We start from the raw sequence: 57,671 nt of genomic DNA on the forward strand, positions 1-57,671 counted from the left end.
TGATTATAGGAAAGTCTGCATTGCGTATTATACACTTCTTCTTTCTTTAATATGGCATGAAACATCTGTGTTTAAAAGTCAATTTTCTAAATCGTATTACGTCTAAGATAGAAGAAAAATAAAAGTACCTCTCTTTATAGGAGGTACTTATCGTATGTTATGTTAACAAGTAAATTATGGCGGAATGTTTATTATCTACGTAACCTGAACCTTTTGGAAAATAGTTGGGTTATCTTATGCCACCAAACACAAGTCATGAGTTACTTCTTTTTGAGGAACTTCCTTATTTCGAAACCTTTTGTCGATTGATAACGTAGACTCTTAATAAAACATAAAGTTTTGTTATTGATTATGAAAGGAGAGTTAAAATGGATTACATTTATAAGGAAAAGAAAAATGGAAATCGTTTAATATCAATCAGAGATAAATGGGAGAATGCACTTATTGAGTTTGAGCAAAAAGGTAATCAAATTGATATAGTGATCAATTATCGTAACGAGAAAACAACTAAGTTTTCGTTGCCAATCGAGACTTTTGAGAGAGCGTATCATGATATTAAAAATAAGTAGGAGAGACAGATAATAATAATAATTCGGTTTGGAAATTTTACTCGCACATCATAAGACATACCAAAACAGAAGCAATCGTTAAATATAATTGCGTTGCAAATAATTTTTTTGTTTTTAACGACTTTCCTCATCTTTGTTCTGTAGTTAATTTTAAGGTGAGTGTTGTCAATAGAACAATAATGAAAAGGAAGGTAATATAAATTATGAAGTTAAGAATAAACTATGTAGTATTATTCATTATGTTATCTGAAGGGTTCTTTATAGCAGGTTTTGCATTAGAGAATGTCCTTGATTATTCATTGGTGATTGGAATCATCTTACAGATCATATTTGTTATTTTTGCCTCAATTTTAGCAATAAAAAAACAAAAGAATACAAACAGGACAAAGTAAGTAATTGCCGTGTTATTTAGTTAAGAGATGAATTAAGTTACGCGGCATCTATTGCAATCGAGTTAGGTTTTTATGGGTGGCAATGTCGAAGGTAAATGGTAAGGAGGTAAGAATGTCTTTTATTACAATAATTGAAATTATCTTAGTGATAACAGTATTGGGGTTATTTTCATGTACTTTTAAAAGGCAAAAAAGTGTTAATGATGATGTTGTTTTTAGTTATGCTAGATATATGATTTATTTGCTTGTAGCTGAAGTTGCAATATATGTCATATTTCAATTGTTTTAGTAAAGTTAGACCTTTTAAGGACTAACTTTTAAACCTTTTCAACTAACCTGTATCTTTTGCAATTTACACGCTTATAATAGATGAATACCTATATCATCGGGGGGAGAACCATTGAACGTACAAGCGTTTTCTGTGTTTAGTCGAAGAGTCCTAATTGTTCAGCAAACGGGTCTTTTAAGAAATGTTATCTAACGACGCTTGTGCAAAAATAATATTGTTGTTTAATTTACAATAAAGTCATTTGAAAAATAATATTAGTTGTTTAAAAATCCTTATTCCACGAACGGAGCAGGTTAGTGGAAGCAATAGTAATTTAGGTTTGACTGGGAAAATTGTCGATGATATTAAAAAAGACACCGAAGTGTCTTATGTTTTTCAAATTAAGCATACCGATAAATTGAAATTTAATTACTTAACATTATGCTTATCTTGGGAGCGAGGTATTTTATCGGTGAGTGTATACAAACCATGTAATGCTTGCTGTTAATAATGCTGACGAAATCAAAGCTGTAAGAACACTATATGTTTGCCAAATAAGTATCGTTGACCAATCGAAAGCACAGCACAGTATACCCAGGGCAATCGTAGCGATCAGGAAAATAACTGTTACGATTATTCTCTTTTTTGTCATTGGCTGCCGCTCATTCGTTTTCCTTCTGCGTAATCCTAAGAGAAATAGGAGAACGGCCAATAGGCAAAGAATAATAGTGATAGACGACAAAATGATATCCAAAAGCTGTGTGCCGCTTATTTCATATGACTGAGTTAGATTACCGTCTAATATATCTTTAACTTTTAGTACCAGGTTTATATTGGTATTTGCGCCGTTGCTCAGCAAGCAGACGGCTGTTCGTTCATTTAGCAGTATGACTACTTCGGTTCTGAAATTTGGATTGCCCCCAGTGTGTTCTATAATCGTTTGGTCAGCGTTTACCGACCAGCCTGCCGCATAATACATATCGTTGACAGCCGAAACAGACATATCACCCCTATGTGATTTTTCGATAACCGTGTGAAATATTTCGGGTATGTCCTGCACAATACCCATCTGTATGCCCATCCAACGCGCCATATCTTTTGTATTAGAAATGATGTAGCCTGCGGGCTTATTCCCAGCATAATCCGGAGCTTTAAATGGAGTTGTCATAAAAAAGGAAGAACGGTAGCCCTGTGCCAACTGTCCAGTGGCTTGAGCATCTTCTTTATAAACATACGTCTGGTGAAGACCTAACCGCTGAAATACCTGTTCCCTCATAAAGTCTTCATAGCTTTGTCGCGACACAATCTCAATAACCAAGCCCAATACGTCATAATTAACGGTTCCATAGTTATACTGTTCACCGGGAGGGAACGCCAATTCAGCATCTACGAGCATTTCCACAGTCTTTTGCAACATATCCGGTGTATTGCCTTGTGGAATACTTTGAGTATGCCTAATATTTGTTAGACCACTGGTATGGTGAAGAAAGTTATTTAGTGTAAGGCTTTGCATATCAACAGGTTTCCCTTGATACTTTAACGTAAACCAAGGTAAATATTTTTGGACAGGGTCAGTCATTGAGAGCAGCCCTTGCTCTTCCAACAGCATAATACCCATACCGGTAAAAGCTTTACTGACCGAGGCTAACTCATAGAGTGTATTTTCACTTGCAGACAACCCCTTTTCACGGTCAGCATACCCTGAAGAAAAGTAGAACACTTCATCATCAGCAAGTATTGAGATTGACATTCCCGGCACACCTGATATACGAGAGGCATCATCTAGCAACGCTTGTATTGCCGCAGATTTCGAATCAGACAACGCATAACTTTGTGTTGCGAATCCTGAGAATAATATAAATATCGTTAATACAAAAACAATAATCTTTTTCATAAACTCTCCTTTTCGAAAAATTATAATAGAATAATATAAATAACCTACTTTTACAACTACTAAACTAAATTTTGATTTATATTTCTATTAACCTATATAATATCAATTAATTGGGAAGAGTTACACTTAACGAACAGATGCGTTAGTTCAATAAGAAAAACGATCTTCAACAATCGGGCGCGATTGTTGAAAAGAATTACAAGGGTGATACATATTACACATGACTAATATGTATCACCCTTTATTTTTTATGACTTTTTGCGTTTTAGGTATTGATAATGTAAATCAGGGGATATAATTTTTTAGTTTGCTATGATATGTAAGATTAAAATGAAGTGATTTAACATGAATTGTTTATTGGTTATTTTAAGAGTCATGCCACCAATGACATGTCGAATAGCCGATGCTGACCAGAACCGGCTTGTTTTCGCGTTTTGCTTTTTCGAAGGCTTCTTCTCCCCAAGGGAACCAGTCCACAGGGTTATAAGCATGTTGAAGTAAATATGGAGACTTCTCAGCGATTAATCTATTGGGTTTATTGTTAGTGGGCATGGGATCACCTTCTTTTAACTTGTTTTTCATTCTTACTGTATCACAAGTATAAAATTAAATACTTTAAATATTTTCCCTTTCAAACGTGGAGGTGTTTTTTATTTATCTCATATTATGGGTCAGTCCCGTCAATTAAGGTTCTTTTTTGTGCCGATAATATATCTTTTGTTAAAAGGGTAGCTCCCCATCCCCATCAAGCTAATATTTTGAAGTACCCCCAAAACGAAATTTTTATCTCTTGATAGTGATTTATGAAAATTAAATTCATTTTTTCGTTTTGGGTAACAGCCAATTTCTTAAGTTGATGGATGTGTGTTGCTACCCCAATAAGTGCTAATCGTTGAATGTATTCAATTTTAAAGTGAATCTATTATATTGCTTGACATGGGTAAATGCTATAATAGTAAATTGTGGATAACGGATATGCCTTATATGTTTAGAGAGGTGGTGAATTATGCTTAATAAGCCGAGTGATTATATTGAAGCTGGTTTGAAGCTGGAGTTGGAAGAAGATTTAAAATACTTATTTAATTCAACAGCTGATATAAAGATGGTACCAAAGGGTACAATTGTTTTAAGTCAGGGGCAAAGAGTGTCTTCACTGTATTATATTCATAAAGGAATTATGAGAGGATATTATATAGATGCTGCAGGCAATGATGTGACAAAATGTTTTGCAGCTGAAACGGAATTTGCCTGTGCAGAGGGTTTATTAAGAGTTGAAGAAGCTAGATTTAATGTAGAAAGCCTGCAAGACAGTATTTGTGTTGTTATTCCGTATAATTCCATATACCAAGGTATGAAGAAAACAAATCAAATGCAGGTTATATTCACTAATTATATTCAGAAGATTCTTGTTGGTATGCTAAATCGAGAACAGGCGTTACTTATGAAAGATGCACTGGAAAGGTACATGGAGTTTAAAAGAGAGTATTCTTCTTTAGAAAGCAGAATAAATCAATCATATATTGCTTCTTATATTGGAATTAGAGCAAGCTCACTTAGTAGAATTAAGAGAAGTATGAAAATAGAATAAACGTTTTTAGGAAACATCAAATAAAAGTATTTGGTGTTTTTTTATTGCAATTTACATATGTCAATTACAACAGGCTATTATCGCATTATGATGACTGGTATAATCACTGATTTAGGAGGATTTATTTATGAAGAAAATTTCCTTGGTAACAGGTGCAAATGGTCATTTGGGTAACAACTTGGTAAGAGAATTATTAAAAAGAGGAGAAACTGTTAGAGCAGGTGTACGAGATTTAAAGGACAAAGAACCATTTATAGGCCTTGATTGTGAGATTGTCTACGCCGATTTGAGAGATAAAGACTCACTTCATAAAGCACTTGATGGAGTGAATACCTTATATCAAGTAGCTGCTGTATTTAAACATTGGGCACAAGATCCTGAAAAAGAGATCATTATTCCTAATGTTGAGGCAACTCAAAATATAATGGAGGCTGCTAAAGAAACAAATGTAAGAAAAATAGTATATGTAAGTTCCGTAGCAGCATTGTCATTGGACAAGACAAACTTAAAGGGTAAAATTGATGAAACTACATGGCTTGAAAACAGTCATGGAAATGCATACTTTGATTCAAAAGCACGAGCTGAAAGAACAGCTTGGGAGCTGGCAGAAAAATATGATTTGGATATGGTTAGCGTTCTTCCTGGTGCAATGATTGGTGGAGAGTTTTTAAAGAAAACTCCAACCATACTGGCCTTCGATAGTATTCTTTTAGGAAAGATGAAAGTTAACTATATAAGTGAAATGACGCCAATAGATGTAACTGATGTTGTGAAAGGTATGATTGCTGCAGCGGAAAAAGGTGTAAGGGGTACAAGATATATCTTGGCTAATGAAGAGCCTGTAACTTCAGATGATATCATTAAAATTGCAAAAAAATTTATTCCTAATCTTGAGATACCACAAAAATGTACTAAAGAACAGTTGTTACATTTAGCTGATAAACTTGAATTTGAAGCAAAGGTAAAGAATACTCAGCCATCACTACTTAGAAGTCAGGTAGAATTATATTATGGTGGAATAAATAGACACTATGACCTTACTACATCAAGACAGGATTTGAATTTTAAGCCTAAGTTGGGTGAAGTGGCATTAGAAGAGTATTTTAAACGTTTTTTGCTAGCCTAAGAAAAAAACCTTATAATGAATCGGCTAATAGATGTTTTTGCCTTCCGGCTTTATTTTCGTTACAAGCATCATCTTGGCGTAAAAGATTCATGAATTTAGGTGTCTCTGCATCATCCCTTGTAACCCGGGCTAAGTTAACTGACAAAACAGCCTCAAATATGCCATCAGTGAGTTTGTTAATCATCCTTTGGTATTCAGTTCGCATTTCATCCATTGAACTTCCAACTTCTTGGAATATATACTGACAATTGTTTTTATGAGCAATATCAAGAAGTCTTTTTCGATGTTTTGCCAAGGTTTCTTCTGTTTCATCGCCCTCTTTATTTCGTGATTTTCTTAGATAAATGGCTGCTCGCTTGATTTTGTTTTTTAACTCCAACAGCTCATTACCCTTTATGGTTTCCTGAATGTAATATACTTCTAGAATATTGTAATTATAGGTGTGTGGCTATACGGACTTGGCACCAGTGATAAGGGGTATAACCGTTACTGATGAGCAAGAGTAAAAAAAAGTATTGAATGGTGCAGGTAAAGAAGACATTATTTAACTTAGTAGGCTCTGTCAATCAAGCTATTCTTTATTTCTATAAATCAATTATTAAAAGGAGGTTATATATGAGAAAGTTCTCTAACTCATTTAAAGCACTCTGGATTGGTGAAATCGTATCAGAGTTTGGCGGAGTTGTGGGAGGGATAATTAACGGTTTATTATTATATGAAGTAACGGGTTCTAAAGAATGGATGGGGGCATTATGGCTGGTTTATTTTATACCCTCTTTAGTTTTACAGGGAATAAGCTCACCTTTTTTAAATCAAGTTGTAAAGGAGAAAGTGCTCAAAAACATACAACTCATTCGTGCCTGTGCTTATACACTCCCCCTCATCGGATACTCAATACATACAGAATTAGCAATGATTTCAGGACTAGTCATACTACAATGTATATTAGGTCTAATGCAACCAATATACGCTAGTCTATCATTTTCTTTGTTGCCAGACATATGTAAAGAAGATGAGTTAATTTCAGCTAATGGATTGCTAGATGGAACTTTGAGGATAATGTCTTTTGTTGCACCAGCAGTAACTTCTTTACTCTTATTAATCACTCCAATGCACTTCATATATATTCTTTCATGCATTATGTTTCTAATAAGTTATCTCTTACTTTCGCGTATTCCGAAAACAAGTATTATCAAGGTTAATAAATGGACTAAAAAATTCTGGTGGTCAGAAATGAAAGAAGGGTATAAAACCTTTTTTAAGTACCCGAAACTCATTCGCTTTGCTTTTCTTTCTTCTATGGTACAATTTGCTGTTGGAGCAACAATGGTTTTAAGTGTCCCCTTTATACGTGGAGATCTGGAGGGACATTATTGGGAATATGCAATTTTTTCTGGCTCATTTCCAGTTGGTTATGCATTAGGAATGATCCTTCTCATAAAGTTACCTAAGACTGACCATTTCATGTACTTTGGTTTAATTGGAGGAGGTTTTTCATTTGTCCTTTTGTTTTTTGTTAACTCTATACCTTTTGCGTGGATATGTGAATTGTTAGGCGGTATGTTGTTTCCACTATTTAACGCTCGAAGTGCTGCCATTTTTCAACAAGAGGCTCCTAGAGATCGTTTATCTCAATTAAGCGCTGTTCGTTTGCTTTTTCACCGAGCAACAAAGCCCTTAGGGATTTTATTTGCTTCAACAGTCTTTTTAAACACACGTCAAATATATCTTATCGTCGGTATGTTAATTCTTATACCAGGAGTGTTTTATTTTTTATTTTCAACAGTGTTTCAGAGAAACTTTAATAATAGCGAAAGGAAGGTCAGTTAATTTATCTAAGACCTCAATAGCATCAATGATACCAAGGGTTTTGAAGACCATGGTGTTTTTTTATCTCTTATTTTCGGCTATTCAAATAGACTTGGCACCAATGATTAGTTGAATAACCAATCAGAAAGTACAGAAAAAAGGCAAGGAAACCTTGCCCTTCATTTAATTTGATATAAAAGAAAATGCATCTTTAATAAAGCGTTTTTCTTTTTCAGTTAACGGATCAAGAATATTGAGTTGGTCTTTTTGATTAAAATGAATCACATTATCTTTTGAGTTTTTAATTTTTAAAAGCGTTTTTCTATTAAGTGCTACAAAATCTTTTATAAAAAGTTGTGCTTCCTTTGATTGGGGGCTTACATTTTCAATCACAAGGCTTTTCAACTTTGTAAATACTGAAAAATATTCTTTATCTAAGTCTAATCTTTCATTGCTTCTAAAGTTATAAATTGAGTTTTCGATTTGATTCAGTTCATCTAAGTTCTCTTCTTCCCAAAGGATAGAATGAATAATAAAACAAAAGATACTTGTGTAGACTTCTTGTTGGTTTTCTAATATAGCAAACATATGGTTAAGTTGATCAATTGTCTGTTGTATTTTCTCTTGTTCTGCGAGGAGCTGCTTTTTTTTAAACATGATTGTATGCGTGATATCTCGTTTTTCAATTTGTTCGGCGACCAAAAAGTCTGAAATGTCCTTTAGGGAAAAACCTATAAATTTTAATGATTGAATTTGTTGCAGCCTTTTGAGATCTTTAAAACTATATAATCGATGTCCACCTTCATTATAATCACTCGGTTGAAGTAATCCGATTTTGTCATAGTATCTAAGAGTACGAATCGTTACACCAGTTCGCTTGGCTAATTGCCCAATTGTTAAAAAGTTATTCGACATATTATGCTCCTTTTGCTGCAATCTTTTTGTTTTTGATATATTGAATTGCAGGATACTGGTAAGGTTTTTGCATAGCTATGCACATCATAGCAAATAAAATAATCATTGTTTCAATTGCTAATATAACGTACTTGACCCAAGGTGGTAAAAAACTGCTGCTTATAAAGAGGGGAATTAAAGTTAAATGGAAGTTTAGTGCTTTTCTGCTTGCTTCACGATAAAAGATGTTCTTCTTTCGTTGCGAAAAAAACATAACGAGTGGAGGTAACACACCTAGAGCTAAAGAAATTCCTAACATCATTTGCACGAATAAAATTTCTTTTTTTGTGGGTTTCTTCATAAAAATCACCTTTCTTTCTAAACTTAAATATAAGTTTAAAAGATGACGTGAGGAGAGGATCAATAAAGAATAAACAATTTTCACACTAATGGAGATATTTCATGAAGTGCGGACTACAGATTACTGGTTCGGTTATTCTAACGAACATGCCACCAAATTCATGTCATGGGAAAGAGATAGGCAATATACATCGGCCTATCTCCACAATATTTATGAATACCCTTCATTATTTAATGTTTCTCTCTCTTTTAGATCTCCAAGTATGTATCCAATACATGAAAGTCCAACAATAATAGGAATTGCTATAAAGGAGCCGATAAAAGGATAAGCGGCAAGACATAATAGACAAGCAATGACAGCTAGAAACTTACCAAAGACATTTGTAATCAGCCGAACTCCTGCTGCTGTACCAACTATATAGGTTGCTATTGCTAACGAATTAGGAATAAACACTAATTGGTCTAATCCAATGTGAAAAATAAAACTAAAAAGTAAACCAACCCCGGCGATTGCTCCTACTAATAGTACAGCACGGCTAGGGGTTGAATATTTTTTATTCATGTTGTCCAGCCATGAGGGGGCAAGACGTTTATGAGATAAGGAATAACCTAATCGGCTCATACTTGCCACAAACGCATTGTTAGTTCCTAAACAAATGATAAAGGCAAGTATTGCTGTTGCCCAAGCACCATTTACCCCTGCCGCTTTTTCAACGACTTGTGCTATTGAAGCATTATTCATAGCACTATTAACGGTTTGTTTACCAGTTGAATAAGAGTTTGTGCCAATGACAGCTAAAGCGATGCCTATGTATAGTACACCAATAATAACAATGGCTCCCCATGTTGATCGCATGATGTTTTGTTTTCTCGGGCTTTTAAATTCAGGTGCCAGACTAGAGATTGCTTCCCATCCAAAGAATGACCAAAAAATGAGCATTGCAGATTGGCCGATTGGAATGATGCTGTTTTTTGTGATGTGTGGTGTTATGCTCTCATGGTCAATTGCTGGAAATGCTAAAACTGTTGTACCTAATAATATCAATAAAGTAAGTCCGGCTAATACCAATTGAATGTTTCCACTTGTTTGCAGACCTACATAGTTTCCGATTACAGCGATTGAGAGTAATATGCTTGCAATAATATATGCGGAAAAATGCGGTAAATTGAACGCAAAAGATATATAAGTCCCACCTGTTAATGAAACAATAATTTGTCCTACACTTCCTGCGATGAAAAAAAACCATCCACAAATAGCACCTGCATAATGACCAAAAGCTTTATCCGTAAAAGTTAATATTCCGCCTGAGCTAGGGAAATCAATTGAAAGGAATGCAAATGTGCACGCTAATGGAATACTTAGCAGCACCATAATGATCCATGAAACTAATGCATTTGAACCCGCGATCCCTGCTGTCATACCAGGTAATATTAATATTCCTGATCCCAATACGGCTCCTACATACAGAGCAGTGCCTTGTGAAACTGATATAGTTTGCTTCAATGGCTGAGTCAAAGATATTCCCTCCTTACATTTCTGAACTTATATTTATTATAGAAGGTTATTCTCTTTGTTTATATAAACTAATGAATGTTTTATTCTCTTTTGCTTTACGATATGGATGAAAAATAATAAAATTATATGCAATTATGAAAAAGGGTGATGGGAATGGACGGAATAGATCGGAAATTATTAGAACTGCTCCAAGAGGATGCACGAATAACGATTATTGAACTATCGAAAAAACTGAATTTAAGTCGTCCGAGTGTAAACGACCGATTACGTCGTTTGCAGGAAAACGGTGTTATTCAGGGGTTTACAGCACGCGTTTCAGCTGAGGCTATTGGGAAAGGTACAATTGTGATTATACAAATAGGAAATTTAAAAATAGAGTGTCGTCGATTTGAGGAATTGATCAAGGAAGAAACGGATATTCTAGAATGCCATAGAGTAACAGGAACGAATAGCTATTTTCTAAAGGCAGCAGTAGCTACGATGAAGGATTTAGAAGCTTTAGTAGACCGCCTTATTCCTTATGGTCAATTAAATACATCTGTGGTACTGTCATCGCCTATTCTTTCACGCCCTCTGCTTCCTGTCACTGGTAGATAAAAAAACTTTATGTATGTCCTAATGTCCGGCTATTCTAACAGACATGACACCAATGACGAGTAGGATAACCGAGGCTGGTCAGTATAGATACTGGTACCAATAGCGTTCATATTATAAAAGAAGTTTGTAATGAAAAAAGACAACGATATGTTGTCCTTTTTTTGTCTTAGAAAGCCTCATTATTCTTCTTTAAGTTAAGCCCGAGAATTGTTAGTAAGGAGAAAAATAAAACAAATAAAGGTAATATGAAGTATGTAACATAAGGGATATCAACAAAATCGCCAATTATTAAAGATAATCCTAGAATTGAATAATAAGAAATAGCAATTTTTGGATTATTTTTAAATCCAGCCTTAGAAACTAACCACATGTATTTATCTTTATTAGTCTTAACAAGTAAAGCACACATAATACTCATAAAACCTAAGAGAGATAAACCCAACTTTTGCACCGCCTATTATTATTTTTAATAATAATACTATCATAATATTCCAAAAAGATCTCTGTAATGGACCAAATTGGTTTGTGATTGTAAACAAGTTGGATCTCTGAATGTGTTTTTTGGTTACTTTAGCTGACCTGCCACCAATAGCATGTCGAATATCCGATGCTTACGAGAACCGGATTATTTTCACGTTTTGCTTTTTCGAAGGCTTCGTCTCCCCAAGGAAACCAATTCACAGGGTTATGAGCGTGTTGAAGTAAATAAGGAGATTTCTTAGCGATTAATCTATTGGGCTTATTTTTATTTGGCTTTATATTTAACTTAACGCATTTTCTCAAAAATAATCCCTGTTTCTTTATACAGCTGACTGTTCTTTAGTATTGTACTTAGAAATACGTATTACTCCCGAAGCAGTTAAAACACCTAATATAACTAACAGAGCCCCAATAATTTGAAATACCTTTATCGGTGTTCCAACGGCAAATGAAATAATCATCGTTACAACGGGAACAAGGTTGAAAAATAAAGATGTTTTTCCTGCCCCAATCTCCTTAATCCCCTGATTCCACCATAGGTAACCCAAAACACTTGTAAAGAAAGCCATAAAGGCAATTGCCCCCCAAACTCCAATCGGGATGTTCGATAAAGAAACAGGGTTGGATGTAAATAAGGAAACTACTATTAAACTAACAGCACCGATAACCATCGTATAAGTGGTTGTAGATAGCGGAGTACCATCTTTTACAAACCGACGTCCAAGTACACCATAAAGTGCCCAACAAACGTTACCTGTAAAGATTATTAAATCTCCGCCTGAAATTGATAAGGTTTTAATGGTTTCGATAGAACCTTGTGTAATGACTAGCAATACACCGATGAAAGCAAAGAAGGTGCCGAGACCTTGTTTTTTTGTCATTTTGTCCTTTAAGATAATACGAGCGAGAATTGCTGTTAATAAAGGATTCAGCCCCATTATTAATGCTCCGTTAACGGGAGATGTATATTTCAAACCAACAAAAAACAATGCATTAAATCCAAAGATTCCTATAATTCCAAGAACAATGTATGAAACGGCGTTTTTCCGTAATTGACTCTTCTTTATACCTTCAGTAAAAATCAAAATGATGAGCATCACCGCAGCCGCTAAACCGAAACGCCATGCCGCAGAAGACGATGGAGAAAAATATCCCACTGTATATTTTGCAAGATGAAAAGTAGCTCCCGTGAAAATAGAGAAGCCAAGTAACATCAGGTATATATTTAAATGTTTCATTTGTTTTCCACTTCCTCTATCAAAATTGAATAATATGTATCCAGTTTTCCTTTTGTAGTAGAAATTACTTCTTCCAGCTCCATTTTTTTAATTTCCATTTTCTCTAAGTGCTTGGTTAAAATCTCAATACGTTTATTTAGAGATGGGGAGAGTTGTGACGATTTAACTTCCGAATTGATTTTTTCCAAAATACAGCCGTCTTTGACAAACTCATTCATATCCTCCAAAGACATACCTGTTTCCTTTAAACTTTTAAGGAATGTCATGAATTGAATATCAGTCTCTGTATAAAAACGCCTTCCACTGTTTTTTCGTTTTGGTGGTGGAAGTAACCCAATCTTTTCGTAATATCTTAATGTATACGAGCTAATACTAGTCTTCTCAGCAGCTTTACTAATGGAATACAAAAAACATCATCCCTCTCTTTTGATTAAAGTTAGTTTACAACTTAGAGTTAACTCTAAGTCAAGCGAATAAAAAACCTGCTACCGCATGGTTACGGATTACAGGTTTTAGAAAATGAATGACATAAAAGGTACACTGCATTATTTGGACAAATGGTATTATCGTTTAAAATGTTTCTGTTATCTTTTAATGGAGTACATGAGTTGATTATCCTAGGCCATCAATGCCGAGTTGAATAGCCTATAATCTCACTTTAAATACAAATCTTATAAAAAAAAATAGAGCTCAATGAAGCTCTATCCTAAGTTCACTTGTTTTTTTTAACGGGGAATATATAAGTCATAACTAAAAAAACAATAATACAAATTATAAACTGAATAAGTCTGTCTAGAAACCAATAGTTAGTAAAGTTAATTTCATTTGTCACCTGAATGACAGCAAAAACAGCAAATAAAATTAGTATGAATTTAAATGACTCTTTGTTCAAATTAATCAACACTTTCTTTAGAGAATTGCAAATACAACAACTTGTGCAATATATCCACAAGAACTAGCTACTGCATGCCAAACATATTTATCAAGATAGTCTGCTACTGTATCATGTACTTCATCTAATGGACCCATAAGTACGATTCCGTTCCAAAAAGAAAGCCATTGGGCACGTGAAAATTTGCGTTTTAATGCACTAGGAAACTTTTTATAGATTGCATCATGTAATTTTTTCTTTACATATGATTTTCCGAATACCGTTATTAATTTCGCCCTAAAGAAATATAACATCAAGCTCTCCTTTCTCTTCTGTCCGGCCTTCAGAAAAGTTCGTGGAAGCACTAATGAGTCCCAAAGGCGATACGTTGGAAAGCTTTTTAAGTGTATTTATTGCAGCATCATCTCAACTTTCCCACAGGTTAATTGTAGATTAAGGATTTAAAATGGTAATCCAAATACATGAATAATTAAAATGACACTAGGCGGAATCAACAGTGATGGCAGGAGGTTCAAAGTTTTAAATTTTTTAATTCCCAGAATACTTAACCCTGAACTAAGGATTAATACACCGCCGACAATTGTGATTTCATTAATAAGGTCTGTATTTAATGCGCTTTCCATTAATTTTGCAAATAAATATATTGAGCCTTGCCAGGTAAATACTACAACCGCAGATGCTGCTATTCCAAAACCAAATGTGGAAGCGAGAACAATGGAAGTGATTCCATCTAATATACCGTTTGTTAGGAGATAAGTATAATCTTCGTGCAGAGCAGCGTTAACAGGTCCTAATATTGACAACGAGCCTATACAATATAATAAGATTGCAGTTGATAAACCTTCGGCTAAATTGCTTTTAGAGAACTTGTTGACTAAATTGTTAAATCTTAATTCTAGATTTATGCTCTGACCAATCAATCCCCCAATAGCTAAACTGACAATAAAAAGAATTGGGTATTTACTAGAAGGCAAATGCTGTGTAAAGGCGTTGATCCCTAGTCCAACTGCGGCGAATCCCATTGCCTGCATAAGTATTTCTTGGTACTCATCTTTCATTCCTTTTTTGAATATACCTCCAATTAAACTTCCTGCAATGATCATAACTGTGTTAAAAATTGTTCCAAACATAGGCTATCTCCTCCAATAATAGTTCCTTTCAAAAAAATAAACCCTCAAGTTACTTGAGGGTCAAGTGTATGTAACAGCCATTAATTAAGTTTATTTGATTGGCAAAAGTATTTCAGTCACATAATTGTCTGGATTATTAGTTACCCCATAATCAATCAGCGTTATTTCGATTGAGTCGCCAGCCAATTCATAATGATGCTTTTTCATATATGTAAGTAACATTTCGTAGTATTGTGCTGCTTCTGAATGTGATCCTTTAAATCTAATTTGCAGATATTCTCTTGAGGGGAAAGTGATTTCAGGTGAATGTATTTCATCTTCATCTTCGAGAACCATAAATATACTGGAATATCGGTCATACTGATTTGATTTTATATTTGTTGCTGAAATGGATAATCCTACTTTCCCTAAAAATAGATCTTTGTGGACTTTAAACTTGGTTCTCAATTCTGTTACTGGGTACTCAATATCTTGACCAAGAATATATTCATGTTGTAAATACGCCACACGCAGTTCAGGAAGTTTCTTTTTTGAAATTTCTTCTAGCGGCATATTAACTGCGTCTTCCATTTGTTTAATGCGACGAGAGATCTTTCTCTCAATACGTGCCAATTCCCTCTTTTTTCGGTCAATTTCAGTTTGCTGGTCTTTCAGCAAGTGAATCAGAGTATCTACCTCAAGAGAATCATAAAAATCAAGTAGTTTACTTATTGGCAAACCTAATGTCCTCAGGTACTTGATTGTACCCAATCTTTCAAATTGTTGTGTAGAATAATATCTGTAGTTATTATGTTCGTCTGTAAATTCTGGTTTTAAGAGACCAATTTCATCATAATACCTAAGAGTAGGTATGTTTACATTGAATAACTTAGATACTTCTCCAATAGAGAAAAATTCCTTCATCCTAACAACCTCTCTGTTATTAAAGCGTTTTTAGTGACATCAACATTATATATGATGCAGTAACCCCAAAGGTAAAGTTTTTCCTTATATAGACGGCCATAATCAAGATTGAGTTGATATATCTATTCTTTATTTGATTTGAGGTGAATACAGGTGGTTATTTTATGAACGTGGCAGTAATGACAAGTCGAATAGCCGATGCTGACGAGAACCGGCTTGTTTTTACGTTGCGCTTTTTCAAATGCTTTCTATCCCCAAGGGAACCAATCAATGAAAACGTTCATAAAGTGCGGACTGCAAATTACTGGTTTTGGTTATTCTAACGAACACGGTACATGTCAGGACTTAGCTATTTATATCGTTTCAGGGGCAATGGTTCGCAGCATGATATGTCAGTCTTGAAGGTAAATATTGAGTTTGAAATGTTATTTATCATTATTTTCAAGAACTCCGTAATCAATATATATCTTTATCTTTTGGAAAGAAGCTGCTTTGAACAAAAGTAAGGATAGCCAAAGATGATGAGTGGAGCTGCTAATGCAAGTAGTAACCAAGAACCTGATTGAGTGTCTTTGATGACTCCTATGAATATACAAGTACCGATGAGAAGGTACAATAAAACACCAAAAAACCAATACATACCTTGTTCCTCTTTTCTCTATAGGTTTTCTTTATTCTTTAAGGGGGCATTTTGCAGAGTCCTTCTGCTTTACTTCTTTGAGGATTTTAATGTATGAGGGGTCCGATTTTTAAATGTTTTTTCAGCCCTGATTCCTTTTCTTTGTAAGTTTATAATGATGAGATCAATTGGTTTCAATAAATTTCAATCCTCCCATATGAAAGTAACTCTCCATCTATTTTAATTTTAAAATTGAATATAGAAAACGTACATAAGGGCATATCCTTATGTACGTTGGGGCATTTTTAAACTTTTGTTCATCTTGCGTTTTCTTCTTGCCTTGCTGACCGATAAATGAAATGCCCGCCGGCTCTTATGATAAGATGACAAATATGACTGGATTGTTCCTATTTTTATTGTGGATCCTTTGTGATTATACTGTCAAAGGAAAGGAAGTGAAGCAATATGTTTCGAAGAAAGCCTTTTGATAAAAACTACTTTTCACGAGATAGGCGGGCATTAAATATGCTTGCTCTCAGAGTGCCAGGCTTAGCTTTTATTCTCATGATATATATAGCCTCTATCGTGCTGCAGTTTGTTTCTGGGAGCTGGTCCATTTTATTGCTTCATGTGTTTACAATATTGATTACTATTTTTACTTTGCTGCATTGGCACTCATATAGATGGGTTAAGAATAAGGTCCTTCTATATTTTGTACTGCAAGGTTTGATCACTTATGCACTTGCTAATGTCATGACAGGCTTCTTAATGCTGGTCATCATTGGCCTTTATGCATTTTTGATTGGGCAGATTATAGGAATGGCAGATAGAAGAAGAACGTTCCTCATTGTATATCTATTCCTTCTGATATCAGCCAATGCGATATATCAGATTCACAAAGGCGAATTTTTGCATTTTCTTGTTATTGCTGTACCTATCATGGTTGTCATTATCACTTATGCTGCAACATTTTTTACCCAAGTTGATGAAAAAATAAAAGCGCAGCTGACTCTTGAAAGGCTGGAGCTTGCCCATCAACAAGTAGAACAGCTGACGCTGCAAAACGAAAGACAGCGTATGGCTCGGGATTTACATGATACCCTTGCACAAGGATTGGTTAGTTTAAATATGCAGCTGGATGCTATTAATGTTCATATATCGAAAGGTAACACAGATAGAGCAAAAGAAATCATTCAACAATCTATGAATAGAGTGAAAAGCACATTAGCTGATGCACGTTCAGCTATTGACAATCTTCGCAGCAAATCGGAAGAAATCGGTTCTTTAAAAGAAAGAATTACCTTGCAAATGGATCATTTTAAAGGTGCAACAGGCCTGTCTTGTTTTTTAGACTACAGATTAACTCAATTGCCTGATGTTCGTACTGCTGAAAATTGTTATTACATCATAGGAGAATGCCTTACAAATGCAGCAAAACATGCTGAAGCAGAAACGATATGGGTATCAGTTTGGGATGAGAAAGGAAACCTCCATTTAACCGTCAGAGACAATGGAAAAGGCTTTGATGTTGAAAAAGGCAGGAAAAAGAGAGGACATTATGGACTTCTTGGTATACAAGAACGCGTCAGAGCAATGAAAGGCCAATTCAATATAACGAGTGAACAATCAATAGGCACACAAATCGAGATAATCTTGTCAAATCAGGGAGAGATTGAAGATGAATAAGGTTTTAATCGTTGATGACCATCTGGTTGTGAGAGAAGGTCTCAAGCTGTTAATTGAGACGAATGATAACTACACAATAATCGGAGAGGCGGAAAATGGAAAAAAGGCGGTTTATCTTACAGATGAACTAAAGCCAGATATTATTCTTATGGATTTATACATGCCAGAAATGAGTGGGTTAGAAGCGATTAAACAAATAAAAGAAAAACACAGCATACCCATTATTATTTTGACTACTTATAATGAGGATCACTTGATGATTGAGGGGATTGAATTAGGAGCGAAAGGATATCTGTTGAAGGATACGAGCTCAGAAACCCTGTTTCATACAATGGATGCAGCAGTAAGAGGAGAAGTGCTGCTGCAGCCTGATATTCTTAAACGTTTTCAAGAAATTCAATTGGAAAGAATGAAGAAACCAAGCAGCGATACTCAGTTAACGGAAAAGGAAATCGTTGTTTTAAAGGCAATTGCAAAAGGATTCAAAAGCAAAGCGATAGCCTTTGATTTAGGAATCTCAGAGAGAACCGTGAAGTCAAGACTAACGTCCATTTATAATAAATTGGGAGCGGATTCTAGAACAGAAGCAGTCACGATTGCCATGCAGAGAGGTATTTTAACTTTAGATATATAACACAAGTTTATTTAAAAGTTGCCCAAACGTACATGCCCGAATGTACGTTTTTTTCATTTCCTTATGAACTACAATTAGGAAGAATGTTATCAAGCAATGTGGTGAAAGGAGATTATGATGTCAAGAATGTTATATAAATTAGGCGGATGGGTCGCTCGCCATCGCATTAAAGTAATATGTGCGTGGATCGTTGTGTTGATTGCAACGATAGGGGCAGCCGGCATATTAAAACCCAGTTTTTCTGAGAATATGTCAATACCTGACACGCCTTCGGAAAAAGCAATGAAGGTGATCAATAAAGAATTTCCTCATGGTCCTGATAAAGGGAGCATACGGGTCATATTCGGTGCTAAGGATGGGGAGAAACTTACTGCCAAATCAGCAAAAAAAGCAATAGAGAATACATTAAAGGAAATGAATAAAGATGATTCCATTGATTCGATTGCAAGTCCTTTTCATGCAGGAACGATCGCAAAAGATGGGACAGTGGCTTATGCTGATATCAAATACAAATCATCAGCAGATGATATAAAAGATTACTCTATAAAACATGTGAAAGATAGTTTGTCCATTGCTGATGATGAAGGATTACAAACGGAGTTAAGCGGAGATATACCAGGAGCCGAGATGGAGATTGGCGGTGTATCAGAAATAGTCGGTATTGTCTTGGCTTTTGTTGTTCTAGCTATTACATTTGGCTCTTTATTAATAGCAGGCTTACCGATTTTAACTGCACTTATTGGTTTAGGTGTAAGCATTGGGCTGACTTTGATTGGAACACAAGTGTTTGATATTGCCTCCGTCAGTCTTTCATTAGCCGGAATGATTGGCCTTGCAGTTGGTATTGATTATGCCTTGTTTATTTTTTCGAAACACCGCCAGTTTTTAGGTGAAGGTATACAAAAAAATGAATCAATTGCGAGAGCTGCGGGAACAGCTGGGAGTGCTGTCGTTTTTGCCGGACTCACAGTTATTGTCGCACTTTGCGGATTGACTGTAGTTCATATTCCTTTTATGTCCGCAATGGGGCTAACAGCAGGGCTCAGTGTGCTCATGGCTGTATTAGCTTCGATTACATTAGTGCCTGCCGTTTTATCAATAGCAGGGAAACGCATGATTCCGAAAGCAAACAAGAAAAAAGAAATACAAAGCGCTGAAACAAATTTCTGGGGACGCTTTGTCACAAAGAACCCTATTCTTCTAAGTGTATTTAGTATTCTCATCTTGCTAGTCATTAGTATTCCATCTATGCATTTGGAGCTAGGTTTACCTGATGCAGGAATGAAAGCTAAGGATAATCCCGAGCGCCGGGCTTATGACTTGCTTGCCGAAGGTTTTGGAGAAGGGTTTAATGGCAAATTAACGATAGTGGCGGATGCCACAAGCGTTCCAGAAAATAAAGCTGAAGCATTCGCAGATGCAGTAAAAGAAATTAAGGATTTAGACCATGTAGCAAGTGTTACTCCTGCAATGCCTAATGCAAAAGGCGATTTTGCTATTATTACGGTTGTTCCTACAACAGGTCCAAACGATAAAGCTACTAAGGATTTGGTACAAGATGTACGCAGCGTAGCAGATCAAAACGGAGTAGATTTGCTCGTCACTGGATCGACGGCAGTGAATATAGATATTTCAGACCGGCTTAATGATGCAATACCAGTATTTGCTGTACTCATTGTTGGTTTTGCGTTTATCTTGCTGACAATCGTTTTCCGCTCGCTGCTAGTACCTTTTGTTGCTGTAGCAGGTTTCATATTAACAATGACAGCAACTCTTGGGGTTTGTGTATTTGTGTTACAGGATGGAAATCTAATTGACTTGTTCAATATACCTGAAAAAGGGCCGATTCTCGCGTTTTTGCCTATTTTAACGATTGGTATTCTTTTTGGCTTAGCAATGGATTATCAGGTATTCCTTGTAAGCAGAATGCGTGAAGAATATGTGAAAACAAAGAATCCAGTACAAGCGATTCAAGCTGGATTAAAACACAGTGGACCTGTTGTCACCGCAGCCGGGCTAATCATGATATTTGTTTTTGCAGGATTTATCTTTGCTGGTGAAGCTTCTATCAAAGCAAATGGATTAGCTCTTTCCTTTGGTGTATTGTTTGACGCATTTATTGTAAGAATGACACTCATTCCAAGTATCATGAAGTTGATGGGGAATGCAGCTTGGTATTTACCAAAATGGTTAGACAAAATCATTCCGAATGTAGATATAGAGGGTCATCATCTAACAAAGGAGATACAGTCCGAGATAGATACTGAACAAAAACACCGAATCAGTATGTAGCCATATAGGCTCGTTCTCATAACATGTAAGGATGTAGCTCGAATACAACTAATGGCAAAGTATTAAAGGTTAAATTTTATGGGCAATAAACAACAAAAGAAGAATATATAGAACGAGAGAAATAAAATTTATTTAAGAGTGGACTAAAAGGTCTACTCTTTTTTCATTCCGTCATCTGAATGAAGAAATGGTTATTCTATTAGACATGGCATCAATGCAGAGTAGAAAAGCATATAGACTTACCAGAAGTACACAACTTAAAAAAGAGCTCAATGAGAGCTCTTTTTTCCAAAATGAAATTCACTTATTCTTTTTTGGGGGGAATATAAAAGTAATAACCAAAAAAACAACTATACAAATTAAAAACTGAATAAGTCTTTTTAGAAACCAATCGTTAGCAGGACCACTTTCATTTGTAACTTGGATGGTAGCATAAACTGCAAATAAAGTTAGTATGAATTTTAATGTTTCTCTGTGCAAATCAAACAACACTTTCTTTAAATAAGTGCATATACAATACTTTGTACAACATATCCAAAATTACTGGTTATACATACTAATCCTTTACTATTCTTGAGATAAATAATTGAAATCCGTTTCTTCAAATTCAGGGAGTTTTTTGTTAATTCTTAAAGCGGACAATAACTCTTGAACATATTCACGAATAGCTGGCATATCAAATGGGAAATCGAAATTAAATTCCTCTGTAACAGTTAAAGTGTCCATTACATATGAACAATTATGTTTCATACCCAATAGATCATCATTAAAACGTAGCACAGCTTGATACGATGAATCAGGTAGCTCAAAGTGAGAAATCAAATAAACATTAATATTGTTACCTTCTTCAGAATCTGGAAATCTTTCATCAACGTATAATAAAAAAGCACATCTCTCATCATCGTTTAATTCTACTTGAAAGAATTCAAAATCTCTTAATCTCAATAAACGTTTAAATCTCGTATTTAAAATTCTCATTTTCAATATCTCCGTTTTTATTTTAAGCTGTTACTAACGATTTCCATTGAAACATAGAAGGGGTATAATACGCAATTTCCCATTAAAAGGTTTATTGAGTCATGTTTCCGAACGAAAGGTTTTTCCTATTTCTTTTCCTAAACCAAAATAGTGTCTGAAATTATAAATAAGCGGACTCCATTTTGAAGGGTCAATGTGGTTGTCGTTCAATATGATCTTTTCCTCGGCGTGAAAATGTAAAGCTTGTGTTTCCACAATCGCAAATGATGGTTCGTAATCTGGTATCCGAATATGTTTCACTTCTGCTTCTATTTGGATAGGGCATTCTTTAATTCTTGTTGGTGCTACTGTCATTGATGATAAAGGTGTTAACCCTGCCGCTTCGTATTTCTCTTTTTTGTAAGTAAACCCAAGCTGTTTCTTCAAGGGCGGGATATTCTTTTTTCCGCTAAAAGACGAAATTCTTTCAACGTTTTTCCATAAGTCGGGGCTGGGCAAGTTAATGACACATTCTTTGTGTCTCTTTATATTTTCAATGGCTTTTCCTCCTAGTCCTACTCCCAGAACAATATAGTTTCCAAGCGTCCACGAGGAAGACATCGGACTAATATTGGTGGTTCCGTCTTCATTCAAAGTGGAAAGAAGGAATGTTGACGTGCCATAGTACATAATATTTGGTTTGATTTCTTTAAAATGAAGGGTGTCTTGTTTTTCACTGTTCAACGCTTAATGCCTCCTAATTAGTATTTATTCATATTGTAAAGGTTTAACATTTCAACTATCATCGAAATATGAATGTAAGGAGGAGAATGATGAATCCTAATATTGCAAAGGTTGCTTCGTTACTATCTGACCCCACGCGTTCTTCTATTCTTTTGAGCCTTATGGATGGAAGAATACACCCTGCTGGAGAGCTTGCATATTTCGCTAAAATCAAGCCTCAAACTGCGAGCTTTCACCTGCAAAAATTACTTGAAGCACAGCTCATCAGTGTAGAGAAGCATGGAAGACATCGGTATTATAAATTGGCTAGCGCCGATGCTGCAAAAGTGATCGAACAATTGCTCAGTATTTCGCCTGATTCAAAAGTGAAGTCTTTCAATGATTCAAAAGAAAAAAGTGATTTACACTTTGCCCGTACCTGTTATGATCATCTGGCTGGTTATATCGGCGTGCAAGTGACACATTCATTAGTCGAGCAGGGCTTCTTACGAAAAGCGGATTTACAGTTTGAGGTGACTTCAGAAGGCTCTTTGTTTTTCAAGGATTTTGGAGTCGACGAAGAAAAACAAAGAAATAAGAGGAGATCTTTTGCGCTTTGCTGTTTAGATTGGAGTGAGCGGCAGCATCATTTAGCAGGCGCATTGGGACATGCATTATTAGACAGGATGCTAGAGCAACAATGGATTGTGCGTATGCCTAAAACTAGAGCTATTAAGGTTACACAAAGCGGAAAAGCTGCATTTGAGAAATACTTTAAATTGAGTATCTAATAGAAAACATACTTTCTCCATCTGTAAAAAGAACATAGAGAGTGTACAAAGCAGATGGACGGTGCCATATTGATAAAAACCAAAGTAAAGTGATGTAATTCCTTATATTTTGAAATACTTAAAGCCTGTGATGATCTTAAATTTTTTCGTCCAGGTTTTTTTATTTGGCATGAAGCTATGTCTCATAGTCAGCCATGTCCCTTTCATGACGCTCTGGGCGGTTTTTGAATGACTCAAATATTCGATTCCCCATCGATGAAATGATAGGAGATAGCTTTTTCGCCGAGTTCTGTTAAAGAATATTCCACCTTTTTCGGTACAGTATTCTCTGCCTTTCTCTTCATTACACCATCTGCTTCTAGTTCCCTTAGCTGCAATGTCAGCTTACTTTGTGTGATACCTGGTATTTATCTTTTCAGTTCATTAAACCTGACCGGTTGATGAGATAGGATATCGATGATGATTCCTTTCCAATTTCCGCGGATAATGTGTAGAGTCATTTCTGCAGGATATGCTTTTTTCCTTCTGCACCATACCCATTGGACCGATTTCCCATATCGTCACCTTGCAATTTACCTTACAAAAATGTGCGTCATTACATATCCAACTTATTTGTCATTTGTATTACAGTAATGGTAACAAAAATATACAAAGGAAGTGGTTTGCTTGAACTTAATACAAATATCAGAACATGTCTATCAGTGTGAATTTGAACTAGATGTACCGATTCATATCCCAGTTCATATTTGGTTTATTAAAGATGGCGATGATGTCTATATTATTGATACAGGAATAGAACGTTTCGCAGATGCGCAAATAATGGCAGCGTTAGCAATTGGCAATCCAAAAGCCATTCTGCTGACCCATGGCCATAGTGATCATATTCAAGGTGCAGCAAGATGGTTAGAGAAGTTTGACATTCCTATTTATGCCCATCAAAAAGAACTGATTTATATAAATGGAGAAGCGCCTTATCCGAACAAAAATGAGGTCGAAAACACAGGGGTAGCACATATTGTCCGGCCGCTGACAGAGCATACACTTGCTCATTTGCCGATACAATACTATGTAACACCCGGACATTCTCCGGGGCATGTTATCTACCATCATGAAACTGATAACATTTTATTATCGGGAGACCTTTTTATTACAAGTAAGGAGGAGCTGCACCCGCCTATTAGAAAATTCAGCGTCGATATGAATGAGAATATAGATAGCGGCGCAATCATAGATGAAATCAAACCAATTCTTATCTGCTCATCGCATGGACAAAGCATTCTTTATAATGAAGAACGGTATAAAAGGTATGTCTTAAAGTATAGAGATTAAAGAATATTAATTGATTGGGGAGAAGGGTGAAACTATTTTGAGTATCGGTTTTTTAGAAGGAATAAGTCCCTCAAAAACATACCAAATTCACTCGGTATGTTTTGGGAGATTTAAAGATATCGTGATAGTTCAATCAGGTTCTGATCTGGATCTCTTATATAGACAGATAGAATCGGACCAAGCGCACCGGTTCTTTTTACAGGCCCTTCCTCTACATGGACATTCATTTTCGTGACATTCTGAAACAAGACGGGCTGCATGTGATCTGCTGTGTACTTTTTCTGCATATAATGATTCATGAAGGTGATTAGGAAAGGGTGAATTCAATTGAATCCATACAACAGCAGAATGGCACCTTATTGGGTTTATCATGGCGGAGAATCAACGCTTTACCAGTATCCATATGCCTATAGGCAGCCCGTTTTCTCGCGCGCCATTATTACTGCAGCGCGGGGTGACGTAACTGGAGATGGAGTCGCTGATGAAGTCTTCCTTACTGGCAATCAAACGTCAGGCAGTCCGCTATGGAGAAATATCACTTTGGTGATACGTGACGGCAAAACACATCAGGAACGGCAAATCCAGCTTCATAACAATATCGGATACAATCCGTCACTTTTTCTGGCTGATGTGACAGGCAATCAAACGGAAGATGTGGCTGTTGTAATCGATACAGGGGGAAGCGGAGGCTCTATCTATGCGTATGTGTTTGCCTATATGAACCGGCAGTTCAGGCAGATTTTCAATTCGGATTCTTTTAATGATGAATTCAAGTACAGTGTGAGCTATCAAAATCAATATAAAGCGAGCGTGATCAGTCAACGCCAGCATGAACAATATATACTGGATCTTACTTACAAAGGCAGAGACTATTTGAATGAAATTTATACGAATCAGGGTGTTTTAAAAGCGCCGATAGAAGGCTGGGTCAATCCTTTATCCGGCTTGTATCCGGTTGATTTCAACAGAGACGGCGTATACGAATTGCTGGCGTATCAGCGGATCGCCGGAAGGTATAACGCCGACTCATTGGGATATGTTCAAACCGTATTGAAATGGAACGGGCGGAATTTTGGCGTTGACCGGCAGAATGTATCGATTGTTGGCGGTGCCGCAACTTGAGCAGAGAGAACGCGTAGTGGCAAAGACTCACGCTACAGGTGTTCTGCAACGACGGTCAGATAATAAGATAAACCGGTTTGCTGCTCTTCTAACATTCCTCGATGAAAATCATCCTGCATAAAAAATCGTGTTTGTTTTACGTAATCTTCTTTGCTTGTCGGATGTCCGTTTTGATTCAGGAACGTAATATGATTCATGACATGCTCTTGCACGGCAGGGTCATGATACGCCACACCGCTTCTTAAAAAATCAGCCATTCCATCAAGAAAATGTTTTGCCTCTATCGCCATTTTGTTCATTTCATCTACATTGACAGCGTGGGTATCTACTTCAAAATCGTAATGCTCTTTTAGATGGTCATTTTGTTCCGCTAAAGATTGTTTCCATTCGTCAGCGGTTTCAAATCCTTTAAACATTACCTTATGATCCATGTTCTCACCTTTTCTTGTGTATTCTAAAGACGTATTGACCGTTTGAACGAAGCGCTGGTACTTTTTAATTTTCTTTTCAAACAGCTTTTTTTGCTTTTCTAATGTACCCGTTCTGTCAGCATCCTCATCTAATAACCTTTTTATTTCTGACAAAGGAATATCTAATTCTTTGTAAAAAAGGATTTCCTGCAGTCTTTTTAGCTCGTCGGCACCATAGTACCGATACCCGGCTTCGCTGATTTCTTTTGGGACCAGCAAGCCGATTTTGTGATAATGATAAAGCGTTTTGATTGTCACGTTCGCAATGTGCGACAGTTCTTTTACTGTTACTTTCACAGCTCAATCCCTCCTTCCTCTATCACTATGAGGCCTTACCTTTGGTTGGAGTCAAGAATAAAAATGATGTTATTTTTACCCGGAGAGAATGAGATATAGCCCCCGAGAAAGCTGTTTTATGCTCAAAGAAAAGAGTGCTTGCACACAAGCACTCTTTACTCCAACTTAATTCTTTTCACATCTCCCAGCACAAATACGTAAAAAATCAGCCCAAGCAGCAATACAAAACCGGCAACCAGAAAGCTGAGCGTAAAGGAACCTGTCACATCAAACAAATATCCCGTGAGTGAAGCGGCGATTATACCTCCGAATAGGTTGTTTGCCAGGTTTACCATGGAACTCAGCATGGAAACGGAGCCAATCGGGGCCAGTTCTGCTGAGATGGACCAGCCGACCGGAGCCGTTGCAGAAACGCCGGCGAGGCCGATTGAAATGCAGATAATCGCAACGGTGATATTATTCGTCAAAATGGAGCCCAAAAAGAAAAAGCCGAAGCTCATCCCTACAATGATCACGGTTCGGTACACCTTGGTGTTGGAATAGCCTTTTTTGATAAGATAATCGACGAGCCAGCCGCCGACCACAATGCCGGAAATGGTTGAGATCAGCCACGGCACGGCGGTGAATAAACCGGATGACATGAGATCCATTCCGTATGTATGCTTAAAGAAAGTCGGAAGCCATGTAAGCAGCAGGTTGAATGTATAGCCGTACCCCGTAAATCCGATCATTAAGCCCCATACTTTGCGATTAGTGAAAAGCTTTTTTAAAAGCGGACCCGTTTTGTAAGGGATTTGCTCTGTTGTGATTGTATTGTGTTTCTGAATATAGTTTAATTCGCTTTTGGAAATGCGTTTGTGCCGTTCGGGCTGCTCATAGTACTGCCAGAAAAAGATGGTAAACAGCACATTGATGCATCCAATCGTTAAAAAGGCGACCCGCCAATCAAATGTTGTGACGAGAAAGGCGACCAGCGGCGCTCCGATCACGTTTGAAAATTTAGCGGCTGAATCAAACAGTGAGTTCGCCAGACCCCGTTCGCTTGGCGGAAACCATAGAGCGGTTGCTTTGGAAGCGGCGGGGAACGCCGATGCGCTTGTCAGCCCAATGAGAAATCGGAACACATATAAGAGCAGTTTTCCTTGTAAAAAAGCGAGAATGATCGTTAAAATGCTCCAAATCGTCATTCCGATTCTTGTGACCCAGGCCACGCCAAACCTGTCCAATAAACTTCCGACGGGCAGCTGCATCAGTGTGTACGAATATGTGTAAATCGAAAACACAATGCCGAGTTCAGTTGCTGTGAGGTGAAACGAATCTTGTATCGCCGGGGCAGCTACAGAAATGGCCACTCGATCAAAATAATTAAGAATGATAATGCCGCTCAGTAACGAAGATATATACCATCTGGTATGCCCGGGCCGTTTCACGCGCTCTTGACTCATGATGAAAACCTCCTCTGTCATAGCATGATCTCCGAATGTAAATACCATTCAAATTTTAAATACCACAGCTCTCTTTTATGTAAACGGACAGCAGGAATTTGACTGGAAAAGCCCATTGCTTTAGAATGAAAGTAATAAAAATGAACACTCCAAAGGGGAGTAGCTTTCACAGTAAAGTCGTCATTACGGGACAAGGTGTCCTCGGCTTTGCTGGCAATTTAATTGTTAGCGAGACCTTTGCCAAATCTGATTTGGTGAAGGTCTTTTTGTTTCTGAACTTCACCAAATCGGTGGAGTTTTTTTCATTTTTATCAAAAAAGGGAGAGGAGATTTACGATGTCTAAGCTGAAGAAATGGCTGAAACATGAATTGGTGAAGAAGGGGCTGCCATTAGCGAAAGAGAAATTGATTCCGATCTTAAAAGAAAAAATGAAGAAGAAACGATAAGGGGGCAAACAATGAAGAAAATGGTTCTGACGGTTTTGGCCGGCGCTGGTCTTTTGGGGGCAGGCGGATGCGGAATACTGGATCAGGTGAATGACGGGCTCGATTATACAAATGAAGCGTCAGCTTATGTGGAAAAGGTGAAGACGTTTGCAGAGGAAGCGCCTGCATTGGCTGAGGAAGCTGTAAATGACACTGAGGCGAAAGAAAAACTAGAGACACAGCTTGAGTCTATTCAAAAGGCAGCGGCTGATTTTAATGAATTAACCCCGCCTGATGCCGCAGCGAAGCTTCACAACACCCTGCAGGAGCATAACGAAACTTTGCAAAAAAGTGCGGAAGACGTCTTGCAGCAAGTGGAAGAAGGAAAGGTAACGCTTGAGGAATTGGAGCAATCCGAATTGGTCCAAAACGCTAAGCAAATGACTGATGTGATGGGGCAAATTGAAAAGCTTGGCGAATGAGAAAAAGCATCCCGGGAGCGGGATGCTTTTTCTTATTCTGCAATCGCGTCTGTTAACACAGGAACGACTTGTTTTTTACGAGAAACAACGCCTTTAAGAAGGGCTGTGTTGTTTTCTAATGTGACGTTGAACGCTTTTTCCACTTTGTCCGCTTCGTTACCGATTGCAAGTGCGAGTGAATCGTTTTCTAAGATGTCTGTGATGACAAGAAGGAACAGATCAAGGTTCTTCTCAGCCAAAACTTTAGAAATCACCGCTTCTAACTCAGCTTGGCGTTTTTTCACATCTTCGATATCCACTGTGTTGACTTGTGCGATTTCGACTTTTTTGCTGCCGAGTGTGAATTCTTTTGCATCAAGAGAAATCAGCTCTTCAACTGTTTTTTTGCTTAAGTCAGCGCCGGCTTTCAGCATGTTTAAGCCGTATTCTTCAGCATCTACGCCAGCGATTTCAGCAAGTTCTTTTGCTGCCGCTACGTCTTGATCAGTGCAAGTTGGAGATTTGAATAACAGAGAGTCAGAAATGATAGCGGACAGCATAAGGCCGGCAATTTCTTTCTCGATGGTTACGTTATTTTCTTTGTACATTTTGTTTAAGATTGTAGCCGTACAGCCGACAGGCTCAGCACGATAGTAAAGCGGCTCAGCTGTTTCGAAGTTTGCGATTCTGTGATGGTCGATGACTTCAAGAACCTGAACGTCTTCAATATCCTTGATGCTTTGCTGGCGTTCGTTGTGGTCAACAAGGATAACGCCGTTTACTTCGTTTGCAGCTGTTTCTACAAGACGAGGGCTTTCTTGTTTGAAGTAATCAAGCGCGTATTGTGTTTCGCCGTTGACTTGTCCAAGTCTGACAGGCTCAGCGTTGAAACCGAGTTTGTTTTTCAAATCAGCGTAAGCAATAGCAGAGCAAATCGTATCTGTGTCTGGATTTTGGTGTCCGAAAATAAGTATTTTTTCCATGATAACTCCTTATCCTTTTTTAAGTAGTGTAAACATTCTTTTTATAGTTTAACACGTCTTGCTGCGGGTGTAATCATGCAAACCCTTAAAAATTGATGTGAATAAAAAGCATTTTTTTTGAGTGGAAGAGGAAAGGTGTGTAAAATACTGGGTAGGTCAGTTACAAAATGATCTGTAGTATCAAAAAAGGTACTATTGGAGGGTCGAACATGAGCCGAAAAAATAATATTTATCCGAACAAAGAAGGCTGTCCAGTTGAATTTACACTAGATGTCATTGGCGGAAAGTGGAAAGGAATCCTTTTTTATCACATGATAGATGGCAAGAAACGGTTCAATGAGTTTCGCAAAATCTGCCCGAGTATTACCCAACGAATGCTGACCCTGCAGCTTCGGGAGCTTGAAGCGGATGGCATTGTTCATCGTGAAGTTTATCACCAGGTGCCGCCCAAGGTTGAGTATTCTCTGACAGAATTCGGGCGAACGCTTGAGCCGATTGTATTGCAAATGAAAGACTGGGGCGACGCCAACCGAGAAGTACTGGAGGCGCGTCGTTCGAACAGTTTATTAAAAGAACAGCAGAAGTAGCAGCAAAGGGAGAGCCTTTGCTGCTTCTTTTATTTCATCGAAATGGCTTTATTGGCGTTTCTGACGTCATTTTTTAACAGATCAGAAAGGTTGTAAGATGGGTAGTATCCATGCTGATACATGTATTGATAAACCTGCGCATGCAACTTAATGGCAGCATTTAGCTGTTTGACAAGTACGGTTCTTAATTGAGGTGTTGCTGTTTCTGTAATTGCGATGGCATAACTGCGGACAGATGTTTTGGCAAAGCCGAGCAGGTCACCGCTGTAAAATGGATTATCCGCGCGCTCTTCTTCCTCATCATCGCGAGGCATCGGCGCCTGAGGGAAGAATGGGAGAAGCTCTTTTAAGTTTTGCTCAACGGCCTGAATGGACACGCTATAAAGCTGTCTGAGCTGAGGATCTCTAACTTCTCTAATCATTTTCTTCAGTTTAATGAGCCCGTTTGCCTGAAAAGCAACCAGCTCATGCATCTCTAAAGTTTCATGCCAAGCCAACGTTCTGCGTTCATCCATGTAACAAATCTCCTTTATCAATCAGATTCTGTATCAGCATATGCCCAACGTTCAATGTTGTTCATGATGTTTTGAAGTTTTTAAAAAGGGAAATTCACCTTATATAGGATACGGGTTGAGAACATCCAAAAAGAGGTGAAACACGATGTGGGACATGATAAAGAACTTTTTCTTGTTTAGCAGCGGCGTTCTGCAAGCAACAACCCTTTTACTTGTGATTTTAATATTTGTGTATGTCAGAAAAACGAAGAAGAAAAACAAAGAGTCTTCTGGTTTTATGGATGATAAAGAATAAGAAGTGATGGGCATTCTTTTAAAGAATGTCTTTTCGTTTGCAATGTTTCACATGAAACATTGGCGTCATTTTACTTGCGATTTGGACTTATGTTAAAATATAAAAGTAATTTTAGAGATGATATGAAAACATTGGTGCAAAACATGTTGCGGCGATGAAAAAAAGAGCAGTCGTTTATGCTGCTCTTTTCTATTCGTATGTTCAGTATGATACGAGGTGACTAAGTGAAACAAACAAGAGCATTAATGGAAGGTGCTATTTTAATCAGTTTGTTTGCGATCATCACACTGTTGGTCGTTTATGTTCCATTGATTGGAACAATTCTGTTATTTGCACTGCCGCTGCCTATGATCCTTTATACGATCAGACACGGATTGAAATTAGGATTGTGGATGGGCGCTGTCAGTCTTCCTGTTGTCTTTATTGTCGGGTCCTTTAACGGACTTATTGTAGCTTTTATGTCAGCTTGTGCGGGCATTGCCATGGGGCATTTTTTCAAAAAAAGAGAACCCGGTCATGCTATTATTTCGGGTGCCCTTATTTATATGCTTTGTATCGTGTTCTATTTTGTGATAAGCATTCAGTTTTTGGGTATCAATATCATTGATGAAGCAATGACACAATACCGGCAATCACTCGATATCGTTGAATCCGTTTTGAAACAATCGGGTAATGCTGAAGAGCTTGAGAAACAAATGAAACTGATGGAAGAACAATTGAGTACGGTTCAATATCTTTTTCCAACAGCTATCGTGATGGTAGGAGCCATTTTTTCTTTCCTCAGTTACCTTATCGCTAAGCCGCTCTTAAGGCGATTCTCCCCCGATATTCCTAGTCTAAAGCCTTTTAGAGAGTTGAAGTTTCCGCAAAGTGTGGTAGTACTGTATTTGTTGATTGTCATTCTTTCATTTCTGCCTGTAGAAAAAGGCCATATGCTGTACTCTATCGCTTTAAATGGGGAGTTTATACTCGGGTTTCTTATTTTTATCCAGGGTTTATCATTTATCTTTTTCTATTGCCATAAGAAAAAATATCCGAAGGCAGTCGCCGTCATTGCAGTCATTCTTGGTCTGCTGCATCCGATTTTTATGGCAGCGATTCGCATTTTAGGCGTTATGGACATGGGCTTTAACATAAGGAATAAGGTGAAGTGAATATGAGTTGTACTCACATGGTGGGGAGTGATAGAAATGCCAAGCTTTTATGAAAAACCGTTGTTTCGGTATCCCATCTATGCATTGATTGCTTTGTCAATCATTACAATCCTCATCAGCTTTTATTTTAACTGGATCATAGGAACCGTCGAAGTGTTGCTGCTTGCAGTTATACTGTTTTTTATAAAACGCGCGGATTCTCTTATTCGAAAAGAGATTGACGCTTATATTTCTACGTTATCCTACAGGTTGAAAAAAGTCGGTGAAGAGGCATTGATGGAAATGCCGATCGGCATCATGCTTTTTAATGATCAATACTATATAGAATGGGCAAATCCGTTTCTCTCTTCTTGCTTTAATGAAAGTACTTTAGTGGGGAGATCACTTTATGATACTTGTGAATCAGTTGTGCCGCTCATCAAACAAGAGGTAGAATCGGAAACGGTTACATTGAATGACCGAAAATTTAAAGTGGTCATCAAACGGGATGAGCGTCTGCTTTATTTCTTCGATGTGACGGAACAGATACAGATTGAAAAGCAATATGAAAATGAAAGAACTGTGCTGGCCTATATTTTCCTTGATAACTATGATGATGTGACGCAAGGATTAGACGACCAGACGAGAAGCACGATGAACAGCCAAGTGACATCATTGCTCAACGCTTGGGCGCAGGAGTATGGAATATTCCTGAAAAGGACTTCATCCGAACGTTTCATCGCTGTGCTTAATGAACACATTTTAACCGAACTTGAAAATTCGAAGTTTTCGATTCTGGATGAGGTACGGGAAAAAACTTCATTTGACGGCGTTGCGCTGACCTTAAGCGTTGGTATAGGAGCTTCGGTCTCATCGCTGAAAGAGCTTGGCGATTTGGCGCAATCCAGTCTGGACTTAGCGCTGGGACGCGGCGGAGACCAGGTAGCCATTAAGCTGCCAAACGGTAAAGTGAAGTTTTACGGCGGTAAAACGAACCCGATGGAGAAGCGAACAAGGGTGCGCGCCCGCGTGATTTCTCATGCTTTAAAGGAAATCGTTTCTGAAAGCAGCAATGTGATTATCATGGGACATAAATTCCCCGACATGGATTCTATCGGCGCGGCGATCGGGATATTAAAGGTGTCACAGGCAAATAACAAAGATGGATTTATTGTGATTGATCCGAATCAAATCGGTTCAAGTGTGCAGCGCTTGATTGAGGAAATTAAAAAATATGAAGATCTGTGGTCAAGGTTTATTACGCCTGAAGAAGCGATGGAAATTGCCAATGACGACACGCTGCTTGTCATCGTGGATACACATAAGCCGTCGCTTGTCATGGAAGAACGGCTGGTAAACAAAATTGAACATATTGTGGTCATCGACCATCACCGCAGAGGCGAAGAATTTATCAAAGACCCGCTGCTCGTCTATATGGAGCCGTACGCTTCATCAACAGCGGAATTGGTGACAGAGCTGCTAGAGTATCAGCCGAAGCGCTTAAAAATCAATATGATTGAAGCAACCGCCCTATTAGCTGGTATAATAGTGGATACAAAGAGCTTTTCACTCCGCACTGGCTCGCGGACCTTTGATGCAGCTTCATATTTAAGAGCGAAAGGCGCCGATACGGTGCTTGTGCAGAAGTTCCTCAAAGAAACCGTTGATTCCTATATTAAACGGGCGAAGCTGATCCAGCATACGGCCCTCTATAAAGAGAATATCGCGATTGCGTCTCTGCCTGAGAATGAGGATGAATATTTCGATCAAGTGCTGATTGCGCAGGCTGCGGATTCACTGCTGTCGATGAGCGAGGTTGAGGCTTCATTTGCGGTAGCAAGACGTGATGAACAAACTGTTTGTATCAGTGCGAGGTCTCTTGGCGATGTGAATGTTCAGATCATCATGGAGGCGCTGGAAGGCGGAGGACATTTAACAAATGCGGCGACTCAGTTATCCGGCATTTCAGTAACAGAAGCGCTGGAGCGGCTGAAGGGCGCCATAGATGAGTATTTTGAGGGAGGCGTACAAAGATGAAGGTTATTTTCTTACAAGATGTAAAAGGAAAAGGAAAAAAAGGCGAAGTGAAAAACGTAGCAGACGGTTATGCGCATAACTTTCTGATTAAAAAAGGCCTCGCGGTTGAAGCGAACGCGTCAAACATCAGTGTACTAAACGGTCAAAAGCAGAAAGAGAAAAAAGAAGCCATCGCAGAGCTTGAGCAGGCAAAGAGCTTAAAAGAAACATTAGAAAAACTGACTGTTGAGCTCAGCGCGAAATCAGGTGAAGGCGGCCGTTTGTTCGGCTCTGTCACAAGCAAGCAAATTACTGAACAACTTCAAAAAGACCATAACATTAAAGTGGATAAACGGAAGCTGGAACTGCCGGACGGCATTCGCGCGTTAGGATATACAAACGTTCCTGTGAAATTGCATCCTGAGGTGCAGGCTGTGTTAAAGGTACATGTGAAAGAAGAAGCTTAATAGAAAAGAGGCTTGGATTGATCCAAGCCTCTTTTTTTATTCTACGAGATAAAGGGTTTGCTGGCTTTCTCCGCCAGGTCCACCTTTCATGCCTTGCTGGCTGCTTGTGCTGCTAGAGGAACTGCTGTACTCGTCAGAAGATATTTCTTGGCCGTGTTTCTTGATCCAAGAAACGAGTTCAGCATTGTCTGAGTTAGTTTCTGACAGAAGGAAGTATTTCACTTTGCCCTCATTGACCAGTTTTTTCAGCTCAGAGACAGTCAGAATCGGATCTGTGCCGTTGAAGCCGCCGAGTGCCATGACAGATTCATCTGTATTGATGATATATGGCGCAGCCGTTACGGTTGTCAACGTAGCAAATAAATACTCTTCGCCGGTATTATGCTCTCTCAGATAAGACAGGAGACCGGTGTCCATTTCTGAGGAGAACATGTTTCCTCCGTTTGCCGAGCTTTTAAGCTGCGGGCCGGATTCAGGAAGAACGCTGTTGCCCCCGTATAAAAGCGGCGTTGCTGACCAGTAGATTGGTGCGAGCAGCAGTACGCATAAGCTGACAATGATTAGCTGTTTGCTGCGTTTGAACATGAGCAGAGCAATGGTGGTGCCGAGTCCTGCGAGTCCAAGTACATACATCCAACCACTGCCGATTTGGCTTGTATAAGCACTCAAAATATACACTTGGAATGCGGATGTGATGAAGACGGCCGCTGGCAGCAGGCAGCTTGTCCAATCTTTATTGTTTTTGTATAAGCGAGACATTGTATACCATCCGATACCGGAAAGTGCGGCAATCGGCGGTGCCAGCATAATCAAATAATACTGGTGGAAGAATCCCGCGATGCTGAAGAAACCTGCCACAGGTACGAGCCATGCTGTCCAGAATATTGTTTCTTTCATTTCCGTAGCCTGACCGCGGCGATCACGGTACCAGCTGACGATTCCGCCCAGCAATCCGATCAATGCGAATGGAAGCATCCAGCTGATTTGGCCGGAGAGTGCCGATTGGAAGAGACGAAGCGGTCCTGCATCGCCTGTGCCGAACATATTCATGCTTTTTCCGCCGCCCCCGCCGGGTCCTCCATTTCCGCCGTTTGGTCCTCCGTTCCCTGGTCCGCCTGTTGGAGGTGTGCCGCCCCCTCCATTGGAAGCGCCGTTTTGCCCAGAAGGCGGCTGAGGAGCCTGTGCATTGCCCCCGAAGGAACCGGTGCTGTTTTGATTTCTATCTGCCTTGCTGTTTCCGTTCTGAGATGAAGAGGTTCCGTCAGAGGATTCATTGTGATTTGGCGCTTGCATCGTGCCATTATTCTGCATGTTACCGCCGCCTGCACTGCGTGCAAGGCCGGTGGTTTGCCCAAGCAGCCGCTCTGTGCCGTTATATCCGAAGGCGAGTTCTAACACAGAGTTTGTCTGACTGCTTCCGATATACGGCCGGCTGGAGGAGGATGTTGAATCCACAATAACCGCCCATGAGAGCGATATACCGGTCAGGAGGATAAGAGACAGAATCAGCGAACCTATTTTTTTCTTTAGCGAAGCCCGAGAAGCAATCAGGTAGAATAACACAAATGCAGGCAATACCATAAAGGCTTGCATCATTTTCATATTAAATGCAAGGCCGATCAGGCCAAAAGCCGTCAGGAGCCAAACGAGCTTGCCTTGTTTGACCGCCCGAAGCAGGCATGATGAACCGAGCAATAAGGTAAAGACAAGCATGCTGTCAATGTTGTTTGTCCGGCTGACGGCGACTGCGATCGGTGTCAGCGCCATGACAAGTGCGGCGGCGCGGGCCGCTCCAATGCCAAATGTCGGTTTGATCATTCTATACAGAAGGAATACCGATCCAACCCCCGCGAGAGCCTGAGGAATGATGACACTCCACGTATGAACACCAAAGATCAGCGCGAAAATCGTTTGAATCCATAAAACAACAGGCGGCTTATCAACTGTTACAAATCCGGAAGGGTCAAATGACGCATAGAAGAAATTGTGGAAGCTTTGCGTCATGCTTTTCACCGCTGCCAGATAGTATTGGTTCGCAGCGTCATCCTGCCAAATGTGATAGGTGTTGAGAAAAGCCGCTGCAAGCAAAATAACAATAAGGACTGTGTCGAAACGTTTGGTTTTCATCGTTTTTCACCTCTTTATGATGTCCTATTGTAAAAAACAAATATGAAAAACTTATGAATAAACCATAAAGATTCAAAGAATGTCTGACAGTTTTTCCATAAAAAAGAGACGGAGACATCTTCCCCGCCCATTTTCTACGCTGAATTTCTCTTTCTCTCTGTCTGAAGGACGTATCGATCGCGTCCTGCCCCGAGTCCTGCTGTTCCCATGACGATTAAAGCAGCAATAAGAAGCACAATCGGCATTGTCCATGAATGTGTCTGGTCAAAGAGATACCCGACAAAGATTGGCCCGACGGCTGCAAGAAGGTAGCCGAATGACTGTGACATGCCTGACAGCGCTGCAGCCTGATACGCATTTTCACTGCGGAGCCCAATGAGAGTGAGTGCCAGACTAATGCTGGAGCCTTGTCCGATACCGATAATCACCATCCAGATGGCAAGCATAGCATGGCTGCCGCCCGTTAATAATCCGCATAGACCGATCAGATAGACTGCGGTCAGCGCTGCAACGATCCCGCGCTGATGTTTCACGCGGTCAGCTAAAACCGGTGTCAGAAAAGTGGAAGGCAGACTCGCAAATTGCATGAGTGATACAAGCCATCCGGCGGTTGACGTATCAATCCCGTGTGAACGGAGAATCTCAGGAAACCAGGCGATACTGCTGTAAAATAAAAATGATTGCAGGCCCATGAAGATGGTGACGAACCATGCCACTTTGGAAGCCCAAATCGGGCTGGTTTTAAGCTGCGGCGTCTGGTTGGACGCATCCCGATGGCGCAGCTGAGGTACCCAAATCAGCAAGGCTAGACATGCCAGGCCTCCCCATAAAAGAAATCCCTGTTTCCATCCGCCATCCAACTGGGACGCTAAAGGAACGCTGAGACCTGATGCTAAAGCAGCGAATATATTCATTGATGTCGTATACAGGCTGATCATGATCCCTGGCTTTTCAGGGTATTTATGTTTGATTAAGCTTGGCAAAAGTACGTTTCCGATCGCAATTCCGATTCCGATGAGTGCCGTTCCGAAAAACAAAGCGGGGGTATAGCCGGCAGATCGAATCAAAACACCGATAAACAGTATCAGGAGACCAAGCCATAAGGTTCGCTCATTTCCGAGGCGCCGTCCGAGCTTAGGCGCGAGCGGAGAAAGAACGGCAAACGAAAGCAGCGGCAGTGCGGTCAAAAAACCGGCTGCCCCATTGGACATGTGCAGTTCGGTCCTGATGGAGCTGATGACCGGCCCGACTGAAGTGATTGCGGGTCTTAAGTTAAACGCGATAAAGATAATACCGGCAATCAGCCAAAACGATTGGATTTTTTTATTTTGTGGATGTGGCAAAGCAGTTACTCCTCTTTTCTAACATATACTTAATATCATTCCGATACATGTAAGCAAGTATGCGAGTGCAGGTTATGACTTGTCCTCTTTCTGCAATTCAGCCATTTTGGCAAGCAGAATATGCTGAGGCATATGCATGATCTGTTCAAGCGGCAGATTCAAAGACTCTGCAAGCTTTTGTGCAGTTTCAGCAGAAATTTGCAAAGGTCTCACAAAGATCCCTCCTCTCTTTTGTCCATTGTACAAGAATCAGATGTGAAACGTAAGAAGATATCACAAAGGGATGGTGCATTCGGAAAATGCCACTTATAAAAGAGATAAGGAGGGTTCATCATGAACAAACCGTTATCATTATTAAAACAAATGCTGTATGAGCATCAGATAGACACAGGGAAAGCTGTCACGTTGGAAGAATATATTGCATTGCGGCATAAGTTTCAGGAGCTGATGGGGAAATTTGCTTCATTTGAAGAGTGGGAGCTGTATCAAAAGGCGGCGGATCTCATGATGCGTATTGGATTCAAATGGATGGAATAACGTGTCGTACCCGCTAAAAAAAGCCCCGCGGCAGCGAAGGCTTTCAGTTTGTTAGAAAGTGAATTCATCTTCCACATTTTTATGCTGGTCATAAATCACAAGCTTCGCCGGACTGTTCTCTTTGGCTACCTGCTTCGCTTTTTCAATAGCGGCGTCTTTTGAGGTGTATAAAGCTGTAGGCGCCACATTCTCCACTTTGATAAACCAGCCGTCCGCATCGACGTTGGGTGTTACGGCGTATTTTTTCAGCATCATTCATTCCTCCCTCAAGATTTATCAGTTTTTTTCCCAGCCTGGCACTGTCCGAAACTATCCAATCTGCTGACTGAAAAAAATAGGAAACAAAGAATTTTTCTATTTTTTTTCTGGATAAATGGTAAAATGGAGTTTGGAGATTTTTTAATGAGAGGACGGTGCTTAGCATGACAGACCTTCTGAATGATCGGCTGCCGCCGCAAAATATAGAAGCCGAACAAGCCGTGTTAGGCGCTATTTTTTTACAGCCGTCTGCTTTAACACTGGCTTCAGAGGTATTGATTCCAGATGATTTCTATAGAATGTCCCACCAAAAAATTTATAATGCGATGCTGGTGCTCGGAGACCGCGGTGAACCGGTTGATTTAGTTACGGTGACGTCAGAGCTTGCCAACACGGACCTGCTGGAAGAAGTGGGAGGCATATCGTATCTGACTGATATCGCAAACTCGGTGCCGACAGCGGCTAACATAGAATATTACGCAAAGATCGTTGAGGAAAAATCAATTCTTCGCCGGTTAATCAGAACAGCGACAACCATCGCTCAGGACGGATATACCCGCGAGGACGAGGTCGAAGATTTACTCAGTGAAGCGGAAAAAACGATTATGGAAGTGGCGCAGCGCAAAAATACAAGCGCCTTCCAAAATATCAAGGATGTCCTTGTTCAGACGTATGATAACATTGAGCAGCTTCACAATCGAAAAGGCGATATTACCGGGATTCCGACAGGGTTTTCTGAGCTTGATCGGATGACTGCCGGATTCCAGCGCAATGACTTGATTATTGTGGCTGCCCGTCCGTCAGTAGGGAAAACGGCCTTTGCCTTGAACATCGCGCAAAACGTAGCGACGAAGACCGACGAGAGTGTAGCCATTTTCAGTCTAGAGATGGGTGCCGAGCAGCTCGTTATGCGTATGCTTTGTGCCGAGGGAAATATCAATGCCCAAAACCTTCGTACAGGAAATCTGACAGAAGAAGATTGGGGCAAGCTGACGATGGCGATGGGAAGCCTGTCCAACAGCGGAATTTATATCGATGATACACCGGGTATCCGTGTCAGTGAAATCCGCGCCAAATGCCGCCGTTTGAAGCAGGAAAGCGGTCTTGGCATGATTTTGATCGATTACTTGCAATTGATCCAGGGAAGCGGACGTTCAAAGGATAACCGTCAGCAGGAAGTATCAGAAATTTCCCGTGAACTGAAATCGATCGCCAGGGAGCTTCAAGTCCCTGTTATCGCGCTTTCTCAGCTTTCACGTGGCGTTGAGCAGCGTCAGGATAAACGTCCGATGATGTCTGATATCCGTGAATCAGGAAGTATCGAGCAGGATGCGGATATTGTCGCGTTCCTTTATCGTGATGACTACTATGACAAAGAATCTGAGAACAAAAACATTATCGAAATCATTATTGCCAAACAGCGTAACGGCCCGGTAGGAACCGTGTCTCTTGCGTTCGTAAAAGAATACAATAAATTCGTCAACCTGGAACGGCGTTTTGATGACGCAGGTGTTCCGCCCGGCGCGTAAACCCCAAGAGTTTCTTCTTGGGGTTTTTTCATCCAAAAGACTGAAGAGAAACCCAGCCACTTAGCGGATGTAGAAATGAAAGCGTTTTAATAAAATGAGACAAAAAGGAGAGGGTAACAATGAGAAATCGTTTTTCACAATTTCATGCCGCGCAAATTCGGATAGCAAGACCGACGGGCCGGCTTGATCAGATCATTCGCTTTTATGAAGAAGGGCTGGGCTTAGAACGAATTGGTGAATTTCATCAGCATAATGGGTTTGACGGAGTCATGTTTGGCCTCCCGCATACCGATTACCACTTGGAATTCACCCAGCATGAAGAGGAAAGAACAGCCCCCGTTCCCCACCCAGACAGCCTGCTCGTCTTTTATGTGCCGAGCGAAGAAGACATCAAAGCCATCACTGAAAAATTAAAAATCATGGGCTATCAGGAGGCTGAACCTGAGAACCCGTACTGGAGTCATGGAGGGGTGACAATTGAGGATCCAGACGGCTGGCGGATCGTGTTCATGAACACAAAAGGGATTTCAGGCAAGTGATTCTTTCTTCTGCTAAAGGATAAAAGTTTCATGAGCTTTTCAAGGCAAATCTTTAAGAAAACGCTTCTAAAGTCATTTAAAGCGAACGAATTTGGATTTTCAAGAATTTAATGTTCGGATTTACAATTGACTTTCTGTTTCTTCACTGATAAACTTGATTTGTTTGAATAGAATCGTTTTTGAAAGGTTAACGGAGGTGCACGGACATGTCTTCAGTAGTTGTAGTAGGTACGCAATGGGGCGATGAAGGGAAAGGTAAAATCACAGATTTCCTGTCAGAAAATGCAGAAGTGATCGCCCGTTATCAAGGCGGAAATAACGCAGGGCACACCATCAAGTTTGACGGAGTCACATACAAGCTACACTTAATCCCGTCTGGAATTTTCTATAAAGATAAGACGTGTGTGATCGGAAACGGAATGGTTGTAGATCCAAAAGCATTAGTCACAGAGCTTGCGTATCTTCATGAGCGCAACGTCAGTACAGATAACCTGAGAATCAGCAACAGAGCCCACGTGATTCTGCCGTATCATTTGAAGTTGGATGAAGTGGAAGAAGAGCGAAAAGGAGCAAACAAGATCGGCACAACGAAAAAAGGAATCGGCCCTGCTTATATGGATAAAGCAGCCCGTATCGGCATTCGTATCGCGGATCTGTTGGATCGTGACGCGTTTGCGGAGAAACTCGAGCGCAATCTTGAAGAAAAAAACCGTCTGCTTGAGAAAATGTACGAGACAGAAGGATTTAAAATAGAAGATATCTTAGATGAGTATTATGAATACGGACAGCAGATTAAGAAATATGTCTGCGATACATCCGTTGTTTTAAATGATGCGCTTGATGAAGGACGCCGCGTGTTATTTGAAGGCGCACAAGGGGTTATGCTTGATATCGATCAAGGAACATACCCGTTTGTTACGTCATCTAACCCGGTTGCCGGCGGTGTCACCATCGGTTCAGGTGTCGGCCCGACAAAAATCCAGCACGTAGTCGGTGTCTCAAAAGCCTATACGACTCGTGTCGGCGATGGTCCTTTCCCGACTGAGCTGAAAGACGAAATCGGCGATCAAATCCGTGAAGTCGGACGTGAATACGGAACAACAACAGGCCGCCCGCGCCGTGTCGGCTGGTTTGACAGTGTCGTTGTCCGCCACGCCCGCCGTGTCAGCGGAATCACAGATCTTTCATTGAACTCAATTGACGTGTTAACAGGTATTGAAACACTGAAAATTTGTGTGGCTTACCGTTACAAAGGAGAAGTCATCGAAGAATTCCCTGCAAGCCTTAAAGCACTTGCAGAATGTGAACCGGTTTATGAAGAAATGCCAGGCTGGACTGAGGATATCACAGGTGCGAAGAGCCTTAGCGAGCTTCCGGAAAACGCGCGCCACTATCTTGAGCGTGTGTCTCAGCTGACAGGCATTCCGCTTTCTATTTTCTCTGTCGGTCCAGACCGTTCACAGACAAATGTCCTTCGCAGCGTGTACCGTGCGAACTAAACAGAATACCCGCAAGCCCCTGTTTTCAGGGGTTTGTTTTTTGTTTGAAAACTGCAGATAAGTTGGTCTGAGAAAAAAATATGAAAAAAAACCAAAAAAGTTATTGCCACTTCTATTTGTTCGTGATATTATAAATCTCGTTGTTACGGAAACTGCTTCAATAGAGTACAAGATAAGAACTTGATCCAAGTCGTTTGCTCTATGAAAAATCCGGCATCTTAAGAGCCATTAGCTCAGTTGGTAGAGCATCTGACTTTTAATCAGAGGGTCGAAGGTTCGAGTCCTTCATGGCTCACCATTTTTGTGAAGGCCCGTTGGTCAAGCGGTTAAGACACCGCCCTTTCACGGCGGTAACACGGGTTCGAATCCCGTACGGGTCATTGATTTACTTTAGCGTTATTGCTAAATTCCTTATTTGTCTGCGAGAGTTGACACGACAGCTCTCCAGACAAATTACTGTAAGGTCCGGTAGTTCAGTTGGTTAGAATGCCTGCCTGTCACGCAGGAGGTCGCGGGTTCGAGTCCCGTCCGGACCGCCATTTTACTTTACTTAGTAGAGAAAAATAAATAATTTGGCTCGGTAGCTCAGTTGGTAGAGCAACGGACTGAAAATCCGTGTGTCGGCGGTTCGATTCCGTCCCGAGCCACTTACCAAACGCATCTGCAATCGTAGGTGCGTTTTTTCTTTATAAAAAAGAGAAACATGCGGAGTGTTATAATAGAAGAAAAAGGGAGAACCGGCCCTGCGGCCGGTTCAAAGAAGAAGACGTCAATAAAAAGACGCACGCAGGTGAGGGGAGGTTTCATTTAAATTATCTTTTTTAAGAAAAGTTGAAAAACATGACAAAAGATAGACAACTGGTGGATGAAGGTGAAACATGAGTTTTTTTCTAAACCTTTATTTTTTTTATCTTTTGACCTTAAACCGTTATAATAGACAAGGACCCATTGTTCTATTTGGGCCATAAGTGATGTAACGAATGTGATATAGATGAAATGAAGACCATTCGGCAGGAGGAAAATCAAAAATGATGGATAAAAAGATCCTTGTAGTAGATGATGAAAAACCGATTGCAGATATATTGGAATTTAACTTAAGAAAAGAGGGCTATGAAGTGCATTGCGCCTATGACGGAAATGAAGCCGTTGAAATGGTGGAAGAGCTTCAGCCTGATTTAATTCTTTTAGATATTATGCTTCCGAATAAAGACGGCGTTGAAGTATGCCGTGAAGTCAGAAAGAAATACGATATGCCTATCATTATGCTGACGGCTAAGGATTCAGAAATTGATAAGGTCATCGGGCTTGAAATCGGCGCGGATGACTATGTTACGAAACCATTCAGCACACGAGAGCTTTTAGCCCGTGTGAAAGCGAACTTGCGCCGCCAGCTGACAACAGCGCCAGCGGAGGAAGAATCATCTTCCAACGATATTCATATTGGCTCCCTTGTCATCTTCCCTGACGCGTATGTCGTATCAAAACGAGATGAAACAATCGAATTGACTCATCGTGAGTTCGAATTGCTTCATTATTTAGCAAAACATATCGGACAAGTGATGACACGTGAGCACTTGCTGCAAACGGTCTGGGGCTACGATTACTTTGGGGATGTCAGAACGGTTGACGTAACAGTGCGCCGCCTTCGTGAAAAAATTGAGGACAACCCGAGCCATCCAAATTGGATTGTCACACGCCGCGGCGTCGGTTATTACTTGAGAAACCCTGAACAGGACTAATGCCCAATGAATAAGGTTGGTTTTTTTCGGTCGATCCAATTTAAGATTACCTTGATTTATGTGCTTTTGATTATCATCGCGATGCAAGTCATTGGTGTGTATTTTGTCAATCAGGTAGAGAAGTCGCTGATTACCTCTTATGAACAATCGCTTAATCAGCGAATCGACAACCTTTCTTATTATATTGAGCAGGAATATAAGAGTGATAATGACAGCACCGTCATTAAGGATGATGTCAGCCGTATTCTGAATGACTTCACGAAGAGTGATGAGATTCGGGAAATTAGTTTTGTTGATAAAAGCTATGAAGTGGTTGGCTCTTCAAGGCCATATGGAGAAGAAGTTGCAGGGAAACAAACGACGGATCTCATTTTCAAAAGAATTTTTTCTACGAAACAGTCTTATTCTAGAAAATATTATGACCCGAAAAGCAAAATAAGAGTTCTCATCTCCGCAAAGCCCGTTACGACTGAAAACCAAGAGGTTGTCGGAGCGATTTATGTAGTAGCGAGCATGGAAGATGTCTTTGGCCAAATGAAGACCATCAATACGATACTGGCCTCCGGCACTGGCTTGGCCCTCGTTTTGACAGCCCTTCTCGGTATTTTTCTGGCCAGAACCATTACCCACCCGCTTTCAGATATGAGGAAGCAGGCAATGGAGCTTGCGAAAGGGAATTTCTCCAGGAAGGTTAGAAAGTACGGACATGATGAAATTGGGCAGCTTGCCACAACGTTTAATCACTTAACGAGAGAGCTTGAAGATGCTCAGGCAATGACAGAGGGTGAACGAAGAAAACTTTCCTCTGTTATTGCCTATATGACGGATGGCGTTATTGCCACAAACCGAAACGGCGCGATTATTCTCTTGAACAGCCCGGCGCTGGAGCTGCTGAACGTTTCACGTGAAACAGCCTTAGAAATGCCGATTACAAGCTTGCTGGGGATTCAAGAGAATTATACTTTTGAAGATTTAGTCGAACAGCAGGACTCTATGCTGCTCGAAATTGAGCGCGACGATGAATTGACAGTGCTTCGTGTCAATTTCTCCGTGATTCAAAGGGAGCATGGCAAAATCGACGGTTTAATTGCTGTCATTTACGATGTAACCGAGCAGGAGAAAATTGACCAGGAGCGCAGAGAGTTTGTAGCGAATGTATCACACGAGCTGCGGACGCCGCTTACGACCATGCGCAGTTATTTAGAGGCGTTAGCTGAAGGCGCGTGGGAAAATAAAGACATTGCACCGCGTTTCTTAATGGTGACGCAGAATGAAACAGAGCGGATGATTCGGCTTGTAAACGATTTGCTTCAGCTTTCTAAGTTTGACAGCAAGGATTATCAATTTAATCGTGAGTGGATTCAAATCGTCCGATTTATGTCGCTCATTATTGATCGTTTTGAAATGACGAAGGAACAGCATGTGGAATTTATTCGCAATCTGCCGGACAGAAACCTGTATGTGGAGATTGACCAGGATAAAATTACGCAGGTGCTCGATAATATTATTTCCAACGCTTTAAAATACTCACCTGAAGGCGGACATGTCACCTTCTCGATTGACGTAAATGAAGAGGAAGAACTTCTCTATATCAGCGTTAAGGATGAAGGGATCGGGATTCCGAAAAAGGATGTCGAAAAAGTCTTTGACCGCTTCTACAGGGTCGATAAAGCGAGAACGAGAAAGCTCGGCGGGACCGGTCTGGGACTTGCTATTGCCAGGGAAATGGTTCAGGCGCACGGCGGAGATATTTGGGCAGACAGTGTAGAAGGAAAAGGCACAACGATAACTTTTACTCTTCCATATAAAGAGGAACAAGAGGATGATTGGGATGAAGCGTGAAAATATAAAAACAATATTACTTACGGTACTCGTCGTCATCAGTCTTGTTTTTACATGGAGCATATGGACATTTCAGCCTAATTTCTCTGAAGACTCGTCATCAGCAGAGTCTACGGTGCGTGAGAAGCATAAAATTGAAAAAAATACCCAAAAGCTGTCTGAAACGGTAAAACCGCGGGAAATGTTTATTCATGATGACGGTGCTCATTATAAGGTCGATGATGAAACGCTTTATGATGAAGTCTGGTCAGATTTGCCGCATTGGGATGTAAAAGGCATTAAAGATATATCGGATCAATATGATAAGGCCGGATTCAAGAGCTGGTTTTATGGAAGAGGCGGTTCTGCTGCCAAGCTTGATCTGCAATTCAGTGACACGATACCTATTGATATTATTCAAACGCTGTTTAAATGGTCCAATCAATCGTTTGAATACAGCTCGTTTGATCATATTATGATCCCATTTGATGAAACAAAAACGAATAAGAAGATTTATTTGGTATCTTACAGCAAGCAGCTTATTCTGGAAGTGACGGTTGAATCTGCAAACTACCGGAATATCATGAGCGATTTAAAAAACAAAGAATCAAATATGCCTGCGTACAGCTTGTTCTCGATCGGCACAAAGAAAGAGTTTTTGCTGCCGAACAAATCGCTTACGATGGATAAAAAGGAATTTGTCACCGAATCAATTAAAACAAACACTTTTAAACAAGCGCTGTTCAGCGATCCGAGCATTGTAAGAGAAGATTCGAATTATAATAACAGAAATGTACTGACGGACGGCATCAGCCGTTTAGATGTCAGCCTGACCCAGCGGCAGGTTCAATTCCAGCAGCGTAATTTAGTGCAGAGCACTTCGTATCAAACAGGTGAATTAATCAAAAAGAGCCAGAAGTACCTAGAGGATACAGGAAGCTGGACGGATCACTACCAATTTTTTAATATCAACGACAGCCAGCAGCTGAGCTTCTATATCTTTATGGATCAGCTCCCGGTCATTAACAGCATGTCTAAACCGTTTGGCGGAACTTCGGCAATCACCCTCCAATGGGCCAATGACGATATTCTCAGCTATAAACGGCCGAACTACAGTCTTGGAACGAATCCGATTAAAACAAGTGAGACACAGCTGATGAGCGGCAGGGAAGTGAGGGCTCTTCTGTCCAGACAAACGGCGTATGATACGGACAAAATTGATCAGATTTTCCCTGCGTATCAGATGATCTCAACATCAACCAACGATGATCCTCTTGTTGAGCTTGAACCGATTTGGGCTATGAGAATAAATGGAAAAGTGGTGCCGATTACGAAGGAATTATTGATGAAGGAGGGGGCTGACAATGGAGTGGAATAAGACAAAAACAATCTTCATCGTTGCCTTCCTCATTTTAGATATTTTCTTAGGCTATCAGTTTTTTGAGAAGCAATCTAATAGTAAAGAATATGAAGTCATTAAAAATGATGTAGAGCATGACATGAAGGCAGACCATATCACGTATGAAGGTCTGGATAAAGAAGCGATAGAAGGCTATCGGATCACAGCCAATCAAAAAGTCTTCACGAAGGATGAGATTGAATCACTCAAGGATCAAAAGCCTATGATGGATATGCCTAGTGATGATCATAAAGTAACGAACTTAAAGATGAAGTTTACGAGCCCGATTGCCCTTTCAAAGAAAAACATAGAGGACGATGCACAGGCGCTTATGTCTTCTAAAATTCAAGATGGTGAAAAATATAAGCTTTGGAAGGTGGATAAATCTAAAAAAGAAATCATTTACTTCCAAACGTATGAAGGCCATTACATTTATCAGAAGACTGACAACTCCTCTAATATGATCGGACAAGTGATTTTGCACTTAAACGATAAAAACGAGGTTGTGTCATACGAGCAGTCGACGCTTGAAACCTTTAAGCAGATTCAGAAAGAAAACTTAATTACTGAGCTTGATGCGGTTGAATTATTGTACTATCAAAATCAATTAAAAGAATACTGCACCATAAAGAGTGTGAAATTCGGCTATGTGGCGCAATATCCGCTGACAAGCACGCAGGTGCTGGCTCCGGTATGGAGAGTCACGGTGGAGTATGATAAAAAAGTGAACGGCGAGAAAAAGAAAGTGCAAGAGTATTTTACTGTGAATGCTTTGGAGAGTACGATTTTAGATACAGATCAATCAAAATAATGGAGTGAACTGAAATGAGCTTGCAATTTAGCGTTCTTGCGAGCGGGAGTACGGGAAATGCGTTTTACCTGGAAACAGAGGATCACGCGTTTTTAGTGGACGCCGGTTTGAGCGGGAAAGCCATGGACGGATTAATGGCGCAAATCGGACGTAAGCTGGATGATGTGGACGGCATTTTTGTGACGCATGAGCATAGTGACCATATTAAAGGCCTCGGCGTCATCGCCAGAAAGTACAAGCTTCCGATCTATGCGAACGAGAAGACGTGGAGGGCGATGGAGAACCAGATCGGCAAAATTGATACCGATCAAAAGTTTGAGTTTCCGATGGAGACGGTGAAGTCGTTTGGCGGACTTGATGTAGAATCGTTTGGCGTCTCTCACGATGCGGCAGAGCCCATGTTTTATGTGTTTCATTGTAATGGGCGCAAGCTCGCGTTAATGACAGATACAGGGTATGTCAGCGACCGGATGAAGGGCATTATCCGCTCGGCGAATGTGTTCGTTTTTGAAAGCAATCATGATGTCGGCATGCTGCAAATGGGAAGATACCCTTGGAGCATTAAGCGGCGGATTTTAAGTGACGTCGGGCACGTTTCAAATGAAGACGCTGCGTTGGCGATGACTGATGTCATCGGCGACGAGACGTCTCGTATCTACCTCGCTCATTTGAGTCAGGACAACAATATGAAAGAGCTGGCCAGAATGTCTGTCCAGCAGACATTGGCTTCTAAAGGATTTGTGACAGGCGAAACATTTGATTTGTTTGATACCGATCCAAAAAAGGCTACTCCACTTTGCGCTGTATAATTTTTTCTTGTGTAACATGACTATTATAGGAGTTTCTAATCCACAATATAACCATATCAACGTTCTCTGAAAGGGTGGAATATGGTGGATTACGAGCGTGAAGAAGAACATAATACTCCTGAACAGCCGAAGAGAAGCAAAAAAGGTTATTTTCTTTCAAGCCTGATTGGGGTGATTGTCGGCGCTGTATTGATGGCGTTCATCATGCCGTACCTTTCAAATGAAGGGCTAGATACGGGCGCTTTAGATCAGCAGCAGAACTACAACGGCCGGGAATCAATCAGGACGGTGAATGTCAGTGTCAACAATGCGGTCACCAAGATTGTCAGCAATGTGTCGCCGGCTGTTGTCGGTGTTGTGAACATCCAAAAATCAGATATACGGGGAGAGAGCGGTGAGGCTGGGAGCGGCTCAGGCGTCATCTATAAGAAAAATGACCACTCTGCTTATGTCGTGACCAACCATCATGTGATCGAGGGCGCTTCCCAAATTGAAATCAGCCTAAAAGACGGTTCGCGCGTGTCTGCTGAGCTTGTCGGCAGCGACCAGCTGATGGATCTTGCCGTTTTACGGGTGAAAAGCGATAAGATTAAAGCAGTCGCCGATTTCGGAAATTCAGATGAAGTGAAGTCTGGGGAGCCGGTTATTGCGATCGGGAACCCATTAGGCCTTGAGTTTGCTGGTTCTGTCACACAAGGCGTCATCTCGGGTACGGAGAGGGCGATCCCAGTGGATTCAAACGGTGACGGACAGCCTGACTGGAACGCAGAAGTCCTGCAAACAGATGCGGCCATTAACCCTGGGAACAGCGGCGGCGCTTTGTTAAATATGGATGGGAAGGTCATTGGCATCAATTCAATGAAAATTGCCGAGTCAGCGGTTGAAGGGATTGGCCTGTCCATTCCGTCTAAGCTCGTGATCCCTGTGATAGAGGATTTAGAGAGATACGGAAAGGTCAAACGCCCGTTCCTTGGCATTGAGATGAAATCCCTAAGCGACATCGCAAGCTATCATTGGGATGAAACATTAAAGCTTCCTAAGAACGTCACCAATGGAGCGGTTGTGATGGGTGTAGACGCCTTTTCACCTGCAGGAAAAGCGGGACTCAAGGAGCTGGATGTCATCACTGAATTTGACGGGCAAAAAATAAATGATATTGTGGATCTTCGAAAGCGGCTTTATCAGAAAAGAGTCGGTGATCGAGTGAAGGTGACGTTTTACCGCGGCGGAAAAGAAAAATCCGTTGAAGTGAAGCTGTCCTCCGCAGATCGGTTAGGAAGTTAATAAAAGCAGTCTGGCACTGATGCCAGGCTGTTTTTTTATGCAAAAAAACGGAACAGGGTCATGCCCGTTCCGTTTCAAAAAGGATAGATCGAATATGAAGAAAAATACAAGATGGATGTTACACGTGAAACAGCATGTAAGAGCTTGTCAGCTGCAAATACTTCCGTTTTTTTCGACAATGTAGAAGATTCACGGTACCTTGTATTTGTGACCGCAATGCTATGTGCTTTTGCTTTTGTGATGGCAACTTGTTTTTTCTGAACCTAATGCTTCATCACTTTTCCGCTGCTGCTGTTGACATTGAAGGTATGAAGTTTGCCATCTTCTCCAAGCTAGACGCAAACGCCGTCCACTTTCTTCGTTTGAGCTGATTGAACAGCTCTCCTTGGTATTTCTTCCTTATCATCAGATGTAAACGACAATTGAAGTGAAAAGTGAAATCGGAAGAGGAACGGTTTTTCTGATCCGGCTCCCCTCGGGTATAAGATTGTTATTTTGAGTGCAGAGAAAACTTCTTCAGCCGGTATTGCAGGCTTTGTCTGCTGATGCCGAGCTCCTGAGCGGTTTTTGAAATGTTATGGCCGTGTTTTCTAAGGATGTTTTCGATCACATATTTTTCGAAGCTCTCCATTTTTTCTTTCAAATCAGCGGCGGGCTGATGCCCTGCGGGTTCCGGCTTCGAGATGTCTGCCGGCTTGATTTTCATGCGGTATTGATATGGCAGATGGTTGGCCGTAATCGTTTGTTCATCTGTCATGAAATTCATCGCGCCCTCGATCATATGTTCAAGTTCGCGAATATTTCCCGGCCAATCATAGGATAAGAAAAATTGCTTCACATCTTCGCTGATATGTTCAACATTCATTTGGAACAGATGGTTGTTTTTCTGGATGAACTCTGACGCGAGAAGCAAAATGTCCTCTTTGCGTTCCCGAAGCGGCGGGATGATCAGCGTTACGACACTCAGCCTGTAATACAAGTCCTTGCGCATTCGTTCACCCGCAATGGCATCAATCGGGTCTTCATTCATCGTGGCGATAATGCGCACGTCAATCGGTGTATCCTTGGTCGAACCAATGCGTCTGATTTTCCGTTCTTGCAGGGCGCGCAGCAATTTTGCCTGCAAGCTCAAATTCAGTGAGTTGATTTCATCTAACAGAAGTGTGCCGCCATGGGCTTGCTCAAACAGGCCAGGCTGGTCAACGGCACCTGTAAACGCGCCTTTTTTCGTACCGAATAGGATGCTTTCCACCAGGCTGTCCGGCAGAGCCGCACAGTTTTGAGAAATGAACGGGCCGCTTGATCGGTCGCTGCCGTTATGGATACTTTGTGCGAACAGCTCTTTTCCCGTGCCGGTTTCACCTGCGAGTAGAACCGAAGAAGACGTGCGGGTCGCCCGCTTGGCGTTTTCGATGACATCCTGAATTGCTGGACTGGTGCCGAGAATGCTGTCAAATGTGTAAGTCGCGTTTCCTTTTTTATGCATATTCTCTCTGATCAGGCGTTCCAGCTTTGTCACGTCCTTGGCAATTTCGACAGCCCCTTTGATGTTGCCGTCTTGGACGATCGGATATGTATGATTGATTGTCGTGATTTCCTGGCCTTTATTATTGAAATAGCTCTGCTTTACATTTTTGATCGTTTTGCCTTCCTGGAGGGCTTGCACAAGTGTGCTGTCCTGCTGCTTCGAAAACATAAATACATCCATCAGGTTTTTATTTAAGACGTCCTGCTTCTCCATATCTTCAATTTGCATCATTTTGTTGTTATAAACAATCGTGTTTCCATGCTCGTCCACGACGTGCAGGCCGACATCAATTTCATCCAAAATGCTCTGAAACACTAATGTGAGGAATTCGCTGTCTTTGACCAAAGTATAATCCTCCCTCATTTATTTTCTTAATATTTCTTCTATTTTATAAAAGAATAGAGAGGATATGCAAAAGAATTTTGCACTATATGAAAATTTAGTGCGAAATATCTGAATATTTTTGCACCCTTTCCTCAAATAATGTAGAAAATACACGAATGTGCGAGTTGGCACGAAACTTGCATTTATAAAAAGGGAAAGCAGGATATAGTGTTGAAACAGAAAACAAGGGGGAATTCAAATATGCCAGCTTTATCAAAATCCAAAGAAATTATTGATCAGACGTCTCATTACGGTGCCAACAATTATCATCCGCTGCCGATTGTTATTTCTGAAGCGCTGGGTGCTTGGGTAAAGGACCCGGAAGGCAATGAATATATGGATATGCTGAGTGCTTATTCTGCGGTGAACCAGGGGCACAGACATCCGAAGATCATTCAGGCGTTAAAGGATCAGGCTGATAAAATCACGCTGACGTCTCGCGCGTTTCACAACGATCAGCTCGGACCGTTTTACGAAAAGGCGGCTAAGCTGACAGGCAAAGAAATGATTCTGCCAATGAATACGGGGGCTGAAGCGGTTGAGTCTGCGGTGAAAGCAGCGAGACGCTGGGCTTATGAAGTGAAGGGCGTGGCGGACAATCAGGCGGAAATTATTGCGTGCGTCGGAAATTTCCATGGCCGGACGATGCTGGCGGTTTCTCTTTCTTCTGAAGAAGAGTATAAAAGAGGATTCGGCCCGATGCTTCCGGGAATCAAACTAATCCCTTACGGAGACGCGGAGGCGCTGCGCCAGGCGATTACGCCAAACACAGCGGCGTTCTTATTTGAACCGATTCAAGGCGAAGCGGGCATTGTGATTCCGCCTGAAGGATTTTTGCAGGAAGCGGCGGCGATTTGTAAGGAAGAGAATGTGCTGTTGATTGCCGATGAAATTCAGACGGGTCTCGGACGTACAGGCAAGACATTCGCTTGTAACTGGGACGGCATTGTTCCTGATATGTACATTTTGGGGAAAGCGCTTGGCGGCGGTGTGTTCCCGATTTCATGCATTGCGGCGGACCGCGAGATATTAGGCGTGTTTAACCCGGGCTCACACGGCTCCACATTTGGCGGGAACCCGCTGGCATGTGCAGTGTCTATCGCCTCATTGGAAGTGCTGGAGGATGAAAAGCTGGCGGATCGTTCTCTTGAGCTTGGCGAATACTTTAAAAGCGAGCTTGAGAGCATTGATAACCCTGTCATTAAAGAAGTCCGCGGCAGAGGGCTGTTTATCGGTGTGGAATTGACGGAAGCCGCACGTCCGTATTGTGAGCGTTTGAAGGAAGAAGGGCTTTTATGCAAGGAAACGCATGATACAGTCATTCGTTTTGCACCGCCATTAATCATTTCCAAAAAGGATTTGGATTGGGCGATAGAGAAAATTAAGCACGTGCTGCAAAACGCATAAATCCGCATCATGGCGGGATATTCACTTCGTTTGTATAAATTTACAACAGAAAAATTAGCACTCCCTATTTGCTCAGCTACAGTATTTTAGTATAATGTATCTTTATGAGAAGAAGTGAATTTTATATTAAATAGATAGAGACTCTTTGGACAGCAAACTGGGATACGCATCACGATAGATGTTCCAGCTTAGATCCAATACAAGTTGCTGAAGGGGTGCAGAATGTGAATACGAACCAAGATAACGGAAATCAGCTCCAGCGGACAATGAAATCTCGCCACTTGTTTATGATTTCATTGGGCGGAGTGATCGGAACCGGTTTCTTCCTGGGAACCGGGTTTACCATTAACCAAGCGGGACCGCTCGGCGCGGTTCTGTCTTATTTAGTGGGCGGCTTTATCATGTTTTTGACCATGCTCTGCTTAGGGGAGCTTGCGGTCGCCTTTCCTGTATCGGGGTCCTTCCAGACCTATGCGACAAAATTTATCAGCCCGGCCTTCGGGTTTGCATTCGGCTGGCTGTACTGGCTCGGCTGGGCGGTGACATGCGCCATTGAATTCTTATCAGCGGGGCAGCTGATGCAACGCTGGTTTCCGCATATAGACGTGTGGATCTGGTGTCTGGTCTTTGCGGCACTAATGTTTACCTTAAATGCAATAACCGCGAAAGCCTTTGCAGAATCTGAATTTTGGTTTTCCGGCATTAAAATATTGATTATCCTTTTATTTATTATTCTCGGCGGAGCCGCTATGTTCGGCTTCATTGACCTAAAAGGCGGAGAGCAAGCGCCGTTTCTGACGCATTTTTATGAAGATGGGTTATTCCCGAACGGCATAAAGGCCATATTGATAACGATGATTACCGTGAACTTCGCATTCCAGGGAACTGAGCTGATCGGGGTTGCAGCCGGAGAAAGTGAAAACCCTGAAAAAACGATTCCGCGGTCCATCAAACAGACAGTATGGAGAACGCTTGTCTTCTTTGTTCTTTCTATTGTTGTCATTGCCGGCATGATTCCGTGGAAACAGGCTGGAGTCGTAGAAAGTCCGTTTGTTGTCGTATTTGAGCAAATCGGAATTCCGTATGCAGCTGATATCATGAACTTTGTTATATTGATTGCGCTCTTATCTGTTGCGAATTCAGGTTTATACGCATCGACACGTATCCTGTACGCGATGGCGAATGAAGGACAGGCCTTCAAAGCGCTGGGCAAAACAAATAAAAGAGGTGTGCCGCTGAACGCGTTAATCGTAACGATGGCTGTGGCCTGCCTGTCACTTCTGACAAAATTTGCGCAGGCTGAAACCGTATATATGGTGCTATTATCATTGGCAGGCATGAGCGCGCAGGTCGGCTGGATTACGATTTCGCTTTCCCAAATCAGGTTCAGACGCAAATATATCCGTGAAGGCGGAAAGATAGAAGATCTAAAATTTAAAACACCGCTATATCCGGTGCTTCCGCTGATCGGCCTGACGTTAAATACAGTCGTTCTCATCAGTCTCGCGTTTGATCCGGAGCAGCGTATCGCGCTGTATTGCGGCGTACCGTTTATGGTCATTTGCTACATCATTTATCATGTCGTCATTAAAAAACGCAAGCAGGCAAATCGTCAGCTAGAGCTTTAAAAACGTTGTCCGCAAGTCATCTTTGTTAGAACCCGCATAAGGACATTATCTTATATGTTGAGGTGGAATCACAGATGGATAAAACGATTTCGGTTATTGGAATGCCAATGGATTTAGGACAAGCACGACGCGGAGTGGACATGGGCCCGAGTGCCATCCGGTATGCCCATTTGATTGAGAGGCTGTCAGACATGGGGTATACGGTTGAAGATCTCGGTGACATTCCGATCAGCCGTGAAAAGATCAAAAACGATGAAGAACTGAAAAACCTAAATTCCGTACTGGCAGGAAACGAAAAGCTCGCTCAAAAGGTGAACACCGTGATTGAAGAGAAAAAATTCCCGCTTGTCCTGGGCGGCGATCACAGTATCGCGATCGGCACGCTCGCAGGTACAGCGAAGCATTACGATAAGCTCGGCGTCATCTGGTATGACGCGCACGGTGACCTGAATACGCTTGAAACATCACCTTCAGGCAATATTCACGGCATGCCGCTGGCCGTCAGCCTCGGCATCGGACACGAGTCACTGGTGAACCTTGAAGGGTATGCGCCTAAAATCAAACCGGAAAATGTCGTCATTATCGGCGCCCGGTCACTTGATGAAGGAGAGCGCCAGTATATTAAGGAAAGCGGCATGAAGGTGTACACCATGCACGAAATCGACCGCCTCGGCATGACAAAGGTGATCGAAGAAACCCTTGATTATTTATCAGACTGCGACGGCGTCCATCTCAGCCTTGATCTGGACGGACTTGATCCAAACGACGCACCGGGTGTCGGAACACCTGTCATCGGCGGCATCAGCTACCGCGAAAGCCACCTGGCTATGGAAATGCTGTATGACGCAGGCATCATTACCTCAGCTGAATTTGTTGAGGTCAACCCGATCCTCGATCATGAAAACAAGACCGGAAGAACAGCGGTAGAGCTAGTAGAATCCCTGCTAGGGAAGAAATTGCTGTAGACATGTGAAAACCCCCGCATCCCAGCGGGGGTTTTCTTTATTATCCAATCATTTTCTCAGCGACTTTCATCTCTTGTGAGTGTGATTGATGATCTGCAATAAACCAGCCGGATAAAATCACTGCTGCAACGCCTGCGCCAATTAGAAACTTTTTCATTTACATAACCTCCGTTTGTTTAATGAGTTCCTCAATTTGTAATGCTTCATAAAAAAAGTGGGCGGCTTCTTTGTAAAGCTCATTTTCCCTATACCGTTCGCCAGCCAAAATGGAAAGTTCTCTTACACTGTCGTATTCTCTCTCCGACATCAACACATCCATATGTTCTTTGCATAAGTGAAACGTTTCCGCATGACCTCCTTCTGCGTAAATGGCATATAACATATCAATTTTTGCCTCACATATTTTATTCGGCTCAGTATTTAATTTTTCCTTCAATTTTTGGTAATAGGCTAGGGCCTGTTCTTTCTTTTCAGTCTTAAACAGCTCTCGTATCAGCAAGTAAACAGAATGATAGTAATAGGCGGATCGGGCGTACTCTTCGTTCTGTAACGCCTCTTCTAATGTTGAGATGGCCTTGTCTGATTTGCCGCTTTGGGCATGAAGCAGTCCAAAGTTATGTAAAAGCTGGGCCTCAAAAAAATGATCCTCTAATTCTCTCGTCATGCGAATGGCTTCATCCAAATAGGTTTCCGCCTCTTCAAACTGGTTCATCTCGGTAAAATTGCCTGACATCGTAATTAATGCGGAGGCGAGTTTCTTTTTGTAATCCGTTTCTTCTCTGAACGTTTTGACCGCTTGCCGTGTATGGTTGAGAGACACAATATTTTGTCCCAGCTTATAATAGAGCTTGCCGACCTTCAGATGAAATTCGGCTTTTTCGATCGGATCGGGGATGTTGCTGAGATACTGCTCCGCTTCTTTATAGAGCCCGATGGCAATTTCGTAATTATTTTTATAGGCTTCATACATGCCTTCAAACAGAAAAAAGTAATATTTGAGCATGTCTGACGTAGCATTCATATGAGGAGACTCCTCATGCTCAAAGCCCAGCCCTCGCGCTTCATGAAGCAATACTTTATGGCGCAATTCTAATAAGGAGAAGTAGGCAAGCACCTCCTGATCCTCTTCCATATCATCCAATAAAGGCTTCACTTCTTCA

58 protein-coding genes, 4 tRNA genes and 4 pseudogenes (1 of these 66 only partly in view) are annotated in these 57,671 nt (G+C 40.7%); 35 read left to right on the top strand and 31 right to left on the bottom strand.

Going from position 1 to position 57,671, the window contains the following annotated elements:
* Positions 1-368: 368 nt before the first annotated feature.
* Positions 369-569 carry a hypothetical protein gene (locus tag M1D69_RS00325; protein ID WP_458104950.1) on the top strand — a complete coding sequence of 67 codons (201 nt, stop codon included), beginning with the start codon at positions 369-371 and terminating at the stop codon, positions 567-569.
* Positions 570-1,695: 1,126 nt separating this feature from the next.
* Here the strand turns inward: M1D69_RS00325 and M1D69_RS00330 are convergent.
* Positions 1,696-3,123: a serine hydrolase domain-containing protein gene (locus M1D69_RS00330; protein ID WP_000720967.1), complete on the bottom strand. Its 1,428-nt coding sequence runs from the start codon at positions 3,121-3,123 to the stop codon at positions 1,696-1,698.
* A 366-nt stretch (positions 3,124-3,489) separates the two neighbouring features.
* Positions 3,490-3,675: a DUF255 domain-containing protein gene (locus M1D69_RS00335; RefSeq protein ID WP_458106232.1), complete on the bottom strand. Its 186-nt coding sequence runs from the start codon at positions 3,673-3,675 to the stop codon at positions 3,490-3,492.
* A gap of 454 nt (positions 3,676-4,129) precedes the next feature.
* Here M1D69_RS00335 and M1D69_RS00340 point away from each other — a divergent pair, with 454 nt between their 5' ends.
* Positions 4,130-4,711 carry a Crp/Fnr family transcriptional regulator gene (locus M1D69_RS00340; protein ID WP_458104949.1) on the top strand — a complete coding sequence of 194 codons (582 nt, stop codon included), beginning with the start codon at positions 4,130-4,132 and terminating at the stop codon, positions 4,709-4,711.
* 127 nt (positions 4,712-4,838) lie between these two features.
* Positions 4,839-5,837 carry an NAD-dependent epimerase/dehydratase family protein gene (locus M1D69_RS00345; RefSeq protein ID WP_458104948.1) on the top strand — a complete coding sequence of 333 codons (999 nt, stop codon included), beginning with the start codon at positions 4,839-4,841 and terminating at the stop codon, positions 5,835-5,837.
* A gap of 10 nt (positions 5,838-5,847) precedes the next feature.
* On the opposite strand, the gene M1D69_RS00350 is transcribed toward M1D69_RS00345, so the two are convergent.
* Positions 5,848-6,216 (bottom strand): recombinase family protein, encoded by a 369-nt coding sequence (locus tag M1D69_RS00350; RefSeq protein ID WP_458104947.1) that lies wholly within the window; start codon positions 6,214-6,216, stop codon positions 5,848-5,850.
* 236 nt (positions 6,217-6,452) lie between these two features.
* Between M1D69_RS00350 and M1D69_RS00355 the strand changes: the two genes are divergently transcribed.
* Positions 6,453-7,667 (top strand): MFS transporter, encoded by a 1,215-nt coding sequence (locus M1D69_RS00355; RefSeq protein WP_458104946.1) that lies wholly within the window; start codon positions 6,453-6,455, stop codon positions 7,665-7,667.
* A 162-nt stretch (positions 7,668-7,829) separates the two neighbouring features.
* Here the strand turns inward: M1D69_RS00355 and M1D69_RS00360 are convergent, their stop codons facing one another.
* The 3 genes from M1D69_RS00360 to M1D69_RS00370 form a co-directional block, all read right to left on the bottom strand.
* Positions 7,830-8,561 (bottom strand): MerR family transcriptional regulator, encoded by a 732-nt coding sequence (locus M1D69_RS00360; RefSeq protein ID WP_458104945.1) that lies wholly within the window; start codon positions 8,559-8,561, stop codon positions 7,830-7,832.
* Between the two features lies 1 nt (position 8,562).
* Positions 8,563-8,901, bottom strand: coding sequence for a DUF4870 domain-containing protein (locus tag M1D69_RS00365; protein WP_202656545.1), 339 nt, complete (start codon positions 8,899-8,901; stop codon positions 8,563-8,565).
* A 210-nt stretch (positions 8,902-9,111) separates the two neighbouring features.
* Positions 9,112-10,416, bottom strand: a complete 1,305-nt coding sequence (locus tag M1D69_RS00370; protein ID WP_458104944.1) for an APC family permease — start codon at positions 10,414-10,416, stop codon at positions 9,112-9,114.
* Between the two features lie 153 nt (positions 10,417-10,569).
* On the opposite strand from M1D69_RS00370, the gene M1D69_RS00375 reads away from it, so the two are divergent.
* Positions 10,570-11,013, top strand: a complete 444-nt coding sequence (locus M1D69_RS00375; protein ID WP_044160258.1) for an Lrp/AsnC family transcriptional regulator — start codon at positions 10,570-10,572, stop codon at positions 11,011-11,013.
* 166 nt (positions 11,014-11,179) lie between these two features.
* On the opposite strand, the gene M1D69_RS00380 is transcribed toward M1D69_RS00375, so the two are convergent.
* From M1D69_RS00380 to M1D69_RS00425, 10 genes and pseudogenes are all read right to left on the bottom strand, one after another.
* On the bottom strand, positions 11,180-11,455 hold the full coding sequence (locus M1D69_RS00380) for a hypothetical protein (RefSeq protein ID WP_458104943.1): 276 nt from the start codon (positions 11,453-11,455) through the stop codon (positions 11,180-11,182).
* A gap of 128 nt (positions 11,456-11,583) precedes the next feature.
* Positions 11,584-11,772 (bottom strand): DUF255 domain-containing protein, encoded by a 189-nt coding sequence (locus M1D69_RS00385; RefSeq protein ID WP_458106231.1) that lies wholly within the window; start codon positions 11,770-11,772, stop codon positions 11,584-11,586.
* A gap of 41 nt (positions 11,773-11,813) precedes the next feature.
* Positions 11,814-12,731 carry a DMT family transporter gene (locus M1D69_RS00390; protein WP_458104942.1) on the bottom strand — a complete coding sequence of 306 codons (918 nt, stop codon included), beginning with the start codon at positions 12,729-12,731 and terminating at the stop codon, positions 11,814-11,816.
* Positions 12,728-13,138 (bottom strand): MerR family transcriptional regulator, encoded by a 411-nt coding sequence (locus M1D69_RS00395; protein WP_458104941.1) that lies wholly within the window; start codon positions 13,136-13,138, stop codon positions 12,728-12,730. The genes M1D69_RS00390 and M1D69_RS00395 overlap by 4 nt, the downstream gene beginning before the upstream one ends.
* 502 nt (positions 13,139-13,640) lie before the next feature.
* A complete protein-coding gene (locus M1D69_RS00400; RefSeq protein ID WP_458104940.1) occupies positions 13,641-13,916 on the bottom strand; it encodes a hypothetical protein in 276 nt (91 codons plus the stop codon).
* A pseudogene (locus M1D69_RS00405) lies at positions 13,915-14,028 on the bottom strand (AraC family transcriptional regulator); the annotation flags it as partial. The pseudogene M1D69_RS00405 and the gene M1D69_RS00400, both read right to left, overlap by 2 nt.
* A gap of 35 nt (positions 14,029-14,063) precedes the next feature.
* The gene (locus M1D69_RS00410; protein ID WP_458104939.1) at positions 14,064-14,753 is read right to left on the bottom strand and encodes a DUF554 domain-containing protein; all 690 of its coding nucleotides are present in this window, start codon (positions 14,751-14,753) and stop codon (positions 14,064-14,066) included.
* A gap of 90 nt (positions 14,754-14,843) precedes the next feature.
* Positions 14,844-15,656: a MerR family transcriptional regulator gene (locus tag M1D69_RS00415; RefSeq protein ID WP_458104938.1), complete on the bottom strand. Its 813-nt coding sequence runs from the start codon at positions 15,654-15,656 to the stop codon at positions 14,844-14,846.
* Between the two features lie 167 nt (positions 15,657-15,823).
* Positions 15,824-15,928, bottom strand: a pseudogene (locus M1D69_RS00420) (DUF255 domain-containing protein); the annotation flags it as partial.
* A 197-nt stretch (positions 15,929-16,125) separates the two neighbouring features.
* A complete protein-coding gene (locus tag M1D69_RS00425; protein ID WP_081720807.1) occupies positions 16,126-16,296 on the bottom strand; it encodes a hypothetical protein in 171 nt (56 codons plus the stop codon).
* A gap of 444 nt (positions 16,297-16,740) precedes the next feature.
* Here M1D69_RS00425 and M1D69_RS00430 point away from each other — a divergent pair, with 444 nt between their 5' ends.
* From M1D69_RS00430 to M1D69_RS00440, 3 genes are all read left to right on the top strand, one after another.
* The gene (locus M1D69_RS00430; protein ID WP_458104937.1) at positions 16,741-17,961 is read left to right on the top strand and encodes a sensor histidine kinase; all 1,221 of its coding nucleotides are present in this window, start codon (positions 16,741-16,743) and stop codon (positions 17,959-17,961) included.
* Positions 17,954-18,595: a response regulator gene (locus M1D69_RS00435; RefSeq protein ID WP_458104936.1), complete on the top strand. Its 642-nt coding sequence runs from the start codon at positions 17,954-17,956 to the stop codon at positions 18,593-18,595. The genes M1D69_RS00430 and M1D69_RS00435 overlap by 8 nt, the downstream gene beginning before the upstream one ends.
* Positions 18,596-18,712: 117 nt before the next feature.
* Positions 18,713-20,887 (top strand): MMPL family transporter, encoded by a 2,175-nt coding sequence (locus M1D69_RS00440; RefSeq protein WP_458104935.1) that lies wholly within the window; start codon positions 18,713-18,715, stop codon positions 20,885-20,887.
* 567 nt (positions 20,888-21,454) lie between these two features.
* On the opposite strand, the gene M1D69_RS00445 is transcribed toward M1D69_RS00440, so the two are convergent.
* Positions 21,455-21,865 (bottom strand): hypothetical protein, encoded by a 411-nt coding sequence (locus M1D69_RS00445; RefSeq protein ID WP_458104934.1) that lies wholly within the window; start codon positions 21,863-21,865, stop codon positions 21,455-21,457.
* Between the two features lie 99 nt (positions 21,866-21,964).
* Complete coding sequence (locus M1D69_RS00450) at positions 21,965-22,588, bottom strand: flavin reductase family protein (protein ID WP_458104933.1); 624 nt, start codon at positions 22,586-22,588, stop codon at positions 21,965-21,967.
* Between the two features lie 89 nt (positions 22,589-22,677).
* Here M1D69_RS00450 and M1D69_RS00455 point away from each other — a divergent pair, with 89 nt between their 5' ends.
* Positions 22,678-23,358 (top strand): ArsR/SmtB family transcription factor, encoded by a 681-nt coding sequence (locus tag M1D69_RS00455; RefSeq protein WP_059292128.1) that lies wholly within the window; start codon positions 22,678-22,680, stop codon positions 23,356-23,358.
* 233 nt (positions 23,359-23,591) lie between these two features.
* Here the strand turns inward: M1D69_RS00455 and M1D69_RS00460 are convergent, their stop codons facing one another.
* The gene (locus M1D69_RS00460) at positions 23,592-23,735 is read right to left on the bottom strand and encodes a winged helix-turn-helix transcriptional regulator (protein ID WP_458104932.1); all 144 of its coding nucleotides are present in this window, start codon (positions 23,733-23,735) and stop codon (positions 23,592-23,594) included.
* A gap of 289 nt (positions 23,736-24,024) precedes the next feature.
* Between M1D69_RS00460 and M1D69_RS00465 the strand changes: the two genes are divergently transcribed.
* Entirely contained in the window at positions 24,025-24,687 is a 663-nt protein-coding gene (locus tag M1D69_RS00465; protein ID WP_458104931.1) for an MBL fold metallo-hydrolase, read from the top strand.
* 110 nt (positions 24,688-24,797) lie between these two features.
* Here the strand turns inward: M1D69_RS00465 and M1D69_RS00470 are convergent.
* Positions 24,798-24,917: pseudogene (locus M1D69_RS00470) on the bottom strand (VOC family protein); the annotation flags it as partial.
* A gap of 97 nt (positions 24,918-25,014) precedes the next feature.
* Here M1D69_RS00470 and M1D69_RS00475 point away from each other — a divergent pair.
* Positions 25,015-25,809, top strand: coding sequence for a hypothetical protein (locus M1D69_RS00475; RefSeq protein WP_202656542.1), 795 nt, complete (start codon positions 25,015-25,017; stop codon positions 25,807-25,809).
* Between the two features lie 32 nt (positions 25,810-25,841).
* Here M1D69_RS00475 and M1D69_RS00480 read toward each other — a convergent pair whose 3' ends face one another.
* Positions 25,842-26,576, bottom strand: coding sequence for a MerR family transcriptional regulator (locus tag M1D69_RS00480; RefSeq protein ID WP_458104930.1), 735 nt, complete (start codon positions 26,574-26,576; stop codon positions 25,842-25,844).
* Positions 26,577-26,731: 155 nt separating this feature from the next.
* Positions 26,732-28,042, bottom strand: coding sequence for an MFS transporter (locus M1D69_RS00485; RefSeq protein WP_257988265.1), 1,311 nt, complete (start codon positions 28,040-28,042; stop codon positions 26,732-26,734).
* Positions 28,043-28,479: 437 nt separating this feature from the next.
* Here M1D69_RS00485 and M1D69_RS00490 point away from each other — a divergent pair, with 437 nt between their 5' ends.
* A complete protein-coding gene (locus tag M1D69_RS00490) occupies positions 28,480-28,929 on the top strand; it encodes a DUF6376 family protein (RefSeq protein ID WP_458104929.1) in 450 nt (149 codons plus the stop codon).
* Positions 28,930-28,961: 32 nt separating this feature from the next.
* On the opposite strand, the gene M1D69_RS00495 is transcribed toward M1D69_RS00490, so the two are convergent.
* The gene (locus tag M1D69_RS00495; RefSeq protein ID WP_458104928.1) at positions 28,962-29,891 is read right to left on the bottom strand and encodes a manganese-dependent inorganic pyrophosphatase; all 930 of its coding nucleotides are present in this window, start codon (positions 29,889-29,891) and stop codon (positions 28,962-28,964) included.
* Positions 29,892-30,100: 209 nt separating this feature from the next.
* Between M1D69_RS00495 and M1D69_RS00500 the strand changes: the two genes are divergently transcribed.
* Positions 30,101-30,478, top strand: coding sequence for a winged helix-turn-helix transcriptional regulator (locus M1D69_RS00500; protein ID WP_458104927.1), 378 nt, complete (start codon positions 30,101-30,103; stop codon positions 30,476-30,478).
* A 29-nt stretch (positions 30,479-30,507) separates the two neighbouring features.
* On the opposite strand, the gene M1D69_RS00505 is transcribed toward M1D69_RS00500, so the two are convergent.
* Positions 30,508-30,993, bottom strand: a complete 486-nt coding sequence (locus tag M1D69_RS00505; protein WP_024123527.1) for a spore coat protein — start codon at positions 30,991-30,993, stop codon at positions 30,508-30,510.
* Positions 30,994-31,138: 145 nt separating this feature from the next.
* Between M1D69_RS00505 and M1D69_RS00510 the strand changes: the two genes are divergently transcribed.
* The 4 genes from M1D69_RS00510 (at position 31,139) to rplI (ending at position 34,904) form a co-directional block, all read left to right on the top strand.
* On the top strand, positions 31,139-31,288 hold the full coding sequence (locus M1D69_RS00510) for a hypothetical protein (RefSeq protein ID WP_010332611.1): 150 nt from the start codon (positions 31,139-31,141) through the stop codon (positions 31,286-31,288).
* 224 nt (positions 31,289-31,512) lie between these two features.
* Positions 31,513-32,442 carry a YybS family protein gene (locus M1D69_RS00515; RefSeq protein WP_458104926.1) on the top strand — a complete coding sequence of 310 codons (930 nt, stop codon included), beginning with the start codon at positions 31,513-31,515 and terminating at the stop codon, positions 32,440-32,442.
* A gap of 36 nt (positions 32,443-32,478) precedes the next feature.
* A complete protein-coding gene (gdpP, locus tag M1D69_RS00520) occupies positions 32,479-34,458 on the top strand; it encodes a cyclic-di-AMP phosphodiesterase GdpP (protein ID WP_458104925.1) in 1,980 nt (659 codons plus the stop codon).
* Positions 34,455-34,904, top strand: a complete 450-nt coding sequence (rplI, locus tag M1D69_RS00525) for a 50S ribosomal protein L9 (protein ID WP_010332608.1) — start codon at positions 34,455-34,457, stop codon at positions 34,902-34,904. Before gdpP ends, rplI begins: the two co-directional genes overlap by 4 nt.
* Before the next feature lie 36 nt (positions 34,905-34,940).
* Here the strand turns inward: rplI and M1D69_RS00530 are convergent, their stop codons facing one another.
* From M1D69_RS00530 to M1D69_RS00540, 3 genes are all read right to left on the bottom strand, one after another.
* Positions 34,941-37,031 (bottom strand): glycosyltransferase family 39 protein, encoded by a 2,091-nt coding sequence (locus M1D69_RS00530; protein ID WP_458104924.1) that lies wholly within the window; start codon positions 37,029-37,031, stop codon positions 34,941-34,943.
* Positions 37,032-37,165: 134 nt separating this feature from the next.
* Entirely contained in the window at positions 37,166-38,374 is a 1,209-nt protein-coding gene (locus tag M1D69_RS00535; RefSeq protein ID WP_458104923.1) for a CynX/NimT family MFS transporter, read from the bottom strand.
* A gap of 72 nt (positions 38,375-38,446) precedes the next feature.
* Positions 38,447-38,587, bottom strand: a complete 141-nt coding sequence (locus M1D69_RS00540; protein WP_003242786.1) for a YycC family protein — start codon at positions 38,585-38,587, stop codon at positions 38,447-38,449.
* A gap of 120 nt (positions 38,588-38,707) precedes the next feature.
* Between M1D69_RS00540 and M1D69_RS00545 the strand changes: the two genes are divergently transcribed.
* On the top strand, positions 38,708-38,911 hold the full coding sequence (locus M1D69_RS00545) for a hypothetical protein (RefSeq protein ID WP_458104922.1): 204 nt from the start codon (positions 38,708-38,710) through the stop codon (positions 38,909-38,911).
* A 51-nt stretch (positions 38,912-38,962) separates the two neighbouring features.
* On the opposite strand, the gene M1D69_RS00550 is transcribed toward M1D69_RS00545, so the two are convergent.
* The gene (locus tag M1D69_RS00550) at positions 38,963-39,163 is read right to left on the bottom strand and encodes a DUF2188 domain-containing protein (RefSeq protein ID WP_458106230.1); all 201 of its coding nucleotides are present in this window, start codon (positions 39,161-39,163) and stop codon (positions 38,963-38,965) included.
* A 170-nt stretch (positions 39,164-39,333) separates the two neighbouring features.
* On the opposite strand from M1D69_RS00550, the gene dnaB reads away from it, so the two are divergent.
* The 14 genes and pseudogenes from dnaB to M1D69_RS00620 form a co-directional block, all read left to right on the top strand.
* Positions 39,334-40,698, top strand: coding sequence for a replicative DNA helicase (gene dnaB / locus M1D69_RS00555; protein WP_024123520.1), 1,365 nt, complete (start codon positions 39,334-39,336; stop codon positions 40,696-40,698).
* Between the two features lie 119 nt (positions 40,699-40,817).
* Positions 40,818-41,237 (top strand): VOC family protein, encoded by a 420-nt coding sequence (locus M1D69_RS00560; RefSeq protein ID WP_458104921.1) that lies wholly within the window; start codon positions 40,818-40,820, stop codon positions 41,235-41,237.
* Between the two features lie 206 nt (positions 41,238-41,443).
* Complete coding sequence (purA, locus tag M1D69_RS00565) at positions 41,444-42,736, top strand: adenylosuccinate synthase (protein ID WP_256766555.1); 1,293 nt, start codon at positions 41,444-41,446, stop codon at positions 42,734-42,736.
* A gap of 222 nt (positions 42,737-42,958) precedes the next feature.
* Positions 42,959-43,034 (top strand) — tRNA-Lys (locus M1D69_RS00570).
* Between the two features lie 10 nt (positions 43,035-43,044).
* Positions 43,045-43,116: transfer RNA gene (locus M1D69_RS00575), tRNA-Glu, on the top strand.
* A gap of 82 nt (positions 43,117-43,198) precedes the next feature.
* Positions 43,199-43,275 (top strand) — tRNA-Asp (locus M1D69_RS00580).
* Between the two features lie 35 nt (positions 43,276-43,310).
* Positions 43,311-43,383, top strand: a tRNA-Phe gene (locus M1D69_RS00585).
* Between the two features lie 384 nt (positions 43,384-43,767).
* Positions 43,768-44,475, top strand: coding sequence for a cell wall metabolism DNA-binding response regulator WalR (gene walR, locus M1D69_RS00590; protein WP_010332599.1), 708 nt, complete (start codon positions 43,768-43,770; stop codon positions 44,473-44,475).
* 6 nt (positions 44,476-44,481) lie between these two features.
* Positions 44,482-46,317, top strand: a complete 1,836-nt coding sequence (gene walK, locus M1D69_RS00595) for a cell wall metabolism sensor histidine kinase WalK (protein ID WP_044160205.1) — start codon at positions 44,482-44,484, stop codon at positions 46,315-46,317.
* On the top strand, positions 46,307-47,674 hold the full coding sequence (yycH, locus tag M1D69_RS00600) for a two-component system activity regulator YycH (RefSeq protein WP_458104920.1): 1,368 nt from the start codon (positions 46,307-46,309) through the stop codon (positions 47,672-47,674). Before walK ends, yycH begins: the two co-directional genes overlap by 11 nt.
* Positions 47,661-48,506, top strand: a complete 846-nt coding sequence (locus tag M1D69_RS00605) for a two-component system regulatory protein YycI (RefSeq protein ID WP_458104919.1) — start codon at positions 47,661-47,663, stop codon at positions 48,504-48,506. Before yycH ends, M1D69_RS00605 begins: the two co-directional genes overlap by 14 nt.
* A 14-nt stretch (positions 48,507-48,520) precedes the next feature.
* Entirely contained in the window at positions 48,521-49,315 is a 795-nt protein-coding gene (locus tag M1D69_RS00610) for an MBL fold metallo-hydrolase (RefSeq protein WP_458104918.1), read from the top strand.
* An 81-nt stretch (positions 49,316-49,396) separates the two neighbouring features.
* Complete coding sequence (gene htrC, locus M1D69_RS00615; RefSeq protein WP_458104917.1) at positions 49,397-50,599, top strand: serine protease HtrC; 1,203 nt, start codon at positions 49,397-49,399, stop codon at positions 50,597-50,599.
* Positions 50,600-50,618: 19 nt separating this feature from the next.
* Positions 50,619-50,734: pseudogene (locus M1D69_RS00620) on the top strand (hypothetical protein); the annotation flags it as partial.
* Between the two features lie 355 nt (positions 50,735-51,089).
* Here the strand turns inward: M1D69_RS00620 and rocR are convergent.
* Positions 51,090-52,472, bottom strand: a complete 1,383-nt coding sequence (gene rocR, locus M1D69_RS00625) for an arginine utilization regulatory protein RocR (RefSeq protein ID WP_458104916.1) — start codon at positions 52,470-52,472, stop codon at positions 51,090-51,092.
* Positions 52,473-52,712: 240 nt separating this feature from the next.
* Here rocR and rocD point away from each other — a divergent pair, with 240 nt between their 5' ends.
* The 3 genes from rocD (at position 52,713) to rocF (ending at position 56,511) form a co-directional block, all read left to right on the top strand.
* Positions 52,713-53,918, top strand: a complete 1,206-nt coding sequence (rocD, locus tag M1D69_RS00630) for an ornithine aminotransferase (RefSeq protein ID WP_458104915.1) — start codon at positions 52,713-52,715, stop codon at positions 53,916-53,918.
* A 224-nt stretch (positions 53,919-54,142) separates the two neighbouring features.
* The gene (locus tag M1D69_RS00635; protein ID WP_044160196.1) at positions 54,143-55,546 is read left to right on the top strand and encodes an amino acid permease; all 1,404 of its coding nucleotides are present in this window, start codon (positions 54,143-54,145) and stop codon (positions 55,544-55,546) included.
* A 74-nt stretch (positions 55,547-55,620) separates the two neighbouring features.
* Positions 55,621-56,511 carry an arginase gene (rocF, locus tag M1D69_RS00640; protein ID WP_458104914.1) on the top strand — a complete coding sequence of 297 codons (891 nt, stop codon included), beginning with the start codon at positions 55,621-55,623 and terminating at the stop codon, positions 56,509-56,511.
* Positions 56,512-56,551: 40 nt separating this feature from the next.
* Here the strand turns inward: rocF and M1D69_RS00645 are convergent, their stop codons facing one another.
* Together M1D69_RS00645 and M1D69_RS00650 are read right to left on the bottom strand one after the other, a co-directional pair.
* Positions 56,552-56,668 (bottom strand): Phr family secreted Rap phosphatase inhibitor, encoded by a 117-nt coding sequence (locus M1D69_RS00645; RefSeq protein ID WP_010332587.1) that lies wholly within the window; start codon positions 56,666-56,668, stop codon positions 56,552-56,554.
* Positions 56,669-57,671, bottom strand: the 3' portion of a protein-coding gene (locus M1D69_RS00650; protein ID WP_193659980.1) for a Rap family tetratricopeptide repeat protein. The gene runs 95 nt beyond the window's last position; the window shows 1,003 of its 1,098 coding nt (coding positions 96-1,098); the start codon falls outside the window, past its right edge — the gene reads right to left on this strand; it ends in the stop codon at positions 56,669-56,671.

It is taken from the genome of Bacillus sp. PK3-037 (genome assembly GCF_054161355.1).

Excerpts from the sequence above, each read along its gene's own strand:
- rocF (WP_458104914.1), top strand. The coding sequence starts at position 55,621 with ATGGATAAAACGATTTCGGTTATTGGAATGCCAATGGATTTAGGACAA.
- M1D69_RS00530 (WP_458104924.1), bottom strand. The coding sequence starts at position 37,031 with ATGAAAACCAAACGTTTCGACACAGTCCTTATTGTTATTTTGCTTGCA.
- gdpP (WP_458104925.1), top strand. The coding sequence starts at position 32,479 with ATGCCAAGCTTTTATGAAAAACCGTTGTTTCGGTATCCCATCTATGCA.
- rplI (WP_010332608.1), top strand. The coding sequence starts at position 34,455 with ATGAAGGTTATTTTCTTACAAGATGTAAAAGGAAAAGGAAAAAAAGGC.
- M1D69_RS00550 (WP_458106230.1), bottom strand. The coding sequence starts at position 39,163 with ATGCTGAAAAAATACGCCGTAACACCCAACGTCGATGCGGACGGCTGG.
- M1D69_RS00400 (WP_458104940.1), bottom strand. The coding sequence starts at position 13,916 with ATGTTATATTTCTTTAGGGCGAAATTAATAACGGTATTCGGAAAATCA.
- M1D69_RS00645 (WP_010332587.1), bottom strand. The coding sequence starts at position 56,668 with ATGAAAAAGTTTCTAATTGGCGCAGGCGTTGCAGCAGTGATTTTATCC.
- M1D69_RS00560 (WP_458104921.1), top strand. The coding sequence starts at position 40,818 with ATGAGAAATCGTTTTTCACAATTTCATGCCGCGCAAATTCGGATAGCA.
- M1D69_RS00505 (WP_024123527.1), bottom strand. The coding sequence starts at position 30,993 with ATGGATGAACGCAGAACGTTGGCTTGGCATGAAACTTTAGAGATGCAT.
- M1D69_RS00325 (WP_458104950.1), top strand. The coding sequence starts at position 369 with ATGGATTACATTTATAAGGAAAAGAAAAATGGAAATCGTTTAATATCA.
- M1D69_RS00340 (WP_458104949.1), top strand. The coding sequence starts at position 4,130 with ATGCTTAATAAGCCGAGTGATTATATTGAAGCTGGTTTGAAGCTGGAG.
- M1D69_RS00410 (WP_458104939.1), bottom strand. The coding sequence starts at position 14,753 with ATGTTTGGAACAATTTTTAACACAGTTATGATCATTGCAGGAAGTTTA.
- M1D69_RS00335 (WP_458106232.1), bottom strand. The coding sequence starts at position 3,675 with ATGCCCACTAACAATAAACCCAATAGATTAATCGCTGAGAAGTCTCCA.
- M1D69_RS00500 (WP_458104927.1), top strand. The coding sequence starts at position 30,101 with ATGAGCCGAAAAAATAATATTTATCCGAACAAAGAAGGCTGTCCAGTT.
- dnaB (WP_024123520.1), top strand. The coding sequence starts at position 39,334 with ATGACAGACCTTCTGAATGATCGGCTGCCGCCGCAAAATATAGAAGCC.
- M1D69_RS00375 (WP_044160258.1), top strand. The coding sequence starts at position 10,570 with ATGGACGGAATAGATCGGAAATTATTAGAACTGCTCCAAGAGGATGCA.
- yycH (WP_458104920.1), top strand. The coding sequence starts at position 46,307 with ATGAAGCGTGAAAATATAAAAACAATATTACTTACGGTACTCGTCGTC.
- M1D69_RS00455 (WP_059292128.1), top strand. The coding sequence starts at position 22,678 with ATGAATCCTAATATTGCAAAGGTTGCTTCGTTACTATCTGACCCCACG.
- M1D69_RS00485 (WP_257988265.1), bottom strand. The coding sequence starts at position 28,042 with ATGACAGAGGAGGTTTTCATCATGAGTCAAGAGCGCGTGAAACGGCCC.
- M1D69_RS00415 (WP_458104938.1), bottom strand. The coding sequence starts at position 15,656 with ATGAAGGAATTTTTCTCTATTGGAGAAGTATCTAAGTTATTCAATGTA.
- M1D69_RS00425 (WP_081720807.1), bottom strand. The coding sequence starts at position 16,296 with ATGTATTGGTTTTTTGGTGTTTTATTGTACCTTCTCATCGGTACTTGT.
- M1D69_RS00430 (WP_458104937.1), top strand. The coding sequence starts at position 16,741 with ATGTTTCGAAGAAAGCCTTTTGATAAAAACTACTTTTCACGAGATAGG.
- M1D69_RS00360 (WP_458104945.1), bottom strand. The coding sequence starts at position 8,561 with ATGTCGAATAACTTTTTAACAATTGGGCAATTAGCCAAGCGAACTGGT.
- purA (WP_256766555.1), top strand. The coding sequence starts at position 41,444 with ATGTCTTCAGTAGTTGTAGTAGGTACGCAATGGGGCGATGAAGGGAAA.
- walK (WP_044160205.1), top strand. The coding sequence starts at position 44,482 with ATGAATAAGGTTGGTTTTTTTCGGTCGATCCAATTTAAGATTACCTTG.
- M1D69_RS00510 (WP_010332611.1), top strand. The coding sequence starts at position 31,139 with ATGTGGGACATGATAAAGAACTTTTTCTTGTTTAGCAGCGGCGTTCTG.
- M1D69_RS00440 (WP_458104935.1), top strand. The coding sequence starts at position 18,713 with ATGTCAAGAATGTTATATAAATTAGGCGGATGGGTCGCTCGCCATCGC.
- M1D69_RS00365 (WP_202656545.1), bottom strand. The coding sequence starts at position 8,901 with ATGAAGAAACCCACAAAAAAAGAAATTTTATTCGTGCAAATGATGTTA.
- M1D69_RS00355 (WP_458104946.1), top strand. The coding sequence starts at position 6,453 with ATGAGAAAGTTCTCTAACTCATTTAAAGCACTCTGGATTGGTGAAATC.
- M1D69_RS00605 (WP_458104919.1), top strand. The coding sequence starts at position 47,661 with ATGGAGTGGAATAAGACAAAAACAATCTTCATCGTTGCCTTCCTCATT.
- M1D69_RS00545 (WP_458104922.1), top strand. The coding sequence starts at position 38,708 with ATGAACAAACCGTTATCATTATTAAAACAAATGCTGTATGAGCATCAG.
- M1D69_RS00490 (WP_458104929.1), top strand. The coding sequence starts at position 28,480 with ATGAAGAAAATGGTTCTGACGGTTTTGGCCGGCGCTGGTCTTTTGGGG.
- M1D69_RS00390 (WP_458104942.1), bottom strand. The coding sequence starts at position 12,731 with ATGAAACATTTAAATATATACCTGATGTTACTTGGCTTCTCTATTTTC.
- M1D69_RS00330 (WP_000720967.1), bottom strand. The coding sequence starts at position 3,123 with ATGAAAAAGATTATTGTTTTTGTATTAACGATATTTATATTATTCTCA.
- M1D69_RS00610 (WP_458104918.1), top strand. The coding sequence starts at position 48,521 with ATGAGCTTGCAATTTAGCGTTCTTGCGAGCGGGAGTACGGGAAATGCG.
- M1D69_RS00345 (WP_458104948.1), top strand. The coding sequence starts at position 4,839 with ATGAAGAAAATTTCCTTGGTAACAGGTGCAAATGGTCATTTGGGTAAC.
- M1D69_RS00445 (WP_458104934.1), bottom strand. The coding sequence starts at position 21,865 with ATGAGAATTTTAAATACGAGATTTAAACGTTTATTGAGATTAAGAGAT.
- htrC (WP_458104917.1), top strand. The coding sequence starts at position 49,397 with ATGGTGGATTACGAGCGTGAAGAAGAACATAATACTCCTGAACAGCCG.
- M1D69_RS00495 (WP_458104928.1), bottom strand. The coding sequence starts at position 29,891 with ATGGAAAAAATACTTATTTTCGGACACCAAAATCCAGACACAGATACG.
- rocD (WP_458104915.1), top strand. The coding sequence starts at position 52,713 with ATGCCAGCTTTATCAAAATCCAAAGAAATTATTGATCAGACGTCTCAT.
- M1D69_RS00435 (WP_458104936.1), top strand. The coding sequence starts at position 17,954 with ATGAATAAGGTTTTAATCGTTGATGACCATCTGGTTGTGAGAGAAGGT.
- walR (WP_010332599.1), top strand. The coding sequence starts at position 43,768 with ATGGATAAAAAGATCCTTGTAGTAGATGATGAAAAACCGATTGCAGAT.